At 54.8% G+C, this 57,671-nt stretch carries 50 protein-coding genes; 11 read left to right on the top strand and 39 right to left on the bottom strand.

Going from position 1 to position 57,671, the window contains the following annotated elements; all coding sequences use genetic code 11:
• The first annotated feature begins 125 nt into the window (after window positions 1–125).
• From L888_RS0103240 to L888_RS0103220, 5 genes are all read left to right on the top strand, one after another.
• Window positions 126–4,688 carry a rhamnogalacturonan lyase family protein gene (locus L888_RS0103240; RefSeq protein WP_027951858.1) on the top strand — a complete coding sequence of 1,521 codons (4,563 nt, stop codon included), beginning with the start codon at window positions 126–128 and terminating at the stop codon, window positions 4,686–4,688.
• A gap of 641 nt (window positions 4,689–5,329) precedes the next feature.
• Window positions 5,330–5,599, top strand: coding sequence for a co-chaperone GroES (locus tag L888_RS0103235; protein ID WP_015310475.1), 270 nt, complete (start codon window positions 5,330–5,332; stop codon window positions 5,597–5,599).
• Between the two features lie 246 nt (window positions 5,600–5,845).
• Window positions 5,846–7,468 (top strand): chaperonin GroEL, encoded by a 1,623-nt coding sequence (gene groL / locus L888_RS0103230; protein ID WP_005847307.1) that lies wholly within the window; start codon window positions 5,846–5,848, stop codon window positions 7,466–7,468.
• Between the two features lie 300 nt (window positions 7,469–7,768).
• The gene (locus L888_RS0103225) at window positions 7,769–7,987 is read left to right on the top strand and encodes a hypothetical protein (RefSeq protein ID WP_005847308.1); all 219 of its coding nucleotides are present in this window, start codon (window positions 7,769–7,771) and stop codon (window positions 7,985–7,987) included.
• A 9-nt stretch (window positions 7,988–7,996) separates the two neighbouring features.
• Complete coding sequence (locus tag L888_RS0103220; RefSeq protein WP_027951857.1) at window positions 7,997–9,532, top strand: RapZ C-terminal domain-containing protein; 1,536 nt, start codon at window positions 7,997–7,999, stop codon at window positions 9,530–9,532.
• Window positions 9,533–9,628: 96 nt separating this feature from the next.
• Here the strand turns inward: L888_RS0103220 and L888_RS0103215 are convergent, their stop codons facing one another.
• The 3 genes from L888_RS0103215 to L888_RS0103205 all read right to left on the bottom strand — a co-directional run bounded on the left by L888_RS0103215 (window position 9,629) and on the right by L888_RS0103205 (window position 11,642).
• On the bottom strand, window positions 9,629–10,192 hold the full coding sequence (locus L888_RS0103215) for an NAD(P)H-dependent oxidoreductase (protein ID WP_027951856.1): 564 nt from the start codon (window positions 10,190–10,192) through the stop codon (window positions 9,629–9,631).
• A 26-nt stretch (window positions 10,193–10,218) separates the two neighbouring features.
• Entirely contained in the window at window positions 10,219–10,848 is a 630-nt protein-coding gene (locus L888_RS0103210; protein ID WP_027951855.1) for a sugar O-acetyltransferase, read from the bottom strand.
• A gap of 185 nt (window positions 10,849–11,033) precedes the next feature.
• A complete protein-coding gene (locus L888_RS0103205; RefSeq protein ID WP_015310480.1) occupies window positions 11,034–11,642 on the bottom strand; it encodes a DUF4840 domain-containing protein in 609 nt (202 codons plus the stop codon).
• Between the two features lie 302 nt (window positions 11,643–11,944).
• Here L888_RS0103205 and L888_RS0103200 point away from each other — a divergent pair, with 302 nt between their 5' ends.
• From L888_RS0103200 to L888_RS0103190, 3 genes are all read left to right on the top strand, one after another.
• Complete coding sequence (locus L888_RS0103200) at window positions 11,945–12,505, top strand: RNA polymerase sigma factor (RefSeq protein ID WP_005847336.1); 561 nt, start codon at window positions 11,945–11,947, stop codon at window positions 12,503–12,505.
• Window positions 12,502–13,749 (top strand): porin family protein, encoded by a 1,248-nt coding sequence (locus tag L888_RS0103195; protein ID WP_027951854.1) that lies wholly within the window; start codon window positions 12,502–12,504, stop codon window positions 13,747–13,749. Before L888_RS0103200 ends, L888_RS0103195 begins: the two co-directional genes overlap by 4 nt.
• 88 nt (window positions 13,750–13,837) lie before the next feature.
• The gene (locus L888_RS0103190) at window positions 13,838–15,859 is read left to right on the top strand and encodes a helix-turn-helix domain-containing protein (protein ID WP_027951853.1); all 2,022 of its coding nucleotides are present in this window, start codon (window positions 13,838–13,840) and stop codon (window positions 15,857–15,859) included.
• Here L888_RS0103190 and L888_RS14395 read toward each other — a convergent pair.
• A complete protein-coding gene (locus tag L888_RS14395) occupies window positions 15,802–16,086 on the bottom strand; it encodes a hypothetical protein (protein WP_156924976.1) in 285 nt (94 codons plus the stop codon). The two genes, L888_RS0103190 and L888_RS14395, sit on opposite strands and share 58 nt — an antisense overlap.
• A gap of 149 nt (window positions 16,087–16,235) precedes the next feature.
• Between L888_RS14395 and L888_RS0103185 the strand changes: the two genes are divergently transcribed.
• The 3 genes from L888_RS0103185 to L888_RS0103175 are packed head-to-tail and all read left to right on the top strand — an operon-like array spanning window position 16,236 to window position 23,485.
• A complete protein-coding gene (locus tag L888_RS0103185; RefSeq protein WP_044248528.1) occupies window positions 16,236–19,298 on the top strand; it encodes a SusC/RagA family TonB-linked outer membrane protein in 3,063 nt (1,020 codons plus the stop codon).
• A gap of 34 nt (window positions 19,299–19,332) precedes the next feature.
• Window positions 19,333–20,961 (top strand): RagB/SusD family nutrient uptake outer membrane protein, encoded by a 1,629-nt coding sequence (locus L888_RS0103180; RefSeq protein WP_027951851.1) that lies wholly within the window; start codon window positions 19,333–19,335, stop codon window positions 20,959–20,961.
• 40 nt (window positions 20,962–21,001) lie between these two features.
• Window positions 21,002–23,485 (top strand): glycoside hydrolase family 31 protein, encoded by a 2,484-nt coding sequence (locus tag L888_RS0103175; protein ID WP_027951850.1) that lies wholly within the window; start codon window positions 21,002–21,004, stop codon window positions 23,483–23,485.
• A gap of 813 nt (window positions 23,486–24,298) precedes the next feature.
• On the opposite strand, the gene L888_RS0103170 is transcribed toward L888_RS0103175, so the two are convergent.
• The 35 genes from L888_RS0103170 to L888_RS13315 form a co-directional block, all read right to left on the bottom strand.
• Window positions 24,299–25,618, bottom strand: a complete 1,320-nt coding sequence (locus L888_RS0103170; RefSeq protein WP_027951849.1) for an aminotransferase class I/II-fold pyridoxal phosphate-dependent enzyme — start codon at window positions 25,616–25,618, stop codon at window positions 24,299–24,301.
• 52 nt (window positions 25,619–25,670) lie between these two features.
• Window positions 25,671–26,834 (bottom strand): glycosyltransferase family 4 protein, encoded by a 1,164-nt coding sequence (locus L888_RS0103165; protein ID WP_027951848.1) that lies wholly within the window; start codon window positions 26,832–26,834, stop codon window positions 25,671–25,673.
• On the bottom strand, window positions 26,831–28,087 hold the full coding sequence (locus L888_RS0103160) for an acyl-CoA reductase (RefSeq protein WP_245594809.1): 1,257 nt from the start codon (window positions 28,085–28,087) through the stop codon (window positions 26,831–26,833). The genes L888_RS0103165 and L888_RS0103160 overlap by 4 nt, the downstream gene beginning before the upstream one ends.
• Window positions 28,041–29,126 carry a LuxE/PaaK family acyltransferase gene (locus L888_RS0103155; protein WP_044248525.1) on the bottom strand — a complete coding sequence of 362 codons (1,086 nt, stop codon included), beginning with the start codon at window positions 29,124–29,126 and terminating at the stop codon, window positions 28,041–28,043. The genes L888_RS0103160 and L888_RS0103155 overlap by 47 nt, the downstream gene beginning before the upstream one ends.
• 20 nt (window positions 29,127–29,146) lie before the next feature.
• Complete coding sequence (locus tag L888_RS0103150) at window positions 29,147–30,550, bottom strand: AMP-binding protein (protein WP_245594808.1); 1,404 nt, start codon at window positions 30,548–30,550, stop codon at window positions 29,147–29,149.
• Entirely contained in the window at window positions 30,547–31,518 is a 972-nt protein-coding gene (locus L888_RS0103145; RefSeq protein ID WP_027951844.1) for a transketolase family protein, read from the bottom strand. The genes L888_RS0103150 and L888_RS0103145 overlap by 4 nt, the downstream gene beginning before the upstream one ends.
• On the bottom strand, window positions 31,515–32,318 hold the full coding sequence (locus L888_RS0103140) for a transketolase (protein ID WP_027951843.1): 804 nt from the start codon (window positions 32,316–32,318) through the stop codon (window positions 31,515–31,517). Before L888_RS0103140 ends, L888_RS0103145 begins: the two co-directional genes overlap by 4 nt.
• 50 nt (window positions 32,319–32,368) lie before the next feature.
• Window positions 32,369–33,124, bottom strand: a complete 756-nt coding sequence (locus L888_RS0103135) for an SDR family NAD(P)-dependent oxidoreductase (protein WP_044248522.1) — start codon at window positions 33,122–33,124, stop codon at window positions 32,369–32,371.
• Window positions 33,108–33,347: a hypothetical protein gene (locus L888_RS0103130; protein ID WP_027951841.1), complete on the bottom strand. Its 240-nt coding sequence runs from the start codon at window positions 33,345–33,347 to the stop codon at window positions 33,108–33,110. Before L888_RS0103130 ends, L888_RS0103135 begins: the two co-directional genes overlap by 17 nt.
• A gap of 21 nt (window positions 33,348–33,368) precedes the next feature.
• Window positions 33,369–34,112, bottom strand: coding sequence for an SDR family NAD(P)-dependent oxidoreductase (locus tag L888_RS0103125; RefSeq protein WP_027951840.1), 744 nt, complete (start codon window positions 34,110–34,112; stop codon window positions 33,369–33,371).
• Window positions 34,113–34,115: 3 nt separating this feature from the next.
• On the bottom strand, window positions 34,116–35,171 hold the full coding sequence (locus tag L888_RS0103120; protein ID WP_027951839.1) for a ketoacyl-ACP synthase III: 1,056 nt from the start codon (window positions 35,169–35,171) through the stop codon (window positions 34,116–34,118).
• Entirely contained in the window at window positions 35,171–35,401 is a 231-nt protein-coding gene (locus L888_RS0103115; RefSeq protein ID WP_027951838.1) for an acyl carrier protein, read from the bottom strand. Before L888_RS0103115 ends, L888_RS0103120 begins: the two co-directional genes overlap by 1 nt.
• Window positions 35,402–35,405: 4 nt before the next feature.
• Window positions 35,406–36,047, bottom strand: a complete 642-nt coding sequence (locus L888_RS0103110) for an acetyltransferase (RefSeq protein WP_027951837.1) — start codon at window positions 36,045–36,047, stop codon at window positions 35,406–35,408.
• Between the two features lie 57 nt (window positions 36,048–36,104).
• Window positions 36,105–36,713, bottom strand: coding sequence for a sugar transferase (locus L888_RS0103105; protein ID WP_005847370.1), 609 nt, complete (start codon window positions 36,711–36,713; stop codon window positions 36,105–36,107).
• Window positions 36,706–37,806, bottom strand: coding sequence for a glycosyltransferase family 4 protein (locus tag L888_RS0103100; protein ID WP_027951836.1), 1,101 nt, complete (start codon window positions 37,804–37,806; stop codon window positions 36,706–36,708). Before L888_RS0103100 ends, L888_RS0103105 begins: the two co-directional genes overlap by 8 nt.
• A 45-nt stretch (window positions 37,807–37,851) precedes the next feature.
• Window positions 37,852–38,745 carry a glycosyltransferase family 2 protein gene (locus L888_RS0103095; protein ID WP_245594811.1) on the bottom strand — a complete coding sequence of 298 codons (894 nt, stop codon included), beginning with the start codon at window positions 38,743–38,745 and terminating at the stop codon, window positions 37,852–37,854.
• Window positions 38,746–38,772: 27 nt separating this feature from the next.
• Window positions 38,773–39,963 (bottom strand): EpsG family protein, encoded by a 1,191-nt coding sequence (locus L888_RS0103090; protein ID WP_027951834.1) that lies wholly within the window; start codon window positions 39,961–39,963, stop codon window positions 38,773–38,775.
• A 3-nt stretch (window positions 39,964–39,966) separates the two neighbouring features.
• Window positions 39,967–40,989, bottom strand: a complete 1,023-nt coding sequence (locus L888_RS0103085; protein WP_044248553.1) for a hypothetical protein — start codon at window positions 40,987–40,989, stop codon at window positions 39,967–39,969.
• A gap of 74 nt (window positions 40,990–41,063) precedes the next feature.
• Window positions 41,064–42,011 carry a glycosyltransferase family 2 protein gene (locus L888_RS0103080; RefSeq protein ID WP_027951832.1) on the bottom strand — a complete coding sequence of 316 codons (948 nt, stop codon included), beginning with the start codon at window positions 42,009–42,011 and terminating at the stop codon, window positions 41,064–41,066.
• A complete protein-coding gene (locus tag L888_RS0103075) occupies window positions 42,008–43,015 on the bottom strand; it encodes an acyltransferase family protein (protein WP_027951831.1) in 1,008 nt (335 codons plus the stop codon). Before L888_RS0103075 ends, L888_RS0103080 begins: the two co-directional genes overlap by 4 nt.
• A gap of 58 nt (window positions 43,016–43,073) precedes the next feature.
• The gene (locus L888_RS0103070; protein ID WP_027951830.1) at window positions 43,074–44,024 is read right to left on the bottom strand and encodes a glycosyltransferase family 2 protein; all 951 of its coding nucleotides are present in this window, start codon (window positions 44,022–44,024) and stop codon (window positions 43,074–43,076) included.
• 17 nt (window positions 44,025–44,041) lie between these two features.
• Window positions 44,042–44,614: a serine O-acetyltransferase gene (locus L888_RS0103065; RefSeq protein ID WP_027951829.1), complete on the bottom strand. Its 573-nt coding sequence runs from the start codon at window positions 44,612–44,614 to the stop codon at window positions 44,042–44,044.
• A gap of 31 nt (window positions 44,615–44,645) precedes the next feature.
• Window positions 44,646–45,341: a DUF4276 family protein gene (locus tag L888_RS0103060; RefSeq protein WP_027951828.1), complete on the bottom strand. Its 696-nt coding sequence runs from the start codon at window positions 45,339–45,341 to the stop codon at window positions 44,646–44,648.
• Entirely contained in the window at window positions 45,338–46,450 is a 1,113-nt protein-coding gene (locus L888_RS0103055) for an AAA family ATPase (RefSeq protein WP_027951827.1), read from the bottom strand. Before L888_RS0103055 ends, L888_RS0103060 begins: the two co-directional genes overlap by 4 nt.
• A 3-nt stretch (window positions 46,451–46,453) precedes the next feature.
• Window positions 46,454–47,311 carry a glycosyltransferase family 2 protein gene (locus L888_RS13325; protein ID WP_052323270.1) on the bottom strand — a complete coding sequence of 286 codons (858 nt, stop codon included), beginning with the start codon at window positions 47,309–47,311 and terminating at the stop codon, window positions 46,454–46,456.
• On the bottom strand, window positions 47,290–48,111 hold the full coding sequence (locus L888_RS0103045; protein ID WP_027951826.1) for a glycosyltransferase family 2 protein: 822 nt from the start codon (window positions 48,109–48,111) through the stop codon (window positions 47,290–47,292). The genes L888_RS13325 and L888_RS0103045 overlap by 22 nt, the downstream gene beginning before the upstream one ends.
• 117 nt (window positions 48,112–48,228) lie before the next feature.
• Window positions 48,229–49,170: a glycosyltransferase family 2 protein gene (locus L888_RS0103040; protein WP_027951825.1), complete on the bottom strand. Its 942-nt coding sequence runs from the start codon at window positions 49,168–49,170 to the stop codon at window positions 48,229–48,231.
• Complete coding sequence (locus tag L888_RS0103035) at window positions 49,140–50,372, bottom strand: glycosyltransferase (protein ID WP_027951824.1); 1,233 nt, start codon at window positions 50,370–50,372, stop codon at window positions 49,140–49,142. The genes L888_RS0103040 and L888_RS0103035 overlap by 31 nt, the downstream gene beginning before the upstream one ends.
• The gene (locus tag L888_RS0103030) at window positions 50,365–51,909 is read right to left on the bottom strand and encodes a lipopolysaccharide biosynthesis protein (RefSeq protein ID WP_027951823.1); all 1,545 of its coding nucleotides are present in this window, start codon (window positions 51,907–51,909) and stop codon (window positions 50,365–50,367) included. Before L888_RS0103030 ends, L888_RS0103035 begins: the two co-directional genes overlap by 8 nt.
• A 30-nt stretch (window positions 51,910–51,939) precedes the next feature.
• On the bottom strand, window positions 51,940–53,001 hold the full coding sequence (locus tag L888_RS0103025) for an acyltransferase family protein (RefSeq protein ID WP_245594807.1): 1,062 nt from the start codon (window positions 52,999–53,001) through the stop codon (window positions 51,940–51,942).
• A gap of 29 nt (window positions 53,002–53,030) precedes the next feature.
• The gene (locus tag L888_RS13320; protein ID WP_245594806.1) at window positions 53,031–53,927 is read right to left on the bottom strand and encodes an acyltransferase family protein; all 897 of its coding nucleotides are present in this window, start codon (window positions 53,925–53,927) and stop codon (window positions 53,031–53,033) included.
• Window positions 53,908–54,051 (bottom strand): hypothetical protein, encoded by a 144-nt coding sequence (locus tag L888_RS14815; protein ID WP_245594805.1) that lies wholly within the window; start codon window positions 54,049–54,051, stop codon window positions 53,908–53,910. The genes L888_RS13320 and L888_RS14815 overlap by 20 nt, the downstream gene beginning before the upstream one ends.
• On the bottom strand, window positions 54,051–55,637 hold the full coding sequence (locus tag L888_RS0103015) for a glycosyltransferase (RefSeq protein ID WP_027951821.1): 1,587 nt from the start codon (window positions 55,635–55,637) through the stop codon (window positions 54,051–54,053). Before L888_RS0103015 ends, L888_RS14815 begins: the two co-directional genes overlap by 1 nt.
• A 35-nt stretch (window positions 55,638–55,672) precedes the next feature.
• Window positions 55,673–57,067 carry a UDP-galactopyranose/dTDP-fucopyranose mutase family protein gene (locus L888_RS0103010; protein WP_044248515.1) on the bottom strand — a complete coding sequence of 465 codons (1,395 nt, stop codon included), beginning with the start codon at window positions 57,065–57,067 and terminating at the stop codon, window positions 55,673–55,675.
• Window positions 57,068–57,491: 424 nt separating this feature from the next.
• A partial coding sequence (locus L888_RS13315; protein ID WP_044248512.1) for a PD-(D/E)XK nuclease domain-containing protein occupies window positions 57,492–57,671 on the bottom strand: 180 nt, incomplete at its 5' end.

Genomic DNA, 57,671 nt, shown 5'->3' with positions numbered 1-57,671 from the left:
TCTGCCGCCCGCGGCCCTCGCGGGCACACGTGTCCGCGCGTCCGCAAACCCCTGAAACGGCGGCCGCCCCGCACGGGACACATCCCTGCAACCCCAAAAAACAACTAAAAACCAACAACAAACCCATGAACAAGCGAATCCTTTTCTCCACCCTGCTGGCCCTCGGCATGGCTCTTCCCCTGCACGCCCAGCGCACGATGGACCGCCTCGACCGTGGCCTCGTGGCCGTGCCCGGCCGCTCGTCGGGCAATCTGGTGAGCTGGCGCAAGCTGGGCGAGGAGTACTACGACACGCAGTACAACCTCTATCGCGACGGCGCCCGCATCGCCTCCGGCCTCTCCGTCTCCAACTTTCAGGATGCCGGCGGCAACTCTTCGAGCAGCTATCAGGTCGAGGCCGTGGTCAACGGCGAGCTGCACGAACGCTGCGCGCCCGTCAAGGCATGGGCCCGACAGTATCTCTCCATCCCCGTAGAGCCCGCCCTCAACCGCGCGGGCAAGGACGTTACGGCCGGCTATTCGCTCAACGACATCTCGCTGGCCGATGTCGATGGCGACGGTGTGCCCGAGCTGATGCTCAAGCGACGCAACGACAGCGGCAACTTGCTCAAGACCAGCAACCGCACCGACTTCAACCGTTACGAGGTCTACACCCTGCAGGGCAAGCGCCTGTGGTGGATCGACCTGGGGCCCAACCTCATGTCGGGGCCCGACGAGCAGTGGGACATGATAGGCTACGACTGGGACGGCGACGGCCGTGCCGAGGCCCTGATGCGCGGTGCCGACAACATGATTATCCACACCGCCGACGGCCACACCATCAACATCGGCGACATGAACTACGACAATGGCGGGACGGCCGACACCCGCGTCGAGTACACCCGCGCCGGCAAGGAGTACCTGCTCTACCTTGACGGCGCCACGGGCGTGCCCTACGGCTACGACGGCAACAGCGGCGCCTACACGCCGCCGGCCTATCCGCTGCCCCGCTTCGAGCAGGGCGAGACGGACTATGCGGCCGTGTGGGGCTCCAACGACACCGGCCACCGCGCCTGCAAGCACTACTTCGGCGCACCCTGCCTGGACGGCCGTCGGGCCAGCATCTTCCTGGGCCGCGGCTGCTACACGCGCCACAAGATGTGCGCGCTCGACGTGGATCCCGTCACCCACAAGCTCTCGCAGCGGTGGCGTTGGAACACCTACGACGCGTCGAGCCCGTGGTTTGGCAACGGTTTCCACAACTTCCAGATAGCCGACGTCGATATGGACGGCCGCGATGAGATAGTCTTTGGCTCGATGATTATCGACGACAACGGCCGTGGACTGGCCACCACCGGCCTCGGACATGGCGATGCACAGCACTGCGGCGACCTCGATCCGTACCGCTGGGGTCTCGAGCAGTTCACCTGTCAGGAGGGCAGCGAGGGCAACAGCTACTGGAACGCCACCACCGGCCAGCTGTATTACCGCAAGGCCGACGGCGGCGACGACGGCCGCGCCCTGGCCGGAAACTTCACCAACGACTACCCCGGCGGCCAAGGCCGTTCCGTCTCTTCGGGCATCATCGGCCTCTCGTCCGACAAGATTCTGCCCGTCGACGCCAACAGTAAGATGAAGTGGGACGACCTGAACTGCCGCATCTACTGGGACGGCGACCTGCTCGACGAGATATTCGACAGCCCCGGCGTGGAGCGTGCCGCCTCGATCACGAAGTGGGGCAACGGCCGCATCTTCACCTCGGGAGGCCAGCTCAACAACTCGTCGAAGAACAATCCCTGCGCCCTTGGCGACATTCTGGGCGACTGGCGAGAGGAATTTATCGTGCGCAACGGCCCGAGCGAGCTGCAGCTCTACACCACCAACTACCCCACGGAACACGCCATTTACACCCTCTGGCACGACCACGAGTACCGCAATGCCATGGCTTGGCAGTGCGTGGGCTACAACCAACCGCCCCATCCCAGCTTCTTCCTGGGCGAGCTTGAAGGCATCACCGTGGCCCCGCCGCCCGTGACACTCACCGGCCGCAGCGTGGTGGCCGACGGCTCAACACTCCGCAGCGGCAAGGCCCATCTGCTGCTTTGCGACCAATCGGACATGACCGTCGGTGTGGCCGACGGGGCTTCTCCTTGGATCGTTACCGACAATGCGCCCGCCATCGTGGCCGGCACGGGAGGCGAAAACGCCCGCAGCAAGACCCCCGAGCGCATGGTTACCACCTGCACCCACACTCTCACGGGCGGGGCTTTCGGCGGTGCCACGCGGCTGGTGAAGCAGGGCGAGGGCGTGCTTGTGCTGCCCAACGTCACCGAAAACCACAGCGGCCCCACCGACATTTGGAACGGTACGCTCCGGTTCGACGGCACCATGGCCAAGAGTCCCGTGTGGCTCAACCGCCACACGCGCCTTGTTTCGCGCGGCGGCCACTTCCTCGGCGGGCTGCGTGCAGACTACAACGCTACCCTGCTGCCCGGCGACGACGGCGTGGGCAGCCTCTCGGCCAGCCGCCTCGACCTCGGCATCGGCGCCCGTGTGGTGTTCGACATCGTCAATGCCCGCCCCGACACGCTCAATGCCGACACCCTCGTGCTCCAGACCAAAGACTGGGGAGAGTACGGGCCCAAGTACAAGGCGCCCGTGTTTGAGTTCCGCATCCAGGGCGAGCTGCCCGACGGCGACTACACCTTGGGCCGTGTCGACTCGCTGCGCGGCCGCCTGGCCGACATCCTGCTCGAGGGCCTCGGCGACCGCCGCACCCGTCTCGTGCTGGCCGACGGCCGCCTCTCGCTGCACGTTGAGACGCTGCGCAGTGCCGCCGCCGTGCGCTGGAACGGTACCGACGGCTCCCATATCTGGGACTTCGGCGTGAGTGAAAACTTCCTCAACGGCGACAAAAAAGACTATTCCGCGCCGGGCGACGACGTGACTTTCGACGACCGGGCCGCCTCCACGCAGGTAGAAGTGAAGGGTGCGGTGCGCCCCGCCTCGCTGCTTTTCACCAACGATACCAAGGCCTACACCCTCTCGGGCGACAGCATCGTGAGCCCCGCCACGCTCCGCAAGACGGGCGCCGGCACGCTCACCGTGGCCTCGCTCAACCGCATGGCCTCTACCGAGGTGAGCGGCGGACGGCTCGTGGTGAACAGTCTGGGCAATCTCACGGGCGTGGCCTACGGCGCGCTGGGCACGGCCGCGAGCCGCATCACGCTCTCGGGCGGAGCCACATTCGGCGTGGCCCGCACCATCATCACTGACCAGCCGTTCTTCATCGGCAGCGGCGGCGCCACGTTCGAGACGCCCGGCGGCACGGCCCTCACCCTGAACCGAGGCCTTGCCGGGGCGGGCAACACTGTGACCAAGACGGGCGACGGCACGCTCACGCTCGGCACGGTCAACACCATCGACCGCCTCGTCATTGCCCGCGGCACGGTGAACGACGTGGAGCTCTACAACCAACCACAGCTCCCTGCCACCGTGGAGTTCGGCCAGGGCACGCTCTACGACCCCGCCACAGAGAACAGTTCGTCGGTCAATCCCGTGAACTTCGTCGTGCCCGAGGGCTGCACCGGCACGTTCCATGCCGACCCGCGCTGCAACTACACGGGCCGCCTCACCGGCCGCGGCACGTTCAATGTGTACGACGCTTGGGTGCGTTGCACGTTCAGCGGCGACTGGAGCGACTTCGAGGGCACGGTGGTGCCGCGCCTCGAAAACCGCACGACGAAGCACCTCTACACCAACGAAACCTTCGACTTCACCAACAGCCACGGCCTTCCCCGGGCCACGCTCAACGTGCCGTCGGGCGTTACCGTGAGCAACAACGGCCACGATTTCCCTCTTGGCAGCGTCACCGGCGCGGGCACCTTGGCCGGCAGCGGCGCATGGATCGTGGGCGTTTTGGGCAACGATTTCAACTTCGGCGTGGTCTCCACCAGCAAGGTGGTGAAGCGCGGCGCGGGCCGTATGAACCTCTCTTTTGCCAACAAGGTGCAGGGACAGCTGCAGGTTGACGAGGGCATGCTTTCGTTCACCTCCGGCACAGCCACCCCTATCATCGGCTCCACGCTCACGGTGAACGGCGAGGCCGAGGTCAAGGGCACGGGTCTGGTGAGTGCCGTGACGCTCAACGGCGCGAGCCGTTTCTCCCCCGTGAAGTATGCCAACGACAACTTGGGCGGCGTGTTCCGCACGTCGGCCATGTTCAAGATGGCCCCCACGGCCACGGCCAACTTCGTGGTGAGCAGCAAGAGCGGCACGACCGTCGTGGGTTCGCGCATCGAGTGCGGCAACTTCCTCTACCTGGGCAACGTCCGCGTGACACTTGCCGACGGCTACACGCCCGCTGTGGGCGACAGCATCTGCCTCTGGACTTGCCAGCGCGTGATGCAGGCCCCCACGTCGGTGACGCTGCCCGAACTGCCCGCCGGCATGGCCTGGGAGCGCACGTCGCTCACCGACAAGAGCACCACGGGCTACCTGCGCATCGTCGCGGCGACCACGGGTTTGGGCCGTCTTTCGGCCGATGTCGAGGCTGCTTTCGAGGTCTACGCCGTGGGTGGAGCCCATGTGGGCCGCGTGACCGCCCGTCCCGCCGACCTGCGCCGCCGTCTCCTCGCCCTCGGTCTTGCCCCCGGCACCTACATTGCACGCTCGGCTTCTTCTGCCGTTAAGGTGGTCTTAGCCCCCTAATCCGGTGGTCTTAGCCCCCTAAGATAGGGGGTTGGGGGTCTGACCCCCCGCTCCCTCCTTTCTGTTTCAAGTTATCCCCCGCCTTGTCCAAACGACAACCCGCAACAACAACAAACAACGCTTCGCCCTGGTTGGCAGTGTTGTTTGTTGTTGTTCGAGTTGTCTTTAAATTTATATAGAGCAGCACAAGGGCGGTCGGAACATGCGTTTGGAGCATGCCGTGTGGGCGGTCGGCGGATGTTTGAGGGTACGGCAGGCATGTCCCGGCAGGGACATGGCGAAATAAACACGCCGTAATCGCGCGACGAGCACGCCGTAATCGCGTGGCGAAAACGGTGTAATCGTGCGGTGAAAACACCGCAGACGCTCGGCGGATACGGCGTAATCGTGGGACGACGGCACACCCATGCCGGCAGGACGGTGCGGGAAAGGCAGGACGGGCGCCCTGTCGGCACCGGTCGAAGACTGACAAATGTGGCAGACGCGGGTGTGCCAAATGTGTCAGTCGGCGGCGTTGTCACGGTGTTGGCACGCTTTTGGCAGAGGGGGAGGGTGGGCTGCCGCAAGGCGGAGACCCACGACAAACCGTGCACGCGAAGCGTGCGACACAACGTATTCACATTCTAAAAATACATGAAATTATGAAAGTAAGACCATTAGCAGACAGAGTGCTGGTGCTCCCCGCACCGGCCGAAGAGAAAGTAGGAGGCATCATTATCCCCGACACGGCCAAGGAAAAGCCGCAGCGCGGCAAGGTGGTGGCTGTGGGACAGGGCACCAAAGACGAGGCCATGCTTCTCAAGGAGGGCGACGAAGTGCTCTATGGAAAGTACTCGGGAACCGAGCTGGAGAACGACGGCGAGAAGTATCTCATGATGCGGCAGAGCGATGTGCTCGCAGTGGTTGAGTAATTCAAAATTCAAAATTCATAATTCAAAATTGAGCCATCCGGGGGGATTTTTCAAGCGATGACAAGCTCGTGATAAAGCCGGGCCGAGTTGCCAAGCTAATAATTCCAGGCTGATGATAAAGCCGAGCAGAGTTGCCAAGCAAGCGATGACAGGCTCGCGACACGTCGCCCCCGCACTCATATTTAAACCATACCCAGCCCGTGAAGAAGCCGTGAGAGGCTGAGCGGGCCATAAAAAATTACAATTATGTCTAAGATTATCAAGTTCGATACAGAAGCACGCGACCTGCTCAAGCAGGGTGTAGACCAGTTGGCCAATGCCGTCAAGGTGACGCTGGGCCCCAAAGGCCGCAATGTGGTGATTGAAAAGAAGTTCGGTGCCCCGCAGATTACCAAGGACGGCGTGACCGTGGCCAAGGAGGTGGAGCTCGAAGACAAGTTTGAAAACACCGGCGCACAGCTCGTGAAGAGCGTGGCCAGCAAGACGGGCGACGACGCCGGAGACGGTACAACCACCGCCACCATACTGGCACAGGCCATCGTCAACGAGGGCCTGAAGAACGTAACGGCCGGCGCCAACCCCATGGACCTCAAGCGCGGCATCGACAAGGCCGTGGCCAACGTGGTGGATTTCATCAAGAACAACGCCGAGCTCGTGGGCGACAACTACGACAAGATTGAGCAGGTGGCCACCGTTTCGGCCAACAACGACCCCGAGATTGGCAAGCTGCTGGCCGACGCCATGCGCAAGGTGTCGAAAGATGGAGTGATTACCATCGAGGAGAGCAAGACCCGCGACACCAGCATCGGCGTGGTGGAGGGCATGCAGTTCGACCGCGGTTACCTCTCGGGTTACTTCGTGACCGACGCCGACAAGATGGAGTGCGTGATGGAAAATCCCTATATCCTCATCTACGACAAGAAGATTTCAAACCTCAAGGAGTTCCTCCCCATCCTGCAGCCTGCCGCTGAGAGTGGCCGTCCGCTCATGGTGATTGCCGAGGATGTGGACTCTGAGGCCCTCACTACGCTCGTGGTGAACCGTCTGCGCGGCGGCTTGAAGATCTGCGCCGTCAAGGCCCCCGGCTTCGGCGACCGCCGCAAGGCCATGCTCGAAGACATTGCCGTGCTCACCGGCGGCGTGGTCATCAGCGAGGAGAAAGGCCTCAAACTCGACCAGGCCACCCTCGAAATGCTCGGCACGGCCAAGAAAGTGACTGTATCGAAAGACTTTACCACCATCGTGGACGGGGCCGGCGCCAAGGAGAATATTCAGGAGCGCGTGGCACAAATCAAGAACGAAATTGCCAACACCAAGAGCTCTTACGACAAGGAGAAGCTGCAGGAGCGTCTGGCCAAGCTGGCCGGCGGTGTGGCCGTGCTCTATGTGGGCGCCAACTCCGAGGTGGAGATGAAAGAGAAGAAAGACCGTGTGGACGACGCTCTGTGCGCCACTCGCGCCGCCATCGAGGAGGGTGTCGTGGTGGGCGGCGGCACCACCTACATCCGTGCCCAGCAGGGACTGGCCGATGTGAAGGGTGACAATGCCGACGAGCAGACGGGCATCAACATCGTGTGCCGCGCCATCGAGGAGCCGTTGCGCCAGATTGTGGCCAACGCCGGCGGCGAGGGCGCCGTGGTGGTGGACAACGTTCGCGGCGGCAAGGGCGACTACGGCTACAACGCCCGCGCCGACCGTTACGAAGACCTGCGCGCTGCCGGCGTCATCGACCCGGCCAAGGTGGCCCGCGTGGCTCTGGAGAATGCCGCCTCGATAGCGGGCATGTTCCTCACCACCGAGTGCCTCATCTGCGACAAGCCCGAGGAGAACGCACCGGCCATGCCCGCTGCACAGCCCGGCATGATGTAATCCTGCGCTACCGTATCCGGGGGCGCGTGCCGAGGGGCACGCGCCCCTTTCGGTTTCGGCACGTTAGTCTTTTTTAAATATTGGCCGGTGCTTTTTCACGCTTAAATATTTGGAACATATCCATAAACTTCGTACCTTTGCAGCGGTAAACTGTAACAGACCCTTCTGTGAGAGGGTCAACGATATTTTTTGATTTGTTTTAGTAGATTAGTTTTTAAGTAGTTTGTTTTTTGGAAATCGGTTGTCGCGATGACATCCGATTTTTTTTGTGCTTCCCTTAAAAACCGTTATCTTTGCACCATGAAGCCGAAATTACACATCGATTGGAAGAAAGTTCTGCTGTTTCTGCTGGTCTCTGCCGGACTGATTTACATCACGCGGTCGCTGCTCATGTCCATGGGCATCGTGCTGCTGCTGTTTGTTGTCGACAGCTTGCTGGCCGACAGGGAGTACCGCCGCCGCACGCGCCGCCTCTTCGACGAGCTTCGACGCAGGCACGAGGAGGAGCAAAAGCAATAGCTGCGCGCCATGGAACAGCTCACACAACTCTATACGGCCTGGCGGGGCGAGGCTCCGGCACGGGTGGAACGCCTGGCCGGGGCGGGCAGCAACCGGCAGTATTACCGCATGGCCGACGCCGCGGGGCAGACGGTTGTCGGCGTGGTGGGCACGAGCCGCGAGGAGAACCACGCCTTCGTCTACCTGGATCGCCACTTCGTGCGGCGCAAGCTGCCCGTGCCGCGGGTGCTCGCCGTGAGTGCCGACGAGATGTGCTACTTGCAGACCGACCTGGGCGAACGCTCGCTTTTCGACGCCATTCGCGGCGGTCGCGAGGCCGGCGGACGCTACAACGTGGCCGAGCGCGAGCTACTGCTGCGCACCATCCGCGAACTGCCCAACATCCAGATGCGCGGTGCGCGCGGGCTCGACTGGAGCCAATGCTACCCTCAGCCCGAGATGGATGAGGACAGCGTGCTCTTCGATCTGAACTATTTCAAGTACTGTTTTCTCAAGCCCACGGAGCTCGATTTCCACGAACTCAAGCTCGAAGCCGCCTTTCGCCGCCTGGCCAAAGACCTCACGTCGGAGCCCGCCGAGAGCTTCCTCTATCGTGACTTCCAGGCCCGCAACGTGATGCTCGACGCCGAGGGGCAGCCCTTCTTCATCGATTTTCAAGGCGGACGGCGCGGTCCTGTGTACTACGATCTGGCCTCTTTCCTGTGGCAGGCCTCGGCCAAATACCCTTTCAAACTGCGTCGCGAGCTGGTGGCTGCCTACTACGAGTCGCTCAAGCAGTACACCGAGGTGCCCTCGGTGCGCCATTTTGCCGAGCGGTTGAGCCTTTTTGTGCTCTTCCGCACGCTGCAGGTGCTGGGCGCCTACGGCTTCCGCGGCTACTTTGAACACAAGCAACACTTCATCGACAGCATTCCGCCGGCCATCGACAACCTGCGCGACCTGCTGCGCCTGCGCGACGACGTGCTGCCCTATCCCTACCTGCGCGACCTGCTGCGCCGCCTCACCGAGCTGCCGCAGTTCGCTCCCGTGCCCCCGCCCGTGCACAGTCGGACCGACGGCTACCGCACCACCGACCGCGACATCTACCCCGCCCATCCGCAGGACGGCCCCGCCACGTTCTCCAAGTACGACGGCAAGGGCCCGCTACGGGTCACCGTTTATAGCTTCTCCTACCGTCGGGGCATCCCCGACGACCCCTCGGGCAACGGCGGAGGCTACGTTTTCGACTGCCGCAGCACCCACAATCCGGGCCGCTACGAGCCCTACAAGCAGCTCACGGGACTGGACGAACCCGTCATCCGTTTTCTGGAGGACGACGGAGAGATACTCGAATTTCTCGACCACGTCTACGCCTTGGCCGACAAGCATGTGGCCCGCTACCTGCAGCGTGGCTTCACCCATCTGATGTTCTGCTTCGGCTGCACGGGCGGCCAACATCGCAGCGTCTACAGCGCGCAGCACCTGGCCGAGCATGTGCACAAGCGGTTCGGGGTGGAGGTGCACGTGGTGCACCGCGAGCAAGGCATCGAGCAACGCCTGGTTTGAAAGGCCCGGCGCCGTCTGTTGCAAAAAGGCATCAAGACCGTAGGAACACGGTCTTGATGCCTTTTTGGTATGTTTCCGGATTCGTGTTGCGGGCAGTTATGCCAGCAGTGCGCGGAGCTGGGCAGCGACTCTGTCGGCATGCCGGCGGGCGAGGGCCTTGATGTTGGCCAGCTGTTCGGGGTCGGTGCGCAGGGCATACGACACTCCTCCGGTGTACACATAGTCCTGCAGGTCGAGCTGGCACAGGCTGGCCGTGGCCTTGATTTGCGACATAAGTATCTCGTCGACGGTGTAGCCCAGTGCCTCGTGGCTGTACCAATCGGCCGTAGCACCCGTGGTGAACGAGGCGATGAGCTTCTTGCCTTTCAGGGCCGTGCCCGTGGAGCCGTGGGCAAAGCCGTGCACACACACCTCCTCGACCCAGCGGTGGAGCATCGACGGCAGGCTGTACCAGAACACGGGAAACTGCCACACGATGACGTCGGCCTTGACGAGCTTCTGCTGTTCGGCCGCCACATCGATGCGAAAGTCGGGGTAGAGCTCGCTCAAGATGGAAAACTTGGCCTCGGGAAACTGGCGTTTCAGCTCGTTGAGCACCGTGTCATTGGCCACCGAATCTTTCAGGTCGGTGTGGCCGGAAACAATTAGAACTTTCTTCATGATATGGAATAATGTTGCAAATCGGGTCAGTCCGCGGGTGTGTGCCGGCCGTCCTGTCGGGGGCTCTGCCCTGTTGGTTCCTGCCCGTGTGGCCGTGCCGGGGTGTTGAGCCGCCGTTTCACCACAGCCGGATTGCCGGCCACGAGGCAGTCGTCGGGTACGTCACGAATCACCACTGACCCGGCGGCCACGATGCAGCGGCGGCCGATGGTGACGCCGGGACACACGATGACGCCCCCGCCGAGCCAGGTGTCGTCGCCGATGGAGATGGGGTAGGAGGTCTCGCGGGTGCCTCGCCGCGCCTCGGCGTCGAGCGGATGCTGGGGCGTGAGCAGCTGGCAGCCGGGGCCAATCTTCACGTCACGACCGATGGTGACCGTGGCGCCGTCGAGGATGGTGCAGTTGTAGTTCAGAAAACTGCGCTCTCCCAGCGTGATGCCGTTGCCGTGGTCACAGTGGAAAGGCGGGCACACACAGCTGCTGTCGGGGATTCCCGGAATGACCTCGCGCAGGGCTTCGCGGAAGCCGGGCGAGGTGATCGTGAGCTGGTTCAGGCGTAGGCAGGCCTCCTTGGCGTGGGCCAGGCTGGCGTTGATTTCGGGGTCGGAGAAGTCGTAGAGCCGCTGCGACCGCATCTTCTGGAATTCGCTGTCCATCTTTGGGTGGGTGTCGGGCCGCCCGGCATGGGGCGGCGGTGTGGCTGCAAAGGTAGCAAAAAAACGGGTAGACGGTGCGTTGCGCGCCCGAAATGTTGAAAAATAAAATGCCCGTACAGCGGCGTATGGGGTGCGCGAGGCTGTACGGGCGTGGTGAGGCTGCCTTATGACGGCCTCGGATAGGCCTATTTCTTGGTGGCCTTGAACAGAAGCGGGGTTGCTTTCTTGATGAGCCGGGGCTGCAGCTTGCCGTCGATGTAGACGCCGCCAGCCACGATTTGCATCTGAAGCGTCTTGTTCGTGGCGTTGTAAGCACCGAGCGAACCACTATTGTTGACGTAGAACGCCACCACCACGTCGTGTTCTTTCTTCTCGGTGCCGTAGGCAAACTTGTAGGTCAGGCCCTTGGGATTGATGAGGAAACACGCCGGCGACACGCTGTAGAACCCGATGTAGCACTTCATGCTCTGGGCTTGCTGCTGGGCCAGCGCCTTGCCGAGGGCTTCGTCCGAGATGGCCGGAACAAGCGCCTGGGCCGGCAGATTGTCGATGGTCATCACCGAATCGGTGGCGATGGTCCAGTTCACGTCGAGCGTATCAGTGACATCTTTCGCATTCTTGGGGTTGGTAGCGGGGAAGATGACAGAGCCCTTGTAAGTGCCTTTCACAGTTTCAAAAGCCGCCTTCACCTCTTCTTTAGTGAGGCTCTTGGGGCTGTCGTTCTCGGTACAAGCGTTGAAGACCAGTGCGGCGGCGCAGCAGGCCGCCATGGAAATGATTTTTAAGCTTTTCATTTTTCTGTTAAATTTTGGCATTTGTATTTCTTGTTGCTGCCCCTTAAACGGCGTGGTGTGGGAAACCTTGCACGGCCAATGCGATTTTTTTAGGTATTGCCCGTTTTTTCTTGGCCGTGCGCCGCCGATTCGCTAACTTTGTACACAAATAGCCGCCGCCCCGCCGGGCCGGTGGGGCTACACCTTATTATATATGTTTTTATGCGGCGCGCCACGCAAGGTTTCGCCTGGCACGGCATTTCAGGAGTGAAGACCGGAGAGACCGTGCACGGGCCGCCGCCCAGCCGCCGACGGACGTAACCATGACCGTACAGACCACAGACAACGAAGAGCAGCTCGTGCAGCTATTCCGCCAGGGCAGTCCTCTGGCCATGGAGAGGCTGTATGCGGGCTATGCCAGCTACCTCACGGGAGTCTGTGCACGCTATGTAACGGGCGACGCCGACTTGGCCGACGTGCTGCAGGAGAGCTTCATCAAGATCTATACGCAGCTGGAGCGGTTCAGCTATCGCGGCCCCGGGTCGCTGCGGGCATGGATGGCACGCATCGTGGTGAACGAGAGTCTGCAGCTGTTGCGCCGGCAGAAACGCGAGGGAACGGTGGTGCTCAACACTGACCTGCCCGACCTGCCCGACGAAGATCCCGACACGGAGGGGCTGCCGCCAGAGGCGGTGATGACCTTGTTGCGCCGCTTGCCCGAAGGCTACCGCACCGTGCTCAACCTCTATGTCATCGAAGGACGGAGCCACAAGGAGATAGGACAGCTGCTCGGCATCAGGCCCGACAGCTCGGCCTCGCAGCTCCATCGCGCCAAGAACATGCTGGCGCATCTCATCAACGAATACAAGAAAGGCAAGTCATGAACGACGAATGGATGAACAAGCTGAGGCAGCTGGCCGACGATTACGGCCCCGAGCCGCCCGCCGACCTGCCCGCACGCATCAGCCGCGAGCTGGCGCGGCGCGGTGTGCAGTCTGCCGGAGCCCGCGTGGTGACGTTGCGCCGTTGGGCCGTGGCCGCCGTGGCTGCCGCCGCCGTGACGGTGGGAGTGGTCTTCTGGATGCGGCCCGCTGGGCATCGTGACCTGCCTGCCGGAACTATGGTGGCCCAGCGCGGGCCGGCCGCCAAGGCCGCCCACAGGGCGGGCGGCGGCCACGGCGCGGTCCCCGGAGGGGCAGAAGCGCTCGTGGCATCGGCTCCTTTGACCCAGGCCTCAAGGGCCGTCGCGAAGCCTGTGGCTGCCGCCGACATTGCTTTGGCCGCTGGGCCGACCGATGTGCCGACTGCCGACGAGACTGCAACAACGCCCCCGGCCGCCACCCCGGCCGAAGCCTCGGCCGGGAGGGACACCGTGAGGCGCGTGCGCCGGAGCCGCTTCACCGACGATGCCGCCCCGCTCCTGGCCTCGGCCGACCTGCCCCGCGACTCCCGTGCATGGCGCGTGGGTGCCTTCTATGGCAGTGCGGGCGGCTCGGGTGCGGGCCCCACGGCCTCCCAGGAGCCGCTGGGCGACTTCTCGCAAGCCAGCTATGCCGACGCCGGTCTGCCGTACGATGCGGCCAAGCTGCAGGCCGTGCGGGCCCCCGAGACCGACGATCCCCCGACGACCACCCACGAACACCACCACCAGCCCCTGCGCGTGGGCCTCTCGGTGAGCCGGCGACTCAACGCCCGCTGGAGCTTGCAGACGGGCCTTGTCTACAGCAAACTCAGTTCCGAACTGGTTCAGGAGCAGCGCGGCGTGATGCAAAGCACCGTGCGCCAGCGGCTCCACTACGTGGGATTGCCCCTCATGGCCAGCTACAGCCTGTGGCGCACGCCGCACGTCAACGTCTACGCCTCGGCCGGCGGATGCGTGGAACAGCTGGTGAGCGGCCGCCAGACGGAGGACCACAGCGACCGTTCGACCCGCGTGAGCGAGCACCGACCCGTGTTCAGTCTGCTGGCGACGGCGGGCGTGGAATATCTGGGCACGCCGCGGCTGAGCGTCTTTGCCGAGCCCGGCGCCGCCTGCTACCTGCACAATGGCAGCGGCGTGCACTCGGCCTATACCGACAAGCCGCTCGGCCTGCACCTCAATGTGGGCGTGCGGGTGACGGTGAAATAGGCGGGTTTGAGTTTTTTAACGTTTTACGGTTCTTTCTCCTCCGGCACGGTTTAGCGGTTTTACGATTTGTTTTCGTAAATTTGCACGTATGACCGCCCGGAGACATTTGCTGCTGCTTCCCTTGTTGTTCATCCTCACGCCGGGGGTGGGAGGCAGCGCCGCCGCCCGTGGGGCCATGGCCGTGGACGAGGGCGAATCGTCGCCGTCGGTGCGTTCGGCCACGCGCATCTTCTATACGCTGAACCGCCAGAACGGCCTTTCCGACAATGGTATTTTGCAGATGATTCAGCTCGGCGATGGCCGCATGGCGGTCTATACCGAGCGTGGCGTCAACGTGTACAACGGGCAGAACTTCTGCCTGGTGCCGCTGCACAAGGGGCTGCGCACGCCCCTGCGCCGCTACGATGGCGAGACGCACCTCTACCTCGACCGGCAGGAACGGCTCTGGATCAAGGACCATTATGCCGTGACCTGCGTGGACCTGCAGCGTCTGCGCCCCATGCCCGCCCCGCTCGACTCGCTTCGTTGCTGGGGCGGCGGGCTGCAACCCGAAGACCTCTACATCGACAGCCAGCACGACACATGGGTCGTTGTGGGCCGCAGGCTGCGCAACATCTGTACCCGCCGCGACTATCTCATGCCCGATTCGCTGGGCCGACTGCAGGACCTGGACGTGTGGGACGGCCGCCTCTACACCTTTTTCAGCACGGGCATGGCCGTGGACTACGACCTGCGCACCGGCCGCCGGCTGCGCGTGGCCACGGCCTACGGCCCGGCCGACGCCCGGCTTTACCAGCGCACCTCGCTCATTGTGCGCGGTCCCCACCGCATGTTCTACCAGATTCGCACGAGCCGGCACGAGACCATTTTCCTCGCGTTCGACACGCGCCGCTTCCGCTTTCGCGAGCTTTACCGCTCGCCCTACATCCTCAACACGCTCAATGTCACGCCCGACAACGTGGCCCTGATATGCAGTCTGCGCGGTTACCTGCTCTTCGACCTGAACCGCGGGGCCCGCTGCCGGGAGTTCCGCACGGTGTCGCTGCCCGACGGCAGCACCCTCACCGACGGCATCAACACCATCTATCCCGACCACCAGCAAGGCGTGTGGCTGGGCACTTACCACAACGGACTGCTCTACGCCTCGTCGCTTTTCAACCTCTTCGACACGCGAACCCTCAACATTCCCGTGTGTCCCATCCTGACCAACGTCTACCTTGGCGGCGAGGAGCTGCGCATGGGGCGGGCCTACGGCGGCCGCGTGCTGCTGCCCACGGACACGCCCTACCTGCAGCAACTGCGGTTGGGAAGCGGCCAGCGCGACGTGTCCTTCAAGTTCACGACGATGAACTACGTGCGGCCCCGCGGCACCTGTTACCGCTACCGCTTCGATGGCGGGGTGTGGCACACGGTGTCGGCCGACAGCCATCCCGACGTGGTCAGCGACCACGGTGTGATGTATCTCTCGTTCACCCGCCTGGCTGCGGGCGACCACACGCTGCAGGTGCAGGCCTCGACCAACCCGCGGCGGTGGGTGGGCACGGTGCGCACGGTGCACATTTCGGTGGCGCGGCCGTGGTGGGCGTGGCCCGGCGTGTGGGCGGGCGCGGTGGTGCTGGCCGGCGGAGTGGGGGCCGGATGGCTGCTGAGGCGGCGGCGCAAGGAGGCCGCGGCCGGCACGGAAAGCCCGGTTTTGTCGCCGCAGCGGCCACAGGCGGAGCCGATGGCCGCGCAGTTCAGGCCTTTGAGTCCCGTGTCGGAGGCTCCGGCAGAGCCTGCGGCTGATGTCGCGGCCGCGCAGCCCGATTTCCTGCAGCGGGCCGAGGCCCTCGTGCGGCGGCATCTGGCCGACGGCGAGTACGGCGTGGAGCAGCTGGCCAACGACCTCTGCGTGGAACGGACAGGCCTTTACAAGAAGCTCACCGCCCTCACGGCCGACACCCCCGTGGCCTTTATCCGCAACATCCGGCTGGACGAAGCGGCCCGCATGCTGCGCCAGGGGCGGCACGGCGTGAATGAGATTGCCGCACAGTGTGGCTTCAACAGTCCCAGCTACTTCGCCAAGTGCTTCAAGCTCAAGTTCGGCATGAAGCCGTCGGAATACCAGTAATTCCTTTTCTTCGCTGCCTTGCGGCATGGCCGTGGGCTGCGCATGCTGCGGGCGCGGCGCTGCAACCGCCGCGCGATGAGGCCGCAATCGCCGCGCGAAAACGGCGCAACCGCATCGCGTCGAGCCGTTTTTCGCGGGGCGTTTTCCCGTTTTTCAGCTTGCGTTTTTGCCGTTTTCCGTTGCTGAACCAAGGGAAAATCAACATACGTTACATCCCAAATCTTCATTTGTTCTATCCTTTTTCGGGGCCGAAACCCTAACTTTGCAACCGTCGGGCAGGCGTATGTCGCTACCCCGTCGGGCCCCGTGCCGTGCCCGTGCGGCCTGTTGCCAACCATTCATCATTCATCATACAACCTAAAATTACGCAATCGACATGAACCTAAAGAAGAACCTCATCCTTGCGTCGGCGGCCGTCTGCTGCTCCGTGGCCGGAGCGCACGCCCCGTCGCAACCCGCAGCCCATGCGGCCGGCACCCCCGGCCGGCTGCCCGTGCAGACCATGAACACCGCGCCGCGGCCAGCGCCCACCCAGGCCCGCCACCAGGTGCAGGGCACCGTGACCGACGCTGCCGGCGAGCCCATCATCGGCGCAACCGTCATGGAGAAAGGCACCGGCAACGGCACAGTGACCGACCTTGACGGCCGCTTCTCCCTCACGGTGGCTTCCGCCCGGGCCACGCTGCAGGTGACATACATCGGTTTCGCCCCGCAGGAACTGCCGCTCAACGGCCGCCGGAATGTGGCCGTGACGCTGCAGGAAGACAACAAAGTGCTCAACGAGGTGGTGGTCATCGGCTACGGCACACAGCGCAAAGGCGACGTGACGAGCTCCGTGGGCAGCGTGAAGCGTGAGGACTTCACGGCCGGTGCGGTGAACGATGCCGGGCAGCTGATACAGGGAAAGATAGCCGGCCTGTCGGTCACCAATCCCAACGGAAACCCTGTGGGCGGCACCGAAGTGTCGCTGCGCGGCAGCACAACCATCCTTGGCGCATCGACCAATCCGCTGATTTTGATCGACGGCGTGCCGGGCGACTTCAACACCGTGGCCCCCGAAGACATCGAGAGCATCGACGTGCTGAAAGACGGCTCGGCCGCGGCCATCTACGGTTCGCGCGGCACCAACGGCGTGGTGATGATTACCACGCGCAAGGCCAAGGGCGAGAACATGAACGAAGTGCAGTACAGCGGCTACCTCACCATGACCCATATCGTGAAGAAACCCGACTTCTGCACGGCCGCAGATTACCGCCGACAGATTGCCGACGGGCTGCGCGACGCCTCCTGGGACCTGGGCAGCGACACGCGATGGATAGACGAAGTGCTGCGCACGGGCGTGAGCCACGTGCACAACCTCTCGTTCAAGGGCGGCACACCGCAGACCAATTACATCTTCAACCTGAACTACCGCAAGCTCCAGGGCATCTTCCACAAGTCGGACAAAGAGGAGTTTCAGGGCCGCGCCGAGGTGAACCACAGCATGCTCGACGACATGCTGCGCTTCAATTTCCAGCTTCTGGCCAACAAGAGCGGCTACACCTCGACCACCGACGGCGGCAGTTTCGACACCTACAGTTGGCGTCAGGCGATGATCCACAACCCCACGGAACCCACGCGGAATGCCGACGGAACCTGGCGCGAGAACACCGGCATCTTCAACTACGACAACCCGCTGGCCCGCATCTACGAGGCCGACGGCAGGCAGGACGTGCAGCAAACGCGGGTGAGTTCAAACATTACTTTCAACCCCATCAAGGTGCTCACGTTCAACGCCCTGCTGTCCTACGACAAGACAACACGCAGCGGAGGCTACTACGAGACCAAGCAGCACATCTCCAATATCCGCGACGGCCGCAACGGATATGCCTCGACCGGCAGCTCGTCGACCATGACCAAGCTCGTGGAGCTTACGGCGCAGTATCACCAGTCGTTCGGCAATCACTCGGTGCAGGCCCTTGCGGGCTACAGCTATCAGGCCGGCAACTACAACCAGCAGTACGAGCGCAACTACAACTTCCCGACCGACCGGTTCAGCTGGCACAACATCGGGGTGGGCCAAGCACTCAAGGAAGGCAAGGCCACGGAGTACAGCTACTGGCTCGACACCAACCTCATCGGCTTCTTCGGACGCGTGAATTACAACTACAAGAACCGCTACCTCTTCATGGCAAGTCTGCGTCATGAGGCCGCGAGTCAGCTGGTAGGCACCAGGCAACCCTGGGGCAACTTCCCGTCGGTGTCGCTCGGTTGGCGCATCACCGAGGAAGATTTCATGCGCCGCCAGCAGCTCTTCGACGACATGAAGCTGCGTGCAGGCTACGGCGTGACGGGCTCGCAGCCCAGCGAATCGTTCCTCGGCCGCTCGCTCCTGGGCTATGGAGACTACTACCTTTACGACGGCAAATGGATACGTGCACTCCAGCCTACGCAGAACGCCAACGACAAATTGAAGTGGGAAGAGAAGCACGAATACGACGTGGGACTGGACTTCAGCATGCTCGGCTACCGCCTCAACGTGAGCATAGACTGGTACTATCGCCTCATCAAGGGCCTGCTCTACGACTACTCCGTGCCCTCTCCCCCCAACCTTTATACCACTACCCGCGCCAATGTGGGCGAGATGAGCAACAACGGTCTGGAGGTGATGGTGGGTGCCATTCCGGTGAAGACGAAAGACCTGACGTGGAACGCCACGCTCACTTTCTCGACCAACAGCAACAAGTTGAAGAGCCTCTCGAACGACCTCTACCAGGCCTCTTCCGACTATTTCATGGCCGGATGGATCGAGGAGCCGGTGAAGACCGAGTCGCACATCGTGCGTATCGGCCACCGTGTGGGCGACATTTACGGCTTCAAAGTGGTGGACGTGGACGAGCAGGGCAAGTGGATTTACGAGAACAGGGACGGCCAACGCGTGGGTTACGACGACTTCACGCACAGCTTTGAGGACAAGCAAGTGCTGGGCAACGGCGTGCCCAAGTGGTACCTCGGCTTCAACAACCAGCTGCGTTACAGGCAGTGGGACCTGGCCGTGAACATGCGCGGGGCTTTCGGCTTCCAGATTATCAACGGCACACGGATGTTCTATGAGAACCGCAGCCGCCAGGACTGGAACCGCCTGCGCTCGGCCTACGACCCGGTATTCGGCAAGGCCGTGCTCAACACGCTCTGCTCGGAGGAGTTCAACAGCTACTATGTGGAGAACGGAGACTACTGGAAAATAGACAACGTCACGCTGGGCTATACCTTCGGCCGGCTGGGCAAGTATGTCAAGGCACTGCGCCTTTACGCCACGGTGAACAACGCTATCACCATCAGCGGCTATAAGGGCATCGACCCGGAAGTGTCGGCAGCGGGCCTGAACCCCGGCTACGACAACCGCGACATCTTCCCCCACACGCGTTCGTTCACCTTTGGACTGAACGCCACTTTCTAACCGCCACACTGCCAACTTTAAACAAAACCGAAACATGAAAACAAGAAACCTGCTCTATACCTGCCTTGTGGGGGTTGCCGCCCTCCTGGGCACAGCCTCCTGCACCAGGCTGGAGGACACCAGCTACAACCGTATTGTGGCCGACGGCTTCGAGCCGACCGACGAGGATGTGGCCTCGCTGCTGTCGTCGGGATACGTGTCGTGGCGCAAGACCATGCTGCTCTGGAACGGCGTGGCACGGGCCGAGATGCTCTGTACAGACCAAGACGTGATTCCCGCAAGGCCCAACGGATGGGTGGACGGCGGCGTGTACAAGCGCATGCACCAGCACAAATGGACCAGCGAAGACGACATCCCACTGCAGTCGTGGGTGCGCACTTACGACGGCATCAACGCCTGCAACCGCGTGCTCTACCAGATAGAGTCGGGACAAATCAAGCTCGGCGACCGCCAGACGGCCATCGTCTCGGAGCTGAAAGTGCTGCGCGCCTCGTACTATTACCTGCTCGACGACCTCTTCGGCAACGTGCCCATCGTGACCCGCTTCGACGTGCCCGAGGGATTCCTGCCCGACCAAAGCAGCCGCAAGGACGTGTACGAGTTCGTCGTCAAGGAGCTCACCGAGAACATTCCCAACCTGAGCGAGCGCGTGGACAACGCCTATTACGGCCGCTTCAACAGGTGGGCCGGATACGCGCTGCTGGCCAAGATGTACCTCAATTCCGAGGTGTTCTCAGACGGAACGCACCAGGATTACGACAAGTGCATCGAGGCATGCGACCTGGTTATCGGCAGCGGCAAGTATGCGCTGGAGGCCACACGCAAGAACGTGTTCGTGACCAACAACGAGAAGTCGCGCGAAATCATCTTCGCCCTGCCGTTCGACGAGACCTACGTGGACGACTGGAACGCCTTCGACTTCCACATGTACTCGCTGCAACCCGAGAACCAAGCCACCTACAACTTCCAGGCCACGCCCTGGGGCGGCGTCTGCGCACTGCCGCAATACATCGACACTTTCGACCCCGACGACCGCCGTCTGCGGGACGACTTCATCGCCGGCGTGCAGTTTTCGGCCACGGGCGACACCCTGAAGTGCACCATGGGCAACCTGGTGGGCCGCCCGCTTGACTACGTGAACCACGTGAACAGCATCGACGGCTCCGAGGAAAACCAGGGGCTGCGCTGGGGCAAGTTCGAGTATGCACAGGGCATCACCAACCGGTTGAGCAACGACTTTCCCCTGCTGCGCTATGCCGACGTGCTGCTGATGAAGGCCGAAGCCCTGCTGCGCACCGGCTGGGCCGACGAGGCCGCACGGCTGGTCACCGAGGTGCGCCGCCGCAACTTTACCGACCATCCCGAGAAAGCCGCCGTCAGCGGCAGCCAGCTCGAGGGCACAACCTGCTACGACTACGGCCGCCGCGACGACTCCCGCACCACCCACGATGAGGCCCAGGTGAAGTATGGACGCATGCTCGACGAGCTGGGCTGGGAGTTCTCGCAGGAGGGCCGCCGCCGGCAGGACATGGTGCGCTTCGGCGTTTTCACCACGCGGGCCTGGTTCTCGCACGACGCCAGCGACGCCACGCGCAACCTTTACCCCATTCCGAACAGGCAGATTCTGACCAACGGCAAGCTGAAACAGAACCCCGGCTACTGAGCCCGGCGGCCGCAACCCCAACGTTTTTAAAACCCATTGCATGATGAGAACCCTCTTGCGTTACCTCGTCCTCACGCTCCTCGCCCTGGCCACAGGCCCGGGCGCAGGGGCCGAGAGCGTCGGCTTCGGCTGCCGGAAGCAGCTGGACGGCCGCACAGTGAGCATCCAATTCTACTCGCCCACCATCGTCCGCGTGAGCGTATGGCCCGGCAGCGGGGTGGGAGAGAAGAAGAGTTATTCCGTCGTGGCCCAGCCCGGACAGGGCCTCGGGCGCGGCATAGACCGGTGCGAGGCCGACGGGCGGCTGACGTTGCAGTCGGCCCGCATCCGCGTCACGCTGAACCTGGCCGACGGAGCCGTCACCTTTGCCGACAGCACGGGCCGCACCTTGCTGCGCGCCGGGGCGGTCACGCTCACGCCCTGCACCCATGCCGTGGACAGCGGCAAGTACGCCGTGAGCCAGGAGTTCACGCTGGAGCCCGACGAAGCAGTCTACGGAATGGGCCAGTTGCGCGACACGGCGATGAACCGGCGCGGCCGCGACGTGGAGTTCTGGAACCACAACACCTACATCTCCATCCCCTACCTGACCAGCGAAAAGGGCTACGGACTCTACTGGGACAACGCCGGACGCTCGCGCTGGACCGACTCGCCGGCCACGGGCCGCACCGTCTTCTCCAGCGAAGTGGCGCCCTGCGTGGACTATTACTTCCTCTATCGCGACGGCACGCAGGACGGCGTCGTCGCGGCCATACGCCAGCTTACGGGCCGCGCCACGATGTTCCCGCTCTGGACCATGGGCTACTGGCAGTGCCGCGAACGCTACAAAACGAGCGACGAGCTGGCCTCGGTGCTCGACGAGTTCCGCCGCCGACGGCTGCCGCTCGACGGTATTGTGCAGGACTGGCAGTACTGGGGCTGCGACTCCAACTGGAACGCCATGCGCTTTATGAACCCTTACTATATCAATAAGGTGGGCGACCCGGAGTGGCAGAAATACCTGCCCGCCGACATGCGCAGCCTGCCCGCACGGCAGACGCCGCGGCTGAAGAGCCCCGAAGAGATGGTGGACTACGTGCACCGCAACAACGCTCATCTGATGATAAGCGTGTGGGCCAGCTTCGGGCCCTGGACGCCGCAGTACCGCGAACTGAAGAAAATCGGCGCGCTCTACCCCTTCGACACCTGGCCCCGCCGGCAGGGCGTGATGCCTTACGACGCTTTCAACCCCAAGGCGCGCGACATTTACTGGCGCCATCTGTCCCATCTCTACGGCATGGGCATGGATGCCTGGTGGACCGACTCGACCGAACCCGACCACTTCGAGCAGCCCGGCGACGACGACTGGCTCACGGCCGACGGCTCGTGGCGCAGCGTGAAGAATGCGTTCCCCCTGGTCCACAACCGCGGCATCTACGAGCATCAGCGCGCCCTGCGCGGCAACGGCAGGCGCGTGTTTCAGATGACGCGCAGCGGAACGTTCGGCATGCAGCACTACGGCGCGTTCTCGTGGAGTGGCGACATCGCGGCCAGCTGGGACGAGATGAAGCAGCAAGTGCCCTCGGGCCTCAACTACACGCTCTGCGGCATCCCCATATGGAACACCGACCTGGGCGGATTTTTCTACTGGGGCTTCGAGCAGAACCCGCACAACGCCGCCCTCAAGGAGCTGCAAACGCGCTGGATGCAGTGGGGCGTGTTCATGCCATTGATGCGCAACCACTGCTCCTCGCCGATGGTGAGCGAGCCCTGGCGCTTCGGCGACGAGGGCGACTGGTGCTACGACGCCATCCGCGCCGGCATCCGCCTGCGCTACCGTCTGCTGCCCTACATCTACAGCACGCTGGCCGACTGCGTGCTCAACGACGGCAGCATGATGCGGCCGCTGGTGATGGACTTTCGTGCCGACCGCCGTGCCGCGCGGCTCAACGACGAGTATCTCTTCGGCCGCAGCCTGCTGGTGAAGCCCGTCACCGACCCGCTCTACACGTGGAAAGACGCGCAGAAGCGCGGCCACCTCATCTATCCCGACCTGCAGCGTGCCGCGGCTCCGGTGCGCGTGTACCTGCCAAAGGGCTCTGCCTGGTACGACTTTTGGACGAATGAGCGGCACGACGGCGGGCAGGAGCTGCTGCGTCCGTGCCCCATCGACATCATGCCGGTCTATGTCAGGGCGGGCACGGTGATGCCTTTCGGCCCCGACGTGCAGTACAGCTCGGAGAAGCCCTGGGACGACCTGGAGATACGTGTCTACCCCGGTGCCGACGGCTCTTTCACGCTCTACGAGGACGCTGGCGACGGCTACGACTACGAGCGCGGGCAGTATGCCACCATCCGCTTCGGCTACGACGATGCCGCGCACCGTCTCACCATCGGCGCGCGCCGGGGGCGTTACAAGGGCATGCTGGCCCGCCGCCGCTTCCGTGTGGTGCTGGTGGGGGCAGACAGCGGCCGCGGCGACCGACCCATGCAGGGTGCGCAGACGGTGGACTACGACGGCCGCGCGCTCTCGCTCATGCTCTGAACCCGCGCGGGGAGGCCGCGCCGCAGAGCCTCCCCGCCTCTCCTATGGGCTGGTGTAGGCTGACTATAGGCCAGGATAGGACGGGTTATAGGACTGTATAGGCTGGTTAATAGGATTGGTATAGGCCGCCATACCTCTTTCTTTACGCCGTCATCGCCCTGCGTTGACGGCGTAATCGTCGCGCGTTTGCGGTGTTGTCGCCTTGCGTTTGCGGCGTGAAGACAGAGCCTCGAGCGGTTTTAGACGGAGCCGCCCGTTGTTCATCGTTGTTGCCGGTTGTCTTTTAGACAGAACAAGGGGTGGTTTTAGACATAACAACATATTGAACATATAGCTGCGCGACGGGTTTTTAGACAGGATGGCTTGTTGTTTATCGTTGTTGCCGGTTGTCTTTTAGACAGAACGAGGGGTGGTTTTAGACATAACAACATATTGAACATATTGCTGCGCGACGGGTTTTTAGACAGGATGGCTTGTTGTTCATCGTTGTTGCCGGTTGTCTTTTAGACAGAACGAGGGGTGGTTTTAGACAGAACAACAGATGGCCCCAATTTGCTGCACGATTCTGTTACTATGTCTAAATCTCCACTGCGCAGCAATATGTTCAATATGTTGTTATGTCTAAAACCACCCCTCGTTCTGTCCAAAAACCATGTTTAACACGCAGGGGGATAATACAATTGTAGGGACATACGTCCTGTATGTCCCTACAATGAATGGTGCAGATGGACACACATTGCGCGTGTCCCTACATGCCAACCGTGGTTGTTTGGTGTCTTGCCTCTACAATATGTCCCTACATATCACCGGCCTTTACATGATGGCCGCCTTGATGCGGTCGACGATGTAGGCGGCATCCTCGTCGGTGACGAGCGGTCCGCTGGGCAGGCAGAGCCCTATTTTGAAGAGCGATTCGGAGACGCCGTTGACGTAGACCGGGCAGTCGCGGTAGACCGGCTGGCGGTGCATGGGCTTCCAGAGCGGGCGGCTCTCGATGCCTGCCTGGTCGAGAAACATGCGCATGGCCTCGACATTGTCGTAGGGTTCGCAGTCGGTATGGGCCCGTCCGGTGGCATGCACCACGCCGGCGGCACCGCCCACGGCACCGTGCACGGCCTCGGCGTAGGCCCGCTCCTGCCCCGCCACACGGACAGACGGGTCGATGGTGATGGTGTTGAGCCAGAAATTGGAGTCGGCGTGGGCGTCAGGGTTGTCGTGGAAAGCGATGCCCGGCACGTTGCGCAGCGCCTCTCGGTAGTATGCCGCCAGGTGCTGGTGGTGGGCAATGTGGGCGTTGAGCACGGTCATCTGTCCGCGGCCGATGCCGGCGCAGATGTTGCTCATGCGGTAGTTGTAGCCTATTTCCTCGTGCTGGTAGTAGGGGAAAGCCTCGCGGGCCTGGGTGGCGAAGAACATGATACGCTCTTTGCTGGCCGCGTCGGGGCAGATGAGGGCACCGCCGCCCGAGGTGGTGATCATCTTGTTGCCGTTGAAACTCAGCACGCCATACTGGCCGAAGGTGCCGCATACCTGCCCGTCGTAGCGCGAGCCGAGGGCTTCGGCAGCATCCTCGATGAGGGGAATGCCGTATTTTTCGGCCACGGCCATGATGTCGCGAATCCTGGCCGGCATGCCGTAGAGGTAGACCACGATGATGGCGCGCGGCTTGCGGCCCGTCTTTTCCATGCGGTCGCGGATGGCCGTCTCGAGCAGTTCGGGGTCCATGTTCCAGGAGTCGGGCTCGGAATCGACGAAGACCGGCGTGGCCCCCAGGTATCTCACGGGGTGGGAGGAGGCGCAGAACGTGAAGCTCTGGCACATCACCTCGTCGCCCGCCCGGACGCCCAAAGCGACGAGAGCCAGGTGTACGGCCGACGTGCCCGAGGCGAGGGCCACCACTTGCTTCCGCTCCAGCGCTTCCTCCAGCCCGCTTTGCTCTCCCTTCCTGCTGGAGGAGCCGGCGCCGACCGGCGCTGTTCCGGTGACGAATTGCTTCAGGTCGCTCTCAAATCCGTTGACGTTGGGGCCCAGGGGCACCACCCAATTGGTGTCGAATGCCTCTTGCACATATTTCATTTCATTGCCCGACATGTGTGCCAGACAGAGAATGATTCGCTTTTCTGGTTTTTGCATGGTGTCTCTTTTCAGACTTTTTGATTTGTTTGGATTGTTTGTAGTACGTGTGTCAGAGGCTTTGGTACATCTGCAAGGTGGCCTCCCAGACATCCCGCTGCTCGTAGCGCGATGTAATCATAGCACGTGCATTGCGGGCCATTCGCCCTACCTCGGCAGGATGTTCCACAAACCACCGCATGGTATCATAGAGTGCGGCCTCCATCTGCTCGGAGCCTTCGGCAAGCGGAGCGGCGATAATCTTGCCGTTCTGCCCGTCTTTAATGATTTCGTTGCAGCCGTTGATGTTTGTCACGATGCTTGCCACATCCATGGCTCCGGCCTGTATGGGCACGTTGGGGAATCCCTCGCGATAGCTGGGGAACACCAGCGCGTCGCTGATGGCAAGGTAGGGTCGCACGTCGCTCTGCCAGCCGGCCAGGCACACATCGGGCGAGGTGCGGAATTCTTGCTCGCTTTGCCGGTCGATGGGGTCTCCCTTTTCAAAGGAGCCTACAATCAGCAGCTTGGGGCGTCGGGGAAGCTGACATGCCGAAAGGCGGGCAAAAGCCCTCGCCAGCTCGTCCATGCCTTTGTCGTGGACGATGCGCCCAATGAAGACAAACACGAAGTCGTCGTCGGCCAAGCCCAGAGAAGTCCGGCTCACTTGCTCCGTTCCACCTGACAAGGCCTTGCGACTGAAGAATGCAGTATCAATGCCGTTGATGTTGCCGTGATGCAGTACGGCAAGCGGTTTTCGCGTGATATGGTCGTGCTGCAGGGTGTGGAGTACTCCTTGTCCCTCGGGTATGACCTTGGTGGCAAAGAGGCACGAGAGGCGTTCCATGGTCTTGAGGATAAGCCGCAGAAGTCCGTGTGCTCCTTGATAACGCAGTCCCGTCACGGTGTAGATGCGATGGGGCACCCGGGCCAGCCATCCGGCCGCCAAGCCAAGCAGCGATCCTTTCGGCGTGTTGCAGTGCAGGATGTAGGGCCGTTCCTGCCGCAGAAAGCGGAAGAGTGCAAGCAGCGAGCGCACGTCCTGTTTCAAGGATATTTCTCGGCTCATGGGAATGTCGGCTACACGGATGCCTTCACGGTCGCCCACTTGATGGAGCACGCCTGTGTCTGAGGCTACGCCTACGATATCAAAATAGCTGGACATAAACTTCAACTGTCCGCCAATCAACTTGTCCAGCGAATAGTCCATGGTGGTAAGTCTTGCCAGCTTCTTCATTCTCCGTAGATAGTAATTTCTCTGCTTAGCGTATTGATGAGATTATATCCGTCCCATGTCAATGAAAAAGCAGTCGTATTGCCGATAGAGACAAAGCGATCGATGCCTGTAAGATGGTTGTTTTGCACAAAAGATTTAATTTGTTCGTCGGTGTATCCATAGATAGCCGCCGTCTGGTATTTGTACTTAATAATGGGGAGAATTTCTTTTATGTCCGTGGCATCGTATTCTGTGAAATAACCGCATTTACCCCGGTAGTCGTCAATGTCAGGAGGCAGATGGTCTACTTTTACCCGGACAAGTTGATTGTCCGATGTGTCTTCCTTGCAAATGGGCATGGCTACGGCCTGTGTATAGAATGTGGTGAGTTTATCCACAGCCATGACTTTCTGGAAATGGTAATGCTTGGTCTGTACTTGTCTGTAAAGTGCTTCCCAAAATAGGACTTTGATTCGATTACGGTTTTCTTCTTTACCTGTCCATACGATGAGATGGGGTGCCGAACAGGCATTCTGGTCGAAAAGGTAGGTGTCGTTGTAAAATCCCTCAGCCAGTTTGTCGATATTGGTCACTTCCGACATCTTGTCAGCATTGAAAAGTGCAAACGAATATCGGTCAGCAAAAGTAACATCGAACGATCGAGAGTGTATTGGACACAGACGTAGCCGACTGATGGTCTCATTACCGCCCCAGATTACTCGTGCCTGACAAATGGAAGAGAAAAACAGGTTAGCTTGACTATTGTGTCCGTAACGTACCAATGCAATACGATTCAATATGCTGTTGAACTCTACCCCATGGATCTTGTCCAGCAATGCGATATGGCGCACGATAAGATCGACCTGTGGAAAAGGCTTCGATGAGGCTCTAACCACATTATAATTGCCAGCCAGCAATCCTGCCACAAGGGAATAACCGAAATTGACAGGCACGTTCGATGGAGCAATGTGGAAAACGATGCCACGACCTAACCTGAGTGTTCCGTCCGTGTACAAACCTTTCAGTCTGAGAATATTAGCTTTCCTGCAAAAGAAAGCAAAGGTGACTACATCAGGATAAAGACGGCTCTCTCTGTCTTTTAGCAATGAGGACGAAAGGGCACAGAGAAAATCTATGACTGGCTTGGAGAAAGGTTCGTCGGGGGTATAATGGAGAAACTCTGTCCAATTGATATGTGACGGGTAGAGCATCGTCACGTCTGTTATGTCAAAATCTTGCTGCATAAGTGTCGCTGCATCCGCGGATTTCCGCATTCTTGATTCGTCCTATAATTTTAAAATACTTTCCTTTGCGTCCACATGGACAATCGTCCTCACCCTCAATGTAGCCCTCGTCTTCTGTAAGAAGCACGTGCCCTGGATAACTTTCGGGCAATATGGAGATAACCTCGATAAGCCCGGTCTCGCCCTTGCCGGCAATAGAAAAGTCTATGGGCCGCCGGATGATGACATCGCTGAAAGCGGAGGTGTGTAGGTGCCCACACTCACATTCCATATAAATGGTACCAGTCTGCTCCACCATTCCATAGTAGTCGTGTATATGTTTCATGTCGATACCACAGACGGCATTTAAGCTTTGTTTAAAAGTAGCAGCTGATACCTGTTCGTTGGTGAGTTTCTTCCACCCACCTCCATGAATTAGTACTCCATGACTAAGGTCTGGACGGAAATTGCTTTCTTCCAGTTTTTTGTAGAAATGTTGCCAAATCATGAAAGTGAAACCAAACATAAAAATAGTTTCCCCACGATGTTCATTGAGAAAGTTCTTGATACCATCTATATTGAGTTCCATATGTTCGTCAAGTGCGTAACAACGCTTACTGCCGAACATGGAGAATCCCAAGATGCCAGCTCCGCGGGCAGAAAACTGATGACGGTCTTTTACCACGCTACTACTGTCGAGAATAAGCATTGGGACACGGTGTCCACCTAAAAACGAGCTGACTATCTTTGTAAGACATTTTGTTTGGTTGGCCGATGTCTCCCTGTCAAGAAAAATCATTGATCTGCGCTGTCCTGTGGTTCCCGAGGAGGTCATTGTCTTCACTATTTCCTCTTTGGGTACACTACGTAGTTCAAATTCCTTAAATAGACGTACAGGAATAAATGGTAAATGTTCAAAGTCTGGCAGATTGCTTATATCTAGTCCTGTAGCATTAAACATGTGCCGGTATTCCTTAGAGGATGCATAATGCCTTCTTGTCAGCTCATGGAGTCGTTGATTTAGCATATTGTGCTTGTCTTCTTGGCCGAGCGAGTAGGGTGGTATGTTGAGTATATCTTTTATATCCATCACAACTTGTTTTATGATTTTTACTTTGTGATCATACAGAGCATAGTTTGATAGTCCAGTTTCCCGCTGTCTTTGGTGGGAATTGTTTCTACGACTTTGACATCGAATGCTCTAATATTCAATCCCGTCTTTTCAGATAGATACTTTCTTATCGTGTCGACTATTCCCGGCTTTGTGATAAATACTGTAATCTTATCGTCTACTCCTACACAAGCACAATTAGTCGTGATATTCTTCACAAGCTGTTCTGTTGCATCAAGATTGCAGCGATTTCCCCAGATCTTTACAAAACGCTTCATTCGTCCTGTAATATAAAAATAGCCGTCGGCATCATGACGGGCTATATCGCCCGTGTGAAGTACGCCATGGTTGTCGTCACCACGGGCCAGATCTTCCTTACATTCTGCATAACCATAGCACACATTGGGGCCCTCATATACGAGCTCTCCATCCACATTAGTCAGGACAATCTCTCTATTATTAATATCGTGTACTGATAGTTTTCCCCCAGGAATGGGTATTCCGATACTGTCATACTTGTCTATGGCATGATCGAAAGGTAGATAGCTCATACGTGGTGCAGCTTCTGTCTGCCCGTACATCACATAGAACCGTCGACCGGTCTCGCGTGCGTAATCGATGAACTCTTTGGCAATAGCTTTATTAAGTTTGCCCCCTGCTTGGGTTAGTGTACGTAGGTCAGGTAAATCCATCTTGAAGAAGTGCAAGCGGCGTAATATTTCATAAGTGTAAGGGACACCAGCAAGTGAAGTTCCTTTTTGCTCTTTCAAAAAGTTCCAAAATTCCTTCTGAATGACAGCCTTGTCGGTGAGAAGAATGGTTGCCCCCTTGACGAGATGGCTATTGATGACCGACATACCAAAAGAATAGTACATTGGCAGAGATGTAATCGCTCTCTCGTACTCGTCGATACCTAAATAGTCGGCTATGGCTTTGGCATTGGTTACTATATTTCTTTTCGTGAGCCGTACCAACTTGGGACTTCCTGTACTGCCAGAGGTTGTCAAGAGCAGAGACAAGTCCGGATGTAGTGGATACGGACGAGAACCCAGTTCTACCAAACTGTAGTCCTCTTCCACCGCAATCGTATGTCCCTCAAATTCGTTGGAACGATTGGTTGGCAGCCATAGATAACGTGGACTATAAATACGGATTAAATCTTGAATTATATCTTTGTCTTTTTTACCATCCAATAATACAATTGGGTGCTGAGCGTTTAAGAATCCAACATATCCTGCCAAAGATGCCCAATGATTAAGGCAGAGACAGAAGACAAGAGAGTTCCTTTCTATCTTTGCAACTATACGTGTACTTACTTCCGATAGGTCTGCATAGGAATAGTTGCGCCCTTTTTCTGTAATAACAGCAGTCTTCTGATGGTATAGTGCTAAATGAAATATCACTTTTCTAATTCTTTTAGTATATCTTTTGCTATCTGCTCTGGCCGTAATCTGTTTTGCGAAAGTAGATAGTCATAACTTGCAGCGAGATTGAATACATCTCGGATTCCTAAGCGTAGTAGTCGAGGCATGCTAACTTGCTCTGTCAAAGCCTCTGCTATAACGCTACCAAGCCCTCCATGAATATTGTGTTCTTCTACCGAAACTAACAGTTTACTTGTTTGAGCTGCCATGACAACAGCCTTGTCAAAGGGTTTGATAGAATATACGTCGACTACAGCTGCACTAATGCCTTGTTGCTGTAAGCTCTCAGCAACTTTAATAGTATTGCTAACCATTGTGCCTGTAGCAAACATAGTTACATCCTTACCTTCTTTTATCTTAATGGCTCTCCCTATTTCAAAATTATGATCTTCTTTATATATGATAGGACAGTTTAAATTACCAGTTAGACGTATGTATACTGTATTCTTAGCCTTAAGCGCAGTTTTAAAAATCTTTACCGCCGACCCGGCATCAGCTGGAGACATGATGGAAATACCAGGAATAGCACGTACTATAGACAAGTCTTCTATTGCATAGTGTGTATTACCAGCATAACCTTGGCATAATCCTGCTCCAGACCCAATGATTACAGCCTTTTGCCCCATATAACCGAAATAGTGTCGAATTTGTTCACAACTGCGCATGGAAATGAAAGTTGCATAGGTTGATGCTACGGGGTGAAAGCCCTCTGCAGAAAGCCCTGCTGTTATACCTAACATGTTCTGTTCTGCAATACCAGTATTGATAAACTGTTGGGGATACATTTTTATAAATCTATCCATTCCTGATAATTGGCCTAAATCTGCGGTAAGCAACACAAATTTCTCGTCTTCTTCTGCTGCCTCACAAGCTGCCATTCCGAAAACAGAACCTCGTTGACCGAGCCGGGCATATGCCCTTGCATTAAATTTGTTTAATGGAATCATGCTTCTTCAACCTCCTTTCTAGCTTGTATGTATTGTTCTTCTGTAAGAGTATGATGGTGCCATTCACGTTGTCCCTCCATAAAAGATACCCCTTTGCCTTTTATAGTGTTAGCAATGACACACAGTGGCTTGTCTCGCTGTCTGCCTAATGCTATCTCTAATTCTGTTGTGTTGTGTCCGTCTACCTCATAAGTGTCAAAGCCAAAAGCAGCAAACTTTTCCGCTAATGAACAGCTGTCCATTACACTGGATGTCAAACCGTCATACTGTAAATGGTTTTTATCTATGATAACGGTCAGATTATTTAGCTGATAGTGGGCTGCAGACATGCTTGCCTCCCATACTAATCCCTCATTGCACTCGCCATCACCTACGATGGTGAACACGCGATTGGTCAGTTTCTTTTTCTTGCAAGCCAATGCTTGACCGACAGCAAATGATATACCCATACTTAGACTGCCTCCAGAAAATTCGATGCCTTTCTCTATATTTCGGAGAGCATGACCATGCAGGTGGCAACCATCTACCTCGAAGCCATCCAAATCATTCTGGGTCAAGAAACCTGCATAAAATAGAGCAGAATAATAAGATAATACACTATGTCCTTTACTTACGACAAGCCTATCTCGTCCTTCGTCGTATGGATTAAAAGCATCTACTTTCAACGTTTTACCATACAAAACGGAAAAAATTTCCACACTCGAAAGAGCACCGCCGAGATGGGATCCATTCTTTCCGCTGCTGTATGCCATTTCCAGTGCTTTGAGCCTTATCTGCTTTGCAAAAGCTTTTGTTTCCATCTATATGTCGTATTTCTTTTATATTGATGTGTATTTATAAGTTTAATATTTTACATTCCTCCATCTACGCGATAAACTTGCCCTGTGATGAACGAAGCATTATCTGATGACAAGAATAATATCATATTAACAATTTCTTCCGTTTTGCCAAGCCGGTTCATATTTGATCTTGCAATTATTTCTTTCTCTGCTTTCTTCTCCATCTGGTCTGCCATTCTTGTGTCAGTCAGCCCTGGGGCTATGGCATTTACACGGATGCCATAAGGTGCCAATTCTCTGGCTATGGTTCGAGTAAAGGCCATCACAGCAGCTTTGCTACTTCCGTAGGCCGTGTAACCAGCAAAATTCTCCAATCCAGCAATAGACCCCATATTAATAATGGATCCACAGTGCTGGCGGATCATGAGTTTGGAGACCAGTTGTGTGAGCAATACCATAGAGAAGAAGTTGATTTGAAAAACCTCTTTCAGCACTTTCATAGATGTCATCTGTAGAATGCCTCCTGTTGCGATACCGGCATTGTTGACTAGTACATCCACGCGCCGTTTCTCCTTTATCAGCATCTTGACAGTACCCTTAATAGCCTCCTCATCGGCAATGTCAAAACATAGCACTTCCATCTTGACGTGGTACTGGGCGGATAGTTGCTCCACAAACTTGGCAAACGCCTCATCCTTCTGTCGAATACAGCAGATGAGGTTGCAACCTTGGGCAGCAAACAATCCGATAGCTGTCCTGCCAATGCCACGGCGGCAGCCTGTAATCATTACCGTCTTTCCATATAAATTGTCAAAATGTGATGCCATAGTTTTGAGTTAGGATTTCTTTTCCTTTCTCGTAGGAAGAGAAGTCAATAATGTCATCTGTCTCCAACATGATGTCGAAAGCATCCTCAATGGCAGCCATCAGCGTCATGTGTCCCACAGAATCCCACAATTCGACACCTTGATACTGTAGTCCTGTCAATTTGTTCTCTGTCAGTTCAAGACTTTCTGTAAACGCTTTGTTGTACTTTTCTAGATTTGTCATCTTTGTATTAATTATAACATGTTATTTTGTTGTCAGTCCTCCGTCTACTATAAGATTAGTGCCTGTGACCCAAGTTGCACCGTCAGACAGCAGATAGATAATGGCCAAGGCAACATCCCTTGGATCACCATATCGTCCGAGAGGATAGTTCTTGACATCCCATGCCATCTGTTCCTGTATCATCGGAGTCTCTATCAATTTAGTATTAACCATGCCTGGGCACACGGCATTTACTCGGATTTGTTTGGGGCCAAGGTCTATAGCTGCAGCCTTGACAAATGCACTGATGGCGCCCTTGCTGGCAGAATACATGCCATTGCCTGTAGATGAAAATCCAATACCTGCAAGTGAACTGGTGAAAACCACCGAGGATCCTTTTCGCAATTTTTTCTTCTTCAGCAAGCGTTGTAGGAGGATGATTGGAGCTATTGTGTTAACTTGAACAATCTGTTGCAGTTCCTGCTCTTTAATAAAGTTCACGGGGGTTAACATAGAAATACCAGCGTTGCTCACCAGCCCTTGTATCTCGGGCAGGCCGTCCACAAAGGAAGCTATAGCCTCTGTATTGTAAAGGTCGCAAACTTGTAAATGGTGCCCGTAGCCTTCTAAAGTCAAAAGTGTCTCGTTCAGCCGTTCTTCATTCCTTCCCGTCAGGATAACCTGAGCACCTAGACGAGAACACTCAATGGCTGTGGCCTTGCCAATGCCAGAAGAGGCACCCGTGACAAGGATAGTCTTGCCCACAAGAGAGAAAGGGTTATACATGTCTTAATAGATTATGGGTTCTGGGCAAATGATATGATCGGTCACAAAGTGAACGCTGCCCCAAGCCAATCCAACACCGAAAGCACACGCTATATTGTCGAGTCTACCCGAGGCATACTCCTCATGACATTGGCTGGTCATTGTGAGTGGGATGGATGCACTGCTGGTATTGCCATAGTCTTTAAGGCACATAGGTGTTTTATCTTCTGGGATCTTTAATTTTTTTCTGATCTTGCTGTTCATGTACAGATTGGCTTGGTGCATTAGAAACTTATCTGTCTTGGTCAAATCTATATTGAAGTGCTCACATAAGTGTTTCACACTCTTTGGAGCGACGGAAATTCCAAATGCAAAGACATTCATGCCATCCATGACACAGTCAGTGTCGCGTCGGAGGATGTGCTCACCGTAGTTCTTCATTTTGAGCGAGTCCTCTGTAATAGGAACACGCAACCCACCTGCTTTGCGCCATATGGCTTTGAAGTCTTTGCCACGTGTACCAAGGTCAAACTGCATGTCGGGGGCGTTGTTGTCGAACTCAAGGGCTGTGGCAACACCTGCATCGCCAAACAGGGGACGGCACTCCTTGTCATATGGGGAATTAAGCAAAGTTGACGCATCACCATTAAGTAGAATAGCTCGACGCATGGAACCGTGAGAGAGTAATGACGAGAGAGTGGCTAAGCCATTAATCCACCCTGGGCATCCTTGGTTCATGTCAATAGTAAAACAGCTCTCGGAGAGTTTCAGCCGGTCTTGCATAATACATGCCGTTGGTGGTTCCAAATAGTCAGGCGATAATGAAACAACTCCCAGCACATCTACAGAGTCTTTCTCCCAGTGTAATTCTGCAAGCAACTGTTCAGCAGCTTTCAAAAACAAGTCTGAGACCACCATGTTGTCAGCCACTACGTGTTTTCGCTCAATGCCTGTCTGTGCAATGACCCGTTCTGCCTCGCCTTTGGCAAAGACAGGAGCATCAAGATTCTCGTCGATCTTTGAGGGTACACACGAAACAACACCTCTGATGGCAACATGAGAAATTGACAGAAAAGCCATTACACTCTTGCACTTACGACATTAAATAGGTCTTCTACTGTCTCGCTATTACGAATATCGTCACCCTTGATGCTCACCTCGTACTCGTCATCAACCATCGCAATGATGGATAGGGCCACCAAGGACGACCACTCTTCCAATTCCTTAAATTTGGTAATAGGGGTCAGCTCTAATGTATCTGTGTCATCGAATTGTTCTGCCAGATTCTTAATAAAGTCGTTGATTTTCATATTTTTAATATTTAATTGTTTTTGCTGGAATACCTATATAAGTTCTGTTGTCCTTTGTGTTTCTGATTACAATGCTGCCTGCACCGACTATGGTGTTGGTTCCAATCTCTATCTTTTGTAGTACAACGGAATTGACACCGAAGAAATTGCATTCGCCGATAGTTACTTCGCCCGATATTTTGACAGCAGGCATAAAAGCATTGAAATCGCCTATTTGGGTATCATGTCCTACATTAATATGACCGTTGAAAATATTGAAATTGCCTATCTTAACGGCACATGAGAACGAACAGCCCACGGCGATGATATTGCCTGTGCCAAATGAAAGGTTGGATTTATCCAAAAAGACAGTATCTGGTGCTATTAGGTTGGGGTAGTAAATGTTATTGTTGTTTATTTTAGAACGGAGAGTGAAAACTGCTTTTGGATTACCAATGGCAATAGCTACAGCCAAAGGCCGGTCGTAATTGTTCAGTTCTTCCATTCCTCCAAGTACTTCTCCATATTCATTGAGGTATCCTTTGGGTTTCTCGTCATCAAAATATCCAACGAGATTCCATTGTAGGCTCTGCTCATTGATGAGACGGATAAGACAGCCCACTTCACGGCCGAGCCCCCCTGCGCCAAATATTGCTATGTCTTTTATCATGATTAATAATCTGTTTGTTTTCTATAAAGGTTTCTTTTTCCTGTCAAACAAGGGCTAATTGTTGCCGTTGAAAGCCTCCATGGTGGCCGACGTTTTGGAACTGATGCCCTCACGTTTCACCACGGTCTTAATGGTAAGCCATAATACGGTAAGGTCTACAGCCAACGAGAGATGGTCCACATACCACACATCGTAGCAGAATTTGTCTGTCCAGCTTATAGTGTTGCGTCCGTGGCACTGTGCCCATCCCGTGATGCCCGGCCTCACCTCATGACGACGATCCTGCTCTTTGGAATAGAGAGAAAGATATTGTGGCAGTAGAGGTCGCGGGCCTATTAGCGCCATGTCTCCCTTGAGTACATTGATAAGCTGAGGCAGCTCGTCCATCGAGGTTGATCGTACGAAGCGCCCTGCCCGCGTAAGCCGTTGCCCGTCGGGTAGCAGCTCTCCATTGGCATTACGTTCGTCGGTCATGGTTTTGAATTTGATAACATGGAATATCCGCCCGTGCAGTCCGGGCCGCTCTTGGAAGAAGAACGCGCCGGCACCTTTGTTGGCAAAGTGCAGCCACACTGTAATGACTAGCAACAGAGGGGAGAGAAGTATGATGCCTACCATTGAGATACAGAAATCCAGTATACGTTTGAAGAAATGTCTATACATGCAGTTGAGTTTTTAAATACACATTCTCGTATGCCTCCACCATCTTGCTAACGTCATACTGGCAAGCCCGTTCATAGCAGCCGCCGGCAATCTGTTGATAGTATGAGGCGTCTTCAGCCAGTCTGTTGATAGTTGAGGCTAATTCTTTATCATTCTCATGCTCAAACAACACGCCGTACCCCTTGGTCACCTCCCGCAGTCCGTTCACATCCGATGCCACAAATGGCTTTCCCGCACTCATTCCTTCGATATTGCTCAGGCTCAGCCCCTCCCAATGAGAGGACATGACCACTATATCGGCCGCTTGCAGCACCTGTGGGATGTCGGTGCGCAGTCCGAGAAACCGTACATTGTCGGCTACGCCCAGTTGCTTGGCCAGTGTCTTCACAGTCTCCATGCGTGTGCCGATGCCGGCAAACCATACCTCGAAACACTCCTTGTCCAATAGCGACATGGCACGGACGATGGTGTCCTGGTCTTTGGCTTCGCGGAAACCGGCCACCATCAGCACGGCTTTTCGATCGCCTTTGGCTTCGAGAAGCGAATGGTCAGGCTCGGCACGGTGGATGGCCTCTACGTCCACGCCGTTGTTAATGGTGGAGATGCGGGTGTATTTCTTTGAGTGCTTGTCGAGCCATGCCCCCCCCATATACTCGCGGAGCTTCTTTTCGGCAATTTCACTGATGCAGACCACATGGTCGTACTGCCCATACATCCAGCTCTCGATGGGAGCATACCACTTCCAACCGCGTTTGCGGTTGGAAGTGGTATGCTCTGTGGAGACTAGCTCCACAGAGCATAACACTCTGGCAATGGCAGTGAAAAGCTGTGGCGAGGAATTGTGGGTATGCACGAGATCGTAGTGGCGCATGAGTCGCACCAGCTTGAAAATGTATAAAGGATTGTACGTGCCACTCCCCATCCGATACACCCTAACGCTGGGTTCCAGCTCCTTGTAGAAAGGCGTCTCTATGCCATCGAATACAGCAATGTCCACCTGATGGCCTCGCGCCACCAAGCCGTTGGCCAGTTCCACCACGATATGCTCGGCCCCTCCCATGCGGAGAGAGGTAATGACTTGAAGTATTTTCATTTGTGGCTATGTTTCTGTTTTCCCCACATTGGCAATGCTGCTGATTCAAAGTTTGTCCCTGTAGTGCATGGCCAGACCGATGGGCCAAAACACTAACCAAGGCCAGCTTATACGGGGCACCATGCTGTTGTGCTCATTTCTGATTTGCATACAATGCCGAAATCTGAAATAGTTAACTGCTGCTTTCACTTTTTGTGCAAAGGGAAGGGTATAGCCAAGCATCTCGGCGTAGGTCATGCAGGAAGCGACGGGGCTGTGCATGCGAATCCGGACGATGTTGGCCGTTAGTCCGCTTTCCAGATAGTCCCGGCAGTAAACCACTTCTTCATAAAAGTACAGTTTGTACTTCTGGGCTATTCTGAACCATACCAACTGCTCCGGGCAGAACCGCTCGCCAGGCTGTTCTGGGAAAGGAAACTCACGCAGCACGTCTGTGCGGAACACCTCGCATATATCTCCGCGAACACCATACTGGTATCGCAGGGCTATCTCGTCTGCCTTGATAGGCTGTTGTGTCTGTCCTCTGCCAATTGTGGTTATACGATGACCGTTTCGATGGGCCATGCAGAAAGCAAGGCCGCCGCATGTAGCGTCTGCAGCTGGCACCCCGCTTTCCAACCATCTTCTTGTTATCTTCTCCATGGCATTCGCAGGCAACTCGTCGTCAGAGTCGAGTATCAGCACAAGTTCGCCATGTGCCATCTGCACTCCAAGATTTACAGCCGTATGCTTCCCTCCATTCTTTTTTTTCCTATAACGAATGGGAAAAGACACTGCAGATGCTTTTGTCCACGCAGCAACTATAGCTTCTGTATCATCATCGCTACCGTCGTCTATGATGATCCATTCAAAGACCGTGACTGTTTGTTGGCACAAAGTCTTAAAGATTTGTGGCAGACAAGTGCTTCGGTTATAGGTTGGGGTAAGTATAGACAGCATCATATTTGCAGGAAAACGATCAGAGTATTAATATTTGTCTATGAGTTTGTCTTTCTTCATGGGTCCAAAAACCGGACGGTACAGTTTGTCGTCGTCATAGTGATGATCATATTCGTATCGTTCCCAAATGGCATCTCCTGTTCGTACTCCGTTGGTCAGGAAAGTTTTGTAAGGCCACAGCTGTATGCCCCATCCCCAGAGCACTCGCAAATAGAGCAAGATGGCTACAAATGTAATCGACTTTCTTATATATCCTTTCCTTTTGTCCTTGGCCATAATCTCGGCCATGGTGCATACGACACCTATAAGAAAATACCAGCTCATCCGTCCTCCGTCCAAGAACCGGACGAAGAAGCAAAGAATGAAAACAAAGGCCAAAGCGATGTTCATCATACAGAGCGAAAGCCAGTTCCTACCAATCGTATCATAACGTTTCAAAATGAAATATAGAAAGAAGGCTGCTTCTATGATGTAGGCGTAACGCGTTGTGTTTGCCCCACTTGCCGACAAATTGGCTTTTTCCTCATTCACCGCACCTCCAATAGTAGAAAAAAGGAAAGTAGAAAGCGGTGTTAGGCCTAAGATTAACGACCAAATGATAACGGTTAATATCTGCTTTCTGCTAAAACGATGGCTTGCTATGAAATATATACCCGAGAACAGCAAGGCACTGTTATGGAACAACATGGCGAGTATAATGATGGCAAAAAAGGGGATGGGCCGTCTTTGTATCGCATAGGGAATAGCAAACCATGCTATACACAGAGCCAGCACCTGGCGGAGATAGGTGAAAGTGAAAAAGTAATAGATGCAGAACAGCAAGAAGAAAGCCATGATGGGATAACGGCTGTATCTTGTGATATGCCGGAACAGAAACAGATAGACCACCAGTGTAGTGACGAGAATGAAGATATAGCGGTTGGAAGTGACGTAGGTCAGCAGATAGTTGTACAAGGCATACCCCTGCTCCTTTTCTGCATAGATAAATGCAGCTGTAGAGAACAAGGGGATTCCCCTTGCGCGGTCGTCTGCCGTACCATCGAATATCTCGGCATAGATATATCGGTCGTATCCACCAAGCATGTCTCCCAAGCCGCATATCAAAGTGATGGCAAACACCCACAAGGCAAGCGGCCATAGGTGTTCCTGCTGACGCAGGGGAGAAGTGGTCTGCATGATATACATGATGGCAGCAAGTGCTACAATATATATTAGCATAGTTCAGTCTAATGTTATTTCTTGATAATCGGCTCCATTAAGTATAGCTGCCCGATATGGAAAGCCGCTATGGTACATCAATCTGTCACGTACCAAATAAACTGTCGAGGCATAGCTAAGCATATAATAGTCAACAAACGACTTCATGTAAGTCTGTTTGTCTGCGTCATGTGTAAATCCCATGTGCACCACTTTGCCAGGGATGAGATACAGCCACGAATCGTAGGCCTCGAGTCCATGGCCGTGTACTGATGCTTTCAGGCTCTCTAAAAATGTAGCACTGTCGGCTGTCACCAAGATTTTCTTTCCAGGTTGCTTTTGGTGCATTCTGTTTACGTAGGCTATGCAGCGTTGGACAAACAGCCCTTTTTCTCTCTCGTCAAGCGTTTCCCCTCCTTCTTTAAAGTCGCCCAAGAGCTGGCGAAAGCGGAATGTCATGGAAATATAGTTTCTTTTTCCACCTATATGTTGCAGGTGGTAATTTATCTGTTCCTGTAGTTCTTGCGTCGGGACAAACAATTCCTTGAACAGTTTGCCATACCGCTTCTCCTCTGTGGCCATGTTGGAGTAAACATGTATTTGCTCTGCGTCTTTCTTGATGAAACTTCGCAGCAGTAGCCGTTGGGCCATTCTCTGCAAAGGGTTTTCTAAACGATGGTGATAGGTCAACAGTGTGCAGGGATAGCATCGCCGCATGTCCCATATGATGTCCTGCCCGTCAATGCGCCAGTCGTATTTGTTGGGTTTCAGATAGTCTTGCAAGTGCAAGGGTTCAAATACGATTCTGAAAGGCAGTCCCTGCCTTTTGCATTCTGCATATATGGAGGTGATGGCTCGCAACCGGTCGGATAGTCCGCCAGAGAATGTTGTCTCCGGCTGTACCATGTAAACAACCGTTTTCGGCTGTTTGCTTGGCCGTGGTTCATGACTGGCCGCAGCCCTCTCGTGGTACATTGGTCTAAACAGCGACCGTCTGAACCGATAGTTGCTGACCAGAATGGGCAAGACGTAGAGCGTCTTGTTCATGAGCCCGTACAGAGCTCGCCCGATTCTTCCCTGTCTGTATTTCGATTCTTCCACGATGTTTTGGAGTCAGTATTTCAGTATGAAATCTTTTTCCACCTGTTCACCAACAGGAGATATACCCATTCACGATTGGCCAGCAGAAGAAATAGGTCTGCTTTCTTCCGATGGGCCTTGCCTGCCGGGTAGAGCCCTTTCTTCCGAAAGATTTGTAACATGGCCCTAACTTCTGTCTTGGTATAGTCCAGCGGGAGCAGGCTGAAGAGGAAACCCGAAACAGAATAGTTCAGCCAAGCGCGATAGGCCGGGCAGAAGCGTCTGCCTTGGTACTTGCTGACGAGCTGTCCGAAATGACAGATGGTCTTCAGCGAGTTGTCTACATTGCGATGAATATTTTCCCTTGTCGGCTTGCGCATCACGGAATTCTGGTTGTCGTCACAATAGTGGTAAGCCATGATGTGGGTCGTTTTCACCCGTCTGAGCATGGGATAGAGCTGCATAAGGAACAGCCAGTCCTCCTGCGAGCAAAGGTCGGCCTCAAATCTAATGTGGTTTGTTTCTATTGCAGACCTCTTGATAATCTTGCTCCAAAGATAGCCGTCGAAACGCCCCTGCACTATGTAGTCTTCCCCGCTGCCTTCAAAACTGCCGTGGAGAGTTTCTTCGTCATGCAGCACCGTCATCATATCGGTGTCTGGTGCCTCGGCCAGTGCCAAACAGATCTGTGGAATGCAGCCTTCATGGACATAGTCGTCTGCATCCACAAACCAGACGTATTCGCCTTTTGCCTCCTGCAGAAGTCGATTCCGAGTCGCACCTACTCCCTCGTTGGGTTTGGAGTATGTCCGTATATTATCGTGCAGGTGTGAATATCGTTGTGCCAGGACAAGGGTGCCATCTGTAGAGCCGTCGTCAACAATGACGACTTCCGTCCCGGCCATGTCTTGCCCACAGATGGAGTCAAGGCATCTGGGCAGGAATTGCTCGGCATTGTAGGCCGGTATGAGTATGGAAAGGAGAGTCATGCCTTGTTGGTGTAATACTGCCCGCCGAACAACAAGCGGTCTATCCATTTGTAACGTGCAAAGAACCGTATGGTTGCCAAGCACAATATTGACATGAATACGGATACCCACAGGGTATGCCAAACTTCATGGCCCTGCCCCCAAGCTGTTATCGTTCCGGCTACATCTGCATATATTTCTATGATGAATATGGTCTGTATGATGTATACGCCCAAAGTATATTTGCCACAACAGGCCATCTTGGCAACAATACCATGGGGAGCATATTTCTCCACGTAATAGCATAGGCCGACACACATGAGGCTTCCAGCTGCAACCATTACAAATTTCGACAAAAGCAGCAGGGGTGTCGATGTTATGGATGCCATGGTGGGCAGGATTCCAAGCATAGTTACCATGTCTTTATGGCACAGAGCATAGAATGTGCTATATGCGGCAATGCTCACAAGTGTCAAGACCTTCATGTTGTCCATCAACCATTGAAACTTGCACTTCATGAAATAACCCATCCAAAAGAACGGGTACAGCCATGAGAATTGCAATGAGTAGGAATGCGGGATGGCCAGAATGGCAACATAGGACAGCACGAACAGCCAACCATCCTGCAACCGAGTCTGCTTCAAGACATAGAACAATACATAGTTGGCAAACAGCGTCTTGAGGAACCAGGAATTGCCTATGAGTTCTGTTCGGACAGCATTGAAAGTCAGTTCCCTGAACAGAGCGATGTATAATATGCACAGCAAGGTGCAACTCAGGCAAGGAACCAACAACTGGGCGAACTTCTTTCTCAGTACAGAGACAAAACCATATTGTAAGGAGGATGCAACAAAAAATCCGCTCAACAGCATAAACAGCGGCATGTGAAAAGTATAAATCCAATCGTGGATGCTGCGTGTATTGGCACTTTCACTGCCCGAACAGAGTATCACATGGCCCCATACGACCAGAAAGATGGCTGTGAGTTTTGCCAAATCCAGGAAACGTATCCTTGTCTTTTCCATGTCTTTTAGCCTTTTGGGGTGATTAACTCTGGTTGTGAGTAATGTCCAATATTCATCTTTAATTGTTTAGCCCCAGATGATACTTGGCGAAGTTGCGTACGGCTCGGACAAATCCCATAGTTTTCAGCAAGCTCCGATTAGAGCAGCTTAAAAGGATCTTGTCTGTAAACTTTAGTCGGTAACCTGTTCGCCGGACATCTGCCATGATTTGCTGCAAAAAGGGATGTTGCTTATCTGTCAAGTCTTCGGGCGATGCATAGGCCACACCGTACAGGCCATTGATGCGGCTTGAGAGGATGGCTTTCATGAAATGCTCCCGTTCGCGGGGGGAGGGGATTGAGTGCATGCGACATTCGTCGAACAGGGCCTCATGGGCAATGGAGGCCTTCTTGGTGTGTGACACGCTCGTCAGGTTGCGCCTGAAATGGTATACCCGCTCGAAAACAAAGTGGGGTGCCCGGCTCAGCGAAAACATTACGCGAATGTTCATGATCATGTCTTCTTCGCCATCTATGCCGCGTGGAAAGTCGAAGATCTCGTCAGAAAACAATGTCCGTCGGTAGAGCTTGGCCCAAGGAGTGGGTGGAAACAGTCTGCCCGTGATGGCGTTGCTCTTGCACTCTTCCAGCGTCAGCTCTTTCTTATGGATCGGCTTGTCAGGGAAACCTATCACCAAGTCGGTGCCGTCCGACACTGCATAGAGCTTTTGCAAAGCATCCATGGGTAGCGTGTCGTCATCATCGACGAAGACCACCCACTCTCCATGTGCCTCCCTTACGCCGTTTCGTCGGGTGTGGTTGATGCCTTGGTTTGTTTGGTGCACCACCCTGACCCTGCTGTCTTCCATTGCATATTGGTCGCATATCGCTCCACAGTTGTCGGGACTTTCGTCGTCTATCAGTATCAGTTCAAAGTCTTCAAATGTCTGGGCCAGTATGCTGTCAATGCATTCCCTGATATATTTCTCGCCGTTATAGACGGGAACCACTACGGATATTTTGGTGCTCATAACCAGTCAGATTATATTTATTTAGCTTTGTTCCACGCCCTGTCCCATCGTCTCCACACCAGCCGCCCCGGCTCTTTCCGAGATATTTCACGGGCAGGATTCCCAGCCACGGTTACGCCGTCGGGTATGTCTTTAACCACCACAGCCCCTGCGCCGATGGTCACCCCGTTGCCGATGGTCACATCTTCAACAATGCAGACTAATGGACCGATGTAAACATTGTTGCCGATATGGGCGGCCGTCATGTACATACTCCCGATGGAAGTAAATTGATATATGTCAACATTGTCACCAATTACCGCGGAAGCATTGATGACAACAGGGCCTCCATGCACAATGCGGCATCCGTATCCAATCTCCGTCGTGCGCTCGATCACGATATGGTGCTTCATGGCACAATACCTATACAGCATTCTGCTTATCCCGCCTAACAAGACATTACTGCATTTGGCCAGCCGGAACCAAAACAAGAAGCGGAAGCCAACGTCGAGAAAAGTGGCCGTCCACATGCGGATTAGGCCCGCGTCCTTTCGCTCCTTGAAGCGATAATAGTCGCTGCGTATATAGTCTAAGCATTCTTGGTATTGCATGTCTTTTTGCTGCCGGATAAGCACATGGCAATCAGGCCTTGATTATTTTTTCAACCCATTCATCAAAGTGCTTGCATTGCTTTCGTAATTCATCTATGCCAATTTTATTCGTAATATATTTACCTGTCGCAGGCTTGTTGTAACGGAAGTGGTGCTTGGGGTCTCCCTCAACAGCCTTAATGATGCGTTTGCTTGGAGCTGTGTCCGGATTGTCGTTTACGAGTTCAGGATTTCCTATATGCTCAACATGCTTGATTAATGCTTCGCAACGTTTTTCACATCCTGCATAAAGGTCAGATAGATGCTTTAATCCGCAAAGCACCAACGCTTCAAATTCATGCAACTGAATATAAGGAATAAACCTGCCATCATTCACAGCAGAGGAATATTCATTCTCCAAAGATGCTACCCGATTATATTTGTCCGCTATTCTTTGAGAATCATTATAACCCGGGAAATCGGCCGGCAATGCGTACAAATCAAACATCGTAGTAAATACATGGTGCTCATTCCCTCCGTCTTTCAACGTTAAAAGAGTCTCCAGATCTTTCTTGGCATGTTGATAAGTTACCATGCCGCCACGCGCATTCTTCTTCTTGTTTGTGGTTACAAGCACGCTCTTCACAGCTGTTGTTCCTTGCAATAGGAGGTATGGTTTCAGCACTTTCTCCACAAAGCCCAGCTCAGTCTGGCCTTCACAAAGCACATGCACTATCTTTGCTCTCATACCGGTCTGCCTCCAATGATGTTCTTGTCCCACATCTCACTTACAGAATATTTTTCCAGCCACAATGTGTAATCCTTGTTGTCCAGCTTGCTCACCACAGTATGCTCTTCTTCCATTTCCACCACCGAAATGTCATCAATGTTAAAATGGTCAACCAAATCCTTGCTTTGTGAAGCAATCAATACCTGAGTGTGGATGGAAGCATCCTTGATCATTTCGGCCAACTGTGATATAGCATATGGATGCAAGCCTAATTCCGGCTCATCCAGAATGAGGACTTTTGGCATGATTGTGGTGGGCTGCAGCAGCAATGTAGCCAAAGCGATAAAGCGAATCGAACCGTCCGAGAACTGATGCGCGTTAAAACGATAGTCAGTTGGCGACGTGTCTTTCCACCGTAAAGAAATCGTATTTCCAGAAGGTTCAAGGTAGAAATCCTCGAATTGGGGCATCACTTCTCTTACGTACTGGACAATTCGTTGATAAGAGTCGTGGTGATACTCTCTTAGATTCAGTAGGAAAGACGGCAGATTATTGCCATGCGACTGTAGATAATTTGCTGTTTCTATAGGACAGGCTTGGCGAAGCGGCCCTTCTGCCGATGAGTCATGAAACTGATACACCTTGCAAAAAGACAGTAAGCGATAGATGGAGTGAGCCACACTGTCCTTACTGTCCATCAATGATGACTCCTTGTAGTTGGGTTCAAGTGTTACCTCGTAAGGTTTATCCTTGCCTTTTTTCAGCCAAGTCACATGTTCTTCGCTTACGATCAGACGGTCTGGAACAGCGTTGGCCAAGGTGAAAGTATAGGTGTCTGTAGATTTTTCGTCCGAGAACTTAAGCACACCAGATATGGCAGGAGTATGCTTTGCACCATAATGAAGTATGCTGCTGGACGTACCAGCCATCTCTACATATTTTGCAAACGATCGGCTCATCATGTAGCTAAGCATCCGAAAGAACCCTACTATATTGCTTTTGCCGGCACCATTGGCACCAAGCAAGATGTTGATGTCATGCAAAGTTAAAGTAACGGGATGGTTATAAGCGATAGACTTGTATCCTCTGATGACGACTTCACTCAATTTGATATTTTTGTAGCTCATGATTTATTCTCTTTTCTCTTTGATGGAGAAGTCTTTGACGAACCCACGGTTGAGCATAATCATTTTTAGAACAACAACAACCAGCGTGTAAATCCACTTTCTGTGCTTGGAGAAGCCAAGAAGATAAAACAGCCGGTGATAGTCGTCGCGCTTGCCCATGAAAATGTCGTAGTCTTCTTTTACGCGGGGCAGGAGGATTTGACCCTCGGTATTTTGTAGTATTTTTAGTTCTTCATCTCCATAACTGCGTGTTGTGCAGCTGACCCCTGTCAGGTCAAACACAGAAACGATGCCACGCAGTTTCTGGTAGGAGGCGTTCATTTTGACAAGGGCATACATGAAGAACTCATGGTCGGCAATGATTTTAGACTGCTCGTTAAAGGGGTGTGCGACAAGCAAGGTGCGCCGCGTAAACGCAGCAGGGTGCGAGAGACTGCCCCGCATCATGAATGCCATTGTAACTTCTTCGGGTGCGGGAATCACTCTGTCGTCTCCTGTGGTCAAGTCGCCGCAAGCAATGTCTGCATGCACGTTTTGGGAAAAAACATGTTGCAAGACCTCCTGGCTGTAGAATGAGTCGCCCGAATTCAGGAACATGCAGTATTCTCCATGGGCGGCCTTTACCCCTTTGTTCATGGCATGGTAGATGCCATTGTCTTCTTCGCTCACCCAATAGGACACCTTGTCTTCATGTTCCTTGATAACCTCCACGCTGCCATCTGTGCTGCCACCGTCGATAATGATGTATTCAAAATCACCATAAGTCTGGGCAACCACGCTTTCGAGGGTTTTGCGTAGCCCGTCTCTGTTGTTGTAGTTAATGGTTATGACCGACAATTTCATCCCAGCTCCTTGATCCATTCAGATTTCAATTTCAAGTTAAGTATGTTCAAAACGAACTTGTTTGTGCTGAAAAACAGTTTCTTGAGCATGGGAACATTCTCTATTCCATTCATCATTTTTCGGTATGGGGACAAGCCCACGCAGTAGTCTTCATAGTCTTCCAGGACTCGCGGGGGCAGACACTGCTGCAGCTCTTCTTCCACTTCTTGCTGTCCCACGGCATGCTGCTTCTCGCTGAAACCGCCTCCCTCGAACCGGGCTATTGTCACGGGAATATGGGCATACGAGGCATTGTGGAACACCAAGGCTTGGAGAAACCATTTCCAGTCGGCGGCACTTCTCATGGTGTCGTCATACGGATGGGCTTTCAACAAGGGCGTGCTGATGAAGCTGGCCTGATGGTATAGCGTATGCTTATAAAAGGTCTTCATGGTCACTCGCTCGGGATTGGGGCAGATGTTGTCCTCGCCAAAACAAATGTCACCGCACACCACGTCGGTCCACTGGCCAGCCGTGACCACGTGGGCCAATGCCTCTGTGTCGTAGAATGTGTCGCCGGAATTCATGAAGATACAGTAATCGCCCTTTGCTGCCTTGATTCCTTTGTTCATGGCATGATAGATTCCGCGATCCTTTTCACTTGTCCAATAGGCTATGCCCTCCGCATTTTGCCTGATGGCTTCGATGCTGTTGTCGGTGCTCCCACCGTCGATGACGATGTATTCGTAGTCCCGGCAGGTTTGTGAAAGAACGCTGTCGATGGTTCTTTTCAACCCCGCCCCTTCATTGTAGTTGATGGTTATGATGCTGAACTTCATGCCTTGAACTTGCGATTACGGTTTGTCGGCCTCGTGATTGACGCTTGATGGTGTGGCGATAAGGGCCTGAACGCGCGACGATTGCGGCTTAATCCTGATGCGAATAGGGCTTTATGCTTACCATAGTGTACGGCGGATGATGGACAGCTTGTCTTTTGTGGTCAGCTCGCTGCGCTTTATGATGATTCGCAGACAGCTCATCTTTTGGGCCAAAGGCAAGTGCTTCATGGTGGAAATCAGGGTCAGCTTGTTGTATAAAGACAGGTAATCATCCACGTGGCGGGCCAGAAAACGGTTCCACTCTGTATCTCTTTCAATGGGCTGTAGATTGTCTTTCAGCCATTGTCCAAGTTTTAATCTTGCCTCCACTTTCTCGGGTGCGCATTTAGAATCGCTCGAGATATTGATGCTGCTCCACCGAAACCTCACCAAATGTTCCTGACTGTTCACCACGCCGTGCCCTGCCATCATGATGGCCGTGGCATCATCTGACGCCCATGCCTTGGGAAAATCGACGAAGCCTCCCTTGGCCATTAGGGCCTGTCGCTTAAAAATATAATGAGGTATGCCGCCTTTCATGCCATGCAGCATATGGTAGGCAAACTCGTCTTTCGTCAGGTACTCCTTGTAGCAACGGTCTATTTCCTTGATGGTTCCATGAGCATCTGTCTGCAGAATGCGGGCACGGAACAGCTCGACTTTGGGGTATTTCTCGATGAGAGGAACAAATGCAGAGAGGAATGTCGGCTCATAAAGGTCGTCGTCGGTAGCCAGCACCACATACTCTCCCGAAGCATATTGCAAACAGCGGTTCCATTGCCCGACAAGGTTTCGCCCGCCCAGGTTCTTTTCATTCCGATGATAGACGACACGGTTGTCCCGGAATTCCTTCATGATTTCTCCAAGCGGCTCCGGCGAGCAGTCGTCCACTACTATCAGTTCAAAGTTCCGATAGTCCTGCCGCAGGATGGATCTCACGGCCTCTGCAAGGTATCTGTCTTTCCAGGCGGGCAGGACAAATGAGAACTTTACCGAATGATGCTCTTGAGAATTTCGCATCGGTTCTGTTTTAATGCTGCCAAAGAAAACTGGGTTTGTACGCGGCAACGTGCCGTCTGCACGAAAGCGTTGGCCAAGGCAGAGTCCTGCAAACGCAGGATTCCGTCTACAAAAGTATCGGGGTCGTCGGCGATGAAGCACTCCTTGCCCGAGACAAAGGGCAGTCCCTCTGCGCCGACCTGTGTTGAGACAAACGGCACGCCGTTGGCCGCGGCCTCCAGTATCTTCATGCGGATGCCGCTTCCAATCCTGATGGGCACAATCATGACGGTGTTGGTCAAAGCCTCTTGCAAATGGTCCACGAAGCCCAGAAACTTTATGTTTTTGTATCGGCTGGCGAGGCTTGTCTTCGTCGTTTCATTCCAGTTGCCGATGATTTGGAACTGATATGCCGGATCTTTTTCGAGCAGACGGGGCCAGCATGCCGACAAAAACCACTGGATGCCTTTCTGGTTGGGGAGGTGAAACTCTGGGCCGACGAAAGAAACGGTCTTTTCCATCTTGGTGATCTCCTCGGCCTTTGGGGCTGTATTGACGATGGCAAACGAAGAGTGCACGGGTACGTTCACGCCCTCGCGGAGCAGTTTCTCCTTGTCGGTCTCCGACAAAGTGACGATGGCATCATATCTGTTCAGCAAGCCAATCTCCTGTATTTTGTTCAGTTCTACAGCCGCCCTCCGATAGAGATTCTCGCCGTAGGTCTTGAGTTCCAGCTCGTTTCTGACAAACCGAAGTTCGTGATGCACGAATACTTTCTTGACCGATTGCGGCAATCCGAGGACAATGGACATGACCCATGGCATCTCCACCTGCACGATGGATATGCTGTGTTTGCTGATGATTTCATGAACGTATCTGAGAAAATCTTCGGAGAAAACAGGTTCCACCGTCTTTTCTTCAAAGGGGTCTTGCACTCTCAGTCGGTCGCTTCCGGTCCGGTAGTACAGCGAGAGGGCAATCCTGTTTTTCAGGGGAAGGCGTGCGGACTTGACGGGCAAATACGGCAAAAGGGTGACATCCGGCCCAATCTCTTGCTCAAATTCGTGGAAATATTTCTCGCCCATCCGGCTTGTGAAGAGCACATAAACATGATACTCTTCCCTGATGGCCTGTATGCCATGAAAGATGGCCTGTGCACCGCCGTTGGTCAGCGGGTAAGGAATAAAAGGCTCAATCAGTAGGATATTTGGTTTGTTATCCATGGATCTTGCGCGACAACAGCAAATGGCCGACAAACCCTTTCATGCCCATGCCAAAGAAATAAAACAGGATAAAACTCGTGACAAACATGCAGGGCGCAAATGCCAGTGTCTGGAGCAACCAGTTCTTCCAGGACAAGGAGCCGTCTATGCCCGCATGCCCCGCAAGAAAACTGGAAAGAAAATATGCGGCAAGGAGCAAGGCTGTATAGTCGGCAACCAGCAACCAATACGTGTAGAAGCGGCGTTTCAGCCCTTTGGAGAATAGAAAATAGGGTTTCCAGACATTGACAATGAGTGCGAGCGAGGCCACCGGGCCGCACAGTACGCCGACCAATCCATACCTGCTGCCCAGCGCCATGGCTACCAACACGAAAATAATAGTTTCTGCAAACGGTGCCCATACATCGGAGAAGAGGCCGTAGCCATTGGAGAACTGCTCGTTGGTGCCTCGCGACATGTTGAAGAATGTCTGGATGCAGATGAGCAAAACCACCAGTTGCGACAGCATGTATTGCTTGCCCAGCCAAACGGAAATGAAATTGGAGGCAAGATAAAAAATGCAGCAACACAGTGAGCCGGCAATGTAATATCTGATACTGAGTAGCTCTTTATACATGCGGAAAATATGCTCCCGGTTTCCCTCGGCTATCAGACTGCCCACCCCGGCCCCCGTGCTGTCGAGCACACCGCCTATGAATCCTTTTACCTGTGTGGCCACAGACATGTAGTTGTTATAGAATGTTACAACGACCAGAGACACATAGCCATAGATCAGCAGAGGGGTAATTTGGAACTGTACGAAGCTGCCTATCTTGTGAATGAACAGCTGCCCGATATATTTCCCGATGGTGGGATATTTCTTGAACAGCTGCCTTCCTTTCTTGATTTCTGTGCGCAACCAAGGATAGACGGCATTCACCCTCCATTTTAAAACCAAGGCATAAGCAATGCCAAACAAGATTTCAATGACCAGATACAACACATAGTTGGCTGTATAGTAGGCAATGGCCATCTGTATGGAGGTCTTGACAAGCCCAATGATTTGGAAATACCCCGTTATCTCATACCCTCTTTGGTCAGCCCAAAGCAGATTCTGCTTGTAGTTGCAGAAATAACCCAGCAATGCAGAGAAGAGGAAAGAGAAGAAAGCTAAATAGATAATTTCCCAGGAAAAGCTGGTGTCTGGAAATATCATGGGCAGGAAACACGACAGCACCACGCCCCCAATGAGGATGAACAAGCCTATCATACGGTAGAGATAACCCAGCACACTGATAATCTCGTTGATGTCGTGGCGGTTCTTGTCGTAGATAGGTTTGTAGAGTACTACGCTGATGGCCTGTCCCACGCCAAGCTCCGCCAGGTTGAGGAAACCCAGCAGACTTGCCAGAGTGCTCGACAGCCCCAGGAATTCGGCCCCCAGATGGTCTATGAATATCTTTCTGGAAAAGAAAGTCATGAACAGTCCAAGCGTATAACATATCGTGTTGACCTTGGCGTTCAGCAGGCTTTTCTTGATTCTTGAATCGGCTTCCATTTCTTAGTTTTCCTGATGCGTGCTCTTGCCTCAGCCGTTTGGCTTCTTGTTTTTCCTGCCCAGCAGCAAGAGGGACAGTGCGTTGCTTGATCTCAACACGCGGGTGGCAAGGAGGGACAGCACGCAGATGATGCATGCGACGGCCGCTCCATATAGCAGCTGCGCTGTACTGGCCATGCTTCCGTGAAACGCGTCTTCCTGCATGCCGCGGATGACATACGCGCCTACTTGGGGTATGGAAATGACGAAATAAAAGTGCAGGATATAAACTTCGAGTGAGTGTCGCCCAAGGCCTTTCAGCCATTCCACAAACCTGCCGGATGTGAATCTGGACTTGAACAAGTAATGCGCACAGATGATGCCGCAGTAAGGCACAAGCAGATAAGCCGTTTGGGTAGCCCATTCGGTCTGGTTGGACGCATTTGTGATAAATGTGCCGCAGCAGAAAAGAACCAAAGCCACGGTGTAGCACCAATTGCTGTCGAGCAGTTTCTTCAACGAAAAATAGCGGCTGCAGAAGATGCCAAAGACAAAATATTGAAAGTGCAACATGTGTTCCGAGTCCCATAGCACGTCTACGATGTCCCCGCGGTGTTTCCACGACAATATCTTGATAACTTGTACCAGAACCATATAATAGGCGATGTCCACCCCCACAACAAGCCGCCGGTGCCCTTTCAGGCCTCGCTGCCTGACGAGCTCATAAGGCAGACTCATCAGGATGAAAATGAACAGGGTACGGAGAAACCAATATTTCGTGAAAGGTTCGCCGGTGATGGCCATGAACGTCAAGCCTGCCACGAAAAACGGTATTAAGAGCGTGTATGTCTTCCGCCATAGATAGCCGGGAAGCATGTTCGCAGCAAAAGGTCTGGATGGTGAGACCAGCAGACAGCCTGAAATCCAAAACAGCAGGGGCATGTGGAAACTGTAGATTACATGCCACCAAAGCAATACCGCCGGCGTATCCGTAGCTTCGGGCACGTAGAAACCTGCCCCATAGCTGTCGAACGACCATGCGATGACGTGCCCCATTACCACGAGGAACATGCCGAAGCCCTTGAGGGCGTCTATATATTCTACATGTTCCATACGTCCCATAGGGCTTGTTTCGCGGTGGCTTACCATTTCCCCACGCAGTAATTCAATGGATATTTCTTGAACACAAAGGCGCATCCTGCGGTACACGACCAGCATAGTAGCAGGAAAATGCCAAAATACAGCATGGAAAGCGTCTTGCCCTCTGGCGTCACCAGACCGCTCAACAACACGGCCACGCACTGCATGATGAGGAAATGGACGCAGTAGACAACCAGTGAGTTGCGGCCCATGTAAGCGACAATTTCAGCTCTTTTCAGATATACGGCAAGCTCTACAAGCAGTAGTGTTCCCGAGACGGAGAAAATAATGTAAGCGGGAATCTCGGCAATTGTCAGTGCAGAGGAGTCTGTATAGGCAACGGGATGTATCTTGGGGAAGAACTTTGAAACAAGAATCAGGGGAATGTAACAGAAGCCAATTCCCCTGGCGTGCCCTTTCATCCAAGTGTGTCTCTTCATGCAATCGCCTATCCAAAGGAAGATTGCTAGGCACATGGCATTGCGATAATGGAAGTAATTGTGGAAGTGCGCGGGGTCTTCCGCTTCCTGATGAATGTGGTTCAGCACGACTCCCATGACAAGGATGGCAAGCAGTGCCCCTCCTCGTAAAAGGTCGTTGGTCGTAGTGCGGTGCACGGCCCAGTAAATGAATCGGGCTATAAACATGGCCGACAGGAACCAGAGCGTCTCGACCAGAAAGAAATACCGCTCGCCTCCTACGGTCAGCGTCCAGAAATCGTCCCCGAACAGTGCACTCTCTGCTGCTTTGGTGAGGATACCAAAAAACAGGAAAGGAACCAGCAGACCCTTGAGGTTGCCGACGGAGAAAGCACGGAATGGCTTGTCAAAATGCGAGGTGTAGCCGGACAGCATGAAGAAAGCCTGCATGAAGAAACCGTCATACAAGAATAGTCTCATTGCTTGGGTAGCACACAAAGGGGTAGTCGTAGCCCATTTTGTGCAAGGCCATGGGTACATGAACCACTATAACCAGCATGATGAGGAGACCCTTGGCCACATCTATCTCTTGAAATCTCTTCATTATAAGTATCTATAAAACAGATGGGCCATGTCGTAGCCGTCGGTAAAGTGCTTGCTGCGCATTTGCGGTATGGCGTGATAGCGGGTGTGGCTTATGGACAAATCAATGTCATGAAAGAAGTGGCAGTCGCCCAACCTTAGAAATTCTTCTATCTCTTCCTTTGCCATTTTCTCGTTTCCTTCGTAAATACATACGCAGTCGTCCATATTTACCCTTTTGCACCGCCGTTCCCACTTTTCCTTTGCAACGGCTGGCGATAGGTAATGCATGAAATGAAGCTCTATGTCTTGGCTGCCCATCGGGATAAATCCGATAGGGTAATCTCTTCCCTTGCCGTCGTATTTTGAGACATTTCGGAAAGAAATTTCTTTTTTAACAGCCTCTCCGAGGCACTTCACAAAAAGGAAATAATCCGGCCAATACATAAACATTCCTATCGTTGGAGACCGATACGCCAAATGCAAATCTTGCGAAATTCTGCTGCCAAAGCAGTTGTTGCAGATGATGCTGGTCTGGTTTGTGAACCGTTTGGCAAGGTGTCTTCTGTGCAACCACCGGTTCAAGTTGCACCACTGTACATGCCCGTGCAGCCTCAAGCGGGCAAGGATACCTGTGGATTGGGCATAAAAGGCAAAGGTCTCTCGCCGATTCAAAAGGGGTATCATCCATGTTGTTGCCCACGAATGGGTTTTCCCGTAGACGGGATACAGCGACCTTCCCTTGGCGTCTTCAAGAAGCTGTTGCAGGAACGCATAGGGATAACGCCCTCTGAAATATAGCAGCAGCAGGGAAATCATGATGGAGTTGCAATGCTGATGATAGAAAGCTTTGAGTGTGCCAGACAGCGCAGCCGTCTCGGCAAACCTTTTCATGTTGGCCGCCACACTCAGTTCGTCAAGCAGGGATTTCCTCAGCGTGCCTGAGTCTTTGCTCCGGCTTGAAGAGTTTTCGTTTCTGAAATAGGCATAAACGAGGTGCCCTGTAAACATGATGCGTTCTGCAAAGGCGTATGCCCGGCTGTTGAAATCAACATCCTCGTGTACTATGCCAACCGAAAAGAACAGGTTGTTTTGTTGAATGAACTCCATCTTGTACAGGTTGGCGCATGCAGACGAGATGGAGACATGCTGCAACAGGGCTTGCTCTCCGGTGTATATCTTGTCTGTGTCGAATGGCTGAACCATATCCTCATACCAGCTGCCATCGACCTTCATCGTCTTGAACCGGTATGCACACATATCCAAGTCATGTTGCACCGCACAGCCATAGACCTTGTCCAGCACGTTGGGCAGCAAGTAATCGTCGGAATCAACGAACATGACATATTGCCCCGAGGCATGTCTCAATCCTGTATTTCTTGCAGCACTTTGCCCTCCATTTTCCTGATGAATGAGCTGCAGGGAATGGTGTTTGGCGGCCAAGGCTTCCGCTATTGCCCGGCTGTTGTCCGTGGATCCGTCGTCTACCATGATGATTTCCATATCCTCTTCTGCCATGCCTTGGCAAAAAATGGAGTCAATGCAGCGTTCCAAGTACTCTTCTACATTGTATATGGGGACGATGATGCTTATTTTTTTTTCATTCATAAGAGGCGGTTGTGATGCAATCTGCCATGTCGGTACTAGGTTCCTTCTTCCTCGAACATCTCCATTGCCCGGGCCACCACGGGCGCCATGTCGTAATATTTGTATTCGGCCAGCCGGCCGCCGAAGAGGCAGGAAGGGGAGGGGGCAGGACGGGTCAGGGTGGCGGGGTAGCCGTCGGCCAGCGCCTTGTACTTCTTGTACAGGGTGTTGTTGGCGTCATCGTTCACCGGATAGTAGGGTTCCAAGCCGGGTTGCCACTCCGTGGCGTATTCGCGGGAGATGACGGTGCGGGGGCATGCGTCCACTTGGGGGCCGAACATCTCGAAGTGCTTGTGCTCGATAATGCGGGTATAGGGCACGCGGGCCTCGGTGTAGTTGACGACGGCACAGCCCTGATAGTTGGGCGTGTCGAGGGTTTCGGTCTCGAAACGCACGGTGCGGTAGGCCAGCCGGCCGTAGCGGTAGCTGAAGAACTGGTCGATGGGGCCGGTGTAGACCAGTCTGTGGGCCAGTGTGGGCCAGGCCTCTTGGAGGGTCTGCTGTGGGCCGACGGGGTGTCCGGCTTGCTGCAGCAGGGCGGCGAGGGCTGTCGGGCCGGCCCCGCCATGCCCGAGGCCGTGGGCGGAGCCGCCGGCGTCGGACGCGTGGGCGTGCGCCCGATCTCTATTGTCTGCGGGGCCGATCGGGGCGAAGAAGTCTACGCCCGTCAGGGTTTCGACGCCCTTGAACAGCCCGTCGATCAGGCGGTTGTAGCCGCCGACGGGAATGCCTTGGTAGGCATCGTCGAAATAATTGTTATCGAACACCATCCGCACGGGCAGCCGCTTGATGATGAAGGCGGGCAGCTCGGTGCAGGGGCGGCCCCACTGTTTCTCGGTGTAGCCCTTGACGAGCCGCTCGTAGATGTCGCGGCCGACGAGCGCCAAGGCCTGTTCTTCCAGATTGCGCGGCTCGCCGACACCCCCGGCTGCCATCCGTGCGACGGCCTCGGCCCGTTGTTCGCGGAGCTTGGCCTCGGCTTCGGCGGGTGTGGTGACACCCCACATCTGGTGGAAGGTGTTCATGTTGAAGGGCAGGTTGTAGAGCCGCCCCTCGTAGTTGGCCACGGGGCAGTTGGTGTAGCGGTTGAAGGGGGTGATGCCGTTCACGAAGTCCCACACCCGCTTGTCGCTGGTGTGGAAGATGTGCGCGCCGTACTGGTGCACGTGAATGCCCTCCATCTCCAGACAATGGACGTTGCCGCCGAGGTGCGGCCGACGGTCGATCACCAGACACCGCTTGCCTGCCTTGCGGGCCAGATGGGCAAAGGTGGCACCGAACAAGCCAGAGCCAACAATGAGATAGTCGTACTTCAAAGGGTTGATGAGGAGAGGGGGCTGTTTATATATTATAATAAGGTGTAGGCGTTCTGACAATTCTGTCTGGGACATATCTTTCCCTCCTCCGTCTGTCTGACCGCAGATGGAGTGAGGGCCAAAAGGGCCCGGGGCTGAAAGTGTCGTCCGCTTTTGAGCTGGCCGATGGGACAAGCCGTCGGCGGGATGCGCAGGGCGCCGCCCCTTGGCTGGCCGCTGCTTGCGTGGCCATGCTCGCAGATTGTCAGTAACAGTCTAAATTATGTATGCGTTTGCAAAAATACGAAAAAAATCCAAGGTGGCAACATTATCTGGATTAAATTCGATGGAAGGGACGGCAATTCGTTGCCGCAGCGTTGTTCTGGCGGTCTTTTCGGCCCCGTGACGCGTGCGTGTGGAGCACCTTGCGGGCCTCTTTCCCCATGCCGCCGCTAAAATACTGCACGTGTGTGTTTGGTAACGGCCACTCCTGGCATGAGCACGAGAGTTGTTGTTGCGGTCATTGTCTCTCGCATGCCCAGTCGCCCACGGTACCGGTCTGGCTGCTGAAGGTGCAGCCGATGCAGTAGACGGGCCTGGGGTCCTGGGCGTACTCGCGGGCATAGCCCTTTTCCTCGATCTGGCGGATGGCCTCGGCGGCGGGCCGGTCGAGCTTGTACTCGAAGATGTAGACGAAGCG

The organism is Hallella seregens ATCC 51272 (assembly GCF_000518545.1).
Lineage (GTDB): Bacteria > Bacteroidota > Bacteroidia > Bacteroidales > Bacteroidaceae > Prevotella > Prevotella seregens.
This window is presented reverse-complemented; position numbering and strand designations above follow the sequence as displayed.

Coding starts and splice junctions, on each gene's coding strand:
- L888_RS0103240 (WP_027951858.1), top strand. CDS start 126: ATGAACAAGCGAATCCTTTTCTCCACCCTGCTGGCCCTCGGCATGGCT.
- L888_RS0103235 (WP_015310475.1), top strand. CDS start 5,330: ATGAAAGTAAGACCATTAGCAGACAGAGTGCTGGTGCTCCCCGCACCG.
- groL (WP_005847307.1), top strand. CDS start 5,846: ATGTCTAAGATTATCAAGTTCGATACAGAAGCACGCGACCTGCTCAAG.
- L888_RS0103225 (WP_005847308.1), top strand. CDS start 7,769: ATGAAGCCGAAATTACACATCGATTGGAAGAAAGTTCTGCTGTTTCTG.
- L888_RS0103220 (WP_027951857.1), top strand. CDS start 7,997: ATGGAACAGCTCACACAACTCTATACGGCCTGGCGGGGCGAGGCTCCG.
- L888_RS0103215 (WP_027951856.1), bottom strand. CDS start 10,192: ATGAAGAAAGTTCTAATTGTTTCCGGCCACACCGACCTGAAAGATTCG.
- L888_RS0103210 (WP_027951855.1), bottom strand. CDS start 10,848: ATGGACAGCGAATTCCAGAAGATGCGGTCGCAGCGGCTCTACGACTTC.
- L888_RS0103205 (WP_015310480.1), bottom strand. CDS start 11,642: ATGAAAAGCTTAAAAATCATTTCCATGGCGGCCTGCTGCGCCGCCGCA.
- L888_RS0103200 (WP_005847336.1), top strand. CDS start 11,945: ATGACCGTACAGACCACAGACAACGAAGAGCAGCTCGTGCAGCTATTC.
- L888_RS0103195 (WP_027951854.1), top strand. CDS start 12,502: ATGAACGACGAATGGATGAACAAGCTGAGGCAGCTGGCCGACGATTAC.
- L888_RS0103190 (WP_027951853.1), top strand. CDS start 13,838: ATGACCGCCCGGAGACATTTGCTGCTGCTTCCCTTGTTGTTCATCCTC.
- L888_RS14395 (WP_156924976.1), bottom strand. CDS start 16,086: ATGAAGATTTGGGATGTAACGTATGTTGATTTTCCCTTGGTTCAGCAA.
- L888_RS0103185 (WP_044248528.1), top strand. CDS start 16,236: ATGAACCTAAAGAAGAACCTCATCCTTGCGTCGGCGGCCGTCTGCTGC.
- L888_RS0103180 (WP_027951851.1), top strand. CDS start 19,333: ATGAAAACAAGAAACCTGCTCTATACCTGCCTTGTGGGGGTTGCCGCC.
- L888_RS0103175 (WP_027951850.1), top strand. CDS start 21,002: ATGATGAGAACCCTCTTGCGTTACCTCGTCCTCACGCTCCTCGCCCTG.
- L888_RS0103170 (WP_027951849.1), bottom strand. CDS start 25,618: ATGCAAAAACCAGAAAAGCGAATCATTCTCTGTCTGGCACACATGTCG.
- L888_RS0103165 (WP_027951848.1), bottom strand. CDS start 26,834: ATGAAGAAGCTGGCAAGACTTACCACCATGGACTATTCGCTGGACAAG.
- L888_RS0103160 (WP_245594809.1), bottom strand. CDS start 28,087: ATGCGGAAATCCGCGGATGCAGCGACACTTATGCAGCAAGATTTTGAC.
- L888_RS0103155 (WP_044248525.1), bottom strand. CDS start 29,126: ATGGATATAAAAGATATACTCAACATACCACCCTACTCGCTCGGCCAA.
- L888_RS0103145 (WP_027951844.1), bottom strand. CDS start 31,518: ATGATTCCATTAAACAAATTTAATGCAAGGGCATATGCCCGGCTCGGT.
- L888_RS0103140 (WP_027951843.1), bottom strand. CDS start 32,318: ATGGAAACAAAAGCTTTTGCAAAGCAGATAAGGCTCAAAGCACTGGAA.
- L888_RS0103135 (WP_044248522.1), bottom strand. CDS start 33,124: ATGGCATCACATTTTGACAATTTATATGGAAAGACGGTAATGATTACA.
- L888_RS0103130 (WP_027951841.1), bottom strand. CDS start 33,347: ATGACAAATCTAGAAAAGTACAACAAAGCGTTTACAGAAAGTCTTGAA.
- L888_RS0103125 (WP_027951840.1), bottom strand. CDS start 34,112: ATGTATAACCCTTTCTCTCTTGTGGGCAAGACTATCCTTGTCACGGGT.
- L888_RS0103120 (WP_027951839.1), bottom strand. CDS start 35,171: ATGGCTTTTCTGTCAATTTCTCATGTTGCCATCAGAGGTGTTGTTTCG.
- L888_RS0103115 (WP_027951838.1), bottom strand. CDS start 35,401: ATGAAAATCAACGACTTTATTAAGAATCTGGCAGAACAATTCGATGAC.
- L888_RS0103105 (WP_005847370.1), bottom strand. CDS start 36,713: ATGTATAGACATTTCTTCAAACGTATACTGGATTTCTGTATCTCAATG.
- L888_RS0103100 (WP_027951836.1), bottom strand. CDS start 37,806: ATGAAAATACTTCAAGTCATTACCTCTCTCCGCATGGGAGGGGCCGAG.
- L888_RS0103095 (WP_245594811.1), bottom strand. CDS start 38,745: ATGCTGTCTATACTTACCCCAACCTATAACCGAAGCACTTGTCTGCCA.
- L888_RS0103090 (WP_027951834.1), bottom strand. CDS start 39,963: ATGCTAATATATATTGTAGCACTTGCTGCCATCATGTATATCATGCAG.
- L888_RS0103085 (WP_044248553.1), bottom strand. CDS start 40,989: ATGAACAAGACGCTCTACGTCTTGCCCATTCTGGTCAGCAACTATCGG.
- L888_RS0103080 (WP_027951832.1), bottom strand. CDS start 42,011: ATGACTCTCCTTTCCATACTCATACCGGCCTACAATGCCGAGCAATTC.
- L888_RS0103075 (WP_027951831.1), bottom strand. CDS start 43,015: ATGGAAAAGACAAGGATACGTTTCCTGGATTTGGCAAAACTCACAGCC.
- L888_RS0103070 (WP_027951830.1), bottom strand. CDS start 44,024: ATGAGCACCAAAATATCCGTAGTGGTTCCCGTCTATAACGGCGAGAAA.
- L888_RS0103065 (WP_027951829.1), bottom strand. CDS start 44,614: ATGCAATACCAAGAATGCTTAGACTATATACGCAGCGACTATTATCGC.
- L888_RS0103060 (WP_027951828.1), bottom strand. CDS start 45,341: ATGAGAGCAAAGATAGTGCATGTGCTTTGTGAAGGCCAGACTGAGCTG.
- L888_RS0103055 (WP_027951827.1), bottom strand. CDS start 46,450: ATGAGCTACAAAAATATCAAATTGAGTGAAGTCGTCATCAGAGGATAC.
- L888_RS13325 (WP_052323270.1), bottom strand. CDS start 47,311: ATGGATCAAGGAGCTGGGATGAAATTGTCGGTCATAACCATTAACTAC.
- L888_RS0103045 (WP_027951826.1), bottom strand. CDS start 48,111: ATGAAGTTCAGCATCATAACCATCAACTACAATGAAGGGGCGGGGTTG.
- L888_RS0103040 (WP_027951825.1), bottom strand. CDS start 49,170: ATGCGAAATTCTCAAGAGCATCATTCGGTAAAGTTCTCATTTGTCCTG.
- L888_RS0103035 (WP_027951824.1), bottom strand. CDS start 50,372: ATGGATAACAAACCAAATATCCTACTGATTGAGCCTTTTATTCCTTAC.
- L888_RS0103030 (WP_027951823.1), bottom strand. CDS start 51,909: ATGGAAGCCGATTCAAGAATCAAGAAAAGCCTGCTGAACGCCAAGGTC.
- L888_RS0103025 (WP_245594807.1), bottom strand. CDS start 53,001: ATGGAACATGTAGAATATATAGACGCCCTCAAGGGCTTCGGCATGTTC.
- L888_RS13320 (WP_245594806.1), bottom strand. CDS start 53,927: ATGAGACTATTCTTGTATGACGGTTTCTTCATGCAGGCTTTCTTCATG.
- L888_RS14815 (WP_245594805.1), bottom strand. CDS start 54,051: ATGAAGAGATTTCAAGAGATAGATGTGGCCAAGGGTCTCCTCATCATG.
- L888_RS0103015 (WP_027951821.1), bottom strand. CDS start 55,637: ATGAATGAAAAAAAAATAAGCATCATCGTCCCCATATACAATGTAGAA.
- L888_RS0103010 (WP_044248515.1), bottom strand. CDS start 57,067: ATGTCCCAGACAGAATTGTCAGAACGCCTACACCTTATTATAATATAT.